At 40.9% G+C, this 57,671-nt stretch carries 53 protein-coding genes and 1 tRNA gene (2 of these 54 running past the window's edge); 28 read left to right on the top strand and 26 right to left on the bottom strand.

Annotated features, from left to right (window positions below; all coding sequences use genetic code 11):
- The 3 genes in view from U0R10_RS04790 to queA are tightly spaced (at most 17 nt apart) and all read right to left on the bottom strand, a layout consistent with a single transcriptional unit that may run on beyond the window.
- On the bottom strand, positions 1 to 1,716 hold the 5' portion of the coding sequence (locus tag U0R10_RS04790) for an efflux RND transporter permease subunit (protein WP_377982808.1). The gene continues 654 nt to the left of window position 1, outside the view; only the first 1,716 of its 2,370 coding nucleotides appear in the window; its start codon is at positions 1,714 to 1,716; its stop codon lies beyond the left edge, outside the window.
- Positions 1,709 to 2,404, bottom strand: a complete 696-nt coding sequence (locus tag U0R10_RS04785) for a 2-C-methyl-D-erythritol 4-phosphate cytidylyltransferase (protein WP_377982807.1) — start codon at positions 2,402 to 2,404, stop codon at positions 1,709 to 1,711. Before U0R10_RS04785 ends, U0R10_RS04790 begins: the two co-directional genes overlap by 8 nt.
- A 17-nt stretch (positions 2,405 to 2,421) precedes the next feature.
- On the bottom strand, positions 2,422 to 3,474 hold the full coding sequence (gene queA / locus U0R10_RS04780) for a tRNA preQ1(34) S-adenosylmethionine ribosyltransferase-isomerase QueA (protein ID WP_377982806.1): 1,053 nt from the start codon (positions 3,472 to 3,474) through the stop codon (positions 2,422 to 2,424).
- Positions 3,475 to 3,636: 162 nt separating this feature from the next.
- On the opposite strand from queA, the gene U0R10_RS04775 reads away from it, so the two are divergent.
- Positions 3,637 to 4,938 carry a cryptochrome/photolyase family protein gene (locus tag U0R10_RS04775; RefSeq protein ID WP_377982805.1) on the top strand — a complete coding sequence of 434 codons (1,302 nt, stop codon included), beginning with the start codon at positions 3,637 to 3,639 and terminating at the stop codon, positions 4,936 to 4,938.
- Here the strand turns inward: U0R10_RS04775 and U0R10_RS04770 are convergent.
- Positions 4,935 to 5,669: a DUF3108 domain-containing protein gene (locus tag U0R10_RS04770; RefSeq protein ID WP_377982804.1), complete on the bottom strand. Its 735-nt coding sequence runs from the start codon at positions 5,667 to 5,669 to the stop codon at positions 4,935 to 4,937. The two genes, U0R10_RS04775 and U0R10_RS04770, sit on opposite strands and share 4 nt — an antisense overlap.
- A 209-nt stretch (positions 5,670 to 5,878) precedes the next feature.
- On the opposite strand from U0R10_RS04770, the gene recA reads away from it, so the two are divergent.
- Positions 5,879 to 6,937 (top strand): recombinase RecA, encoded by a 1,059-nt coding sequence (recA, locus tag U0R10_RS04765; RefSeq protein WP_377982803.1) that lies wholly within the window; start codon positions 5,879 to 5,881, stop codon positions 6,935 to 6,937.
- Positions 6,938 to 6,982: 45 nt separating this feature from the next.
- Here recA and dnaA read toward each other — a convergent pair whose 3' ends face one another.
- Together dnaA and U0R10_RS04755 are read right to left on the bottom strand one after the other, a co-directional pair.
- The gene (gene dnaA / locus U0R10_RS04760) at positions 6,983 to 8,410 is read right to left on the bottom strand and encodes a chromosomal replication initiator protein DnaA (RefSeq protein WP_377982802.1); all 1,428 of its coding nucleotides are present in this window, start codon (positions 8,408 to 8,410) and stop codon (positions 6,983 to 6,985) included.
- A gap of 414 nt (positions 8,411 to 8,824) precedes the next feature.
- Positions 8,825 to 9,679, bottom strand: coding sequence for a diacylglycerol/lipid kinase family protein (locus tag U0R10_RS04755; protein ID WP_377982801.1), 855 nt, complete (start codon positions 9,677 to 9,679; stop codon positions 8,825 to 8,827).
- Positions 9,680 to 9,735: 56 nt separating this feature from the next.
- On the opposite strand from U0R10_RS04755, the gene U0R10_RS04750 reads away from it, so the two are divergent.
- Positions 9,736 to 10,140, top strand: a complete 405-nt coding sequence (locus U0R10_RS04750; protein ID WP_377982800.1) for a MaoC family dehydratase — start codon at positions 9,736 to 9,738, stop codon at positions 10,138 to 10,140.
- 54 nt (positions 10,141 to 10,194) lie between these two features.
- Here U0R10_RS04750 and U0R10_RS04745 read toward each other — a convergent pair whose 3' ends face one another.
- The gene (locus U0R10_RS04745; RefSeq protein ID WP_377982799.1) at positions 10,195 to 10,374 is read right to left on the bottom strand and encodes a histone H1; all 180 of its coding nucleotides are present in this window, start codon (positions 10,372 to 10,374) and stop codon (positions 10,195 to 10,197) included.
- A gap of 163 nt (positions 10,375 to 10,537) precedes the next feature.
- Entirely contained in the window at positions 10,538 to 11,785 is a 1,248-nt protein-coding gene (locus U0R10_RS04740; RefSeq protein WP_377982798.1) for an aminotransferase class I/II-fold pyridoxal phosphate-dependent enzyme, read from the bottom strand.
- 147 nt (positions 11,786 to 11,932) lie between these two features.
- Between U0R10_RS04740 and ggt the strand changes: the two genes are divergently transcribed.
- Entirely contained in the window at positions 11,933 to 13,618 is a 1,686-nt protein-coding gene (ggt, locus tag U0R10_RS04735) for a gamma-glutamyltransferase (protein WP_377982797.1), read from the top strand.
- Here ggt and U0R10_RS04730 read toward each other — a convergent pair.
- Together U0R10_RS04730 and U0R10_RS04725 are read right to left on the bottom strand one after the other, a co-directional pair.
- Positions 13,612 to 14,313 carry a VIT1/CCC1 transporter family protein gene (locus tag U0R10_RS04730; RefSeq protein WP_377982796.1) on the bottom strand — a complete coding sequence of 234 codons (702 nt, stop codon included), beginning with the start codon at positions 14,311 to 14,313 and terminating at the stop codon, positions 13,612 to 13,614. The genes ggt and U0R10_RS04730 overlap by 7 nt on opposite strands.
- A gap of 4 nt (positions 14,314 to 14,317) precedes the next feature.
- On the bottom strand, positions 14,318 to 15,895 hold the full coding sequence (locus tag U0R10_RS04725) for a peptide MFS transporter (protein WP_377982795.1): 1,578 nt from the start codon (positions 15,893 to 15,895) through the stop codon (positions 14,318 to 14,320).
- Between the two features lie 162 nt (positions 15,896 to 16,057).
- Here U0R10_RS04725 and U0R10_RS04720 point away from each other — a divergent pair, with 162 nt between their 5' ends.
- The 5 genes from U0R10_RS04720 to lepB are packed head-to-tail and all read left to right on the top strand — an operon-like array spanning position 16,058 to position 20,285.
- Entirely contained in the window at positions 16,058 to 16,837 is a 780-nt protein-coding gene (locus U0R10_RS04720; RefSeq protein WP_377982794.1) for a ParA family protein, read from the top strand.
- 10 nt (positions 16,838 to 16,847) lie between these two features.
- Complete coding sequence (locus U0R10_RS04715; RefSeq protein ID WP_377982793.1) at positions 16,848 to 17,768, top strand: ParB/RepB/Spo0J family partition protein; 921 nt, start codon at positions 16,848 to 16,850, stop codon at positions 17,766 to 17,768.
- A 4-nt stretch (positions 17,769 to 17,772) separates the two neighbouring features.
- Positions 17,773 to 18,381, top strand: coding sequence for a DUF5683 domain-containing protein (locus U0R10_RS04710; RefSeq protein WP_377982792.1), 609 nt, complete (start codon positions 17,773 to 17,775; stop codon positions 18,379 to 18,381).
- A gap of 5 nt (positions 18,382 to 18,386) precedes the next feature.
- Positions 18,387 to 19,100 (top strand): 4-hydroxy-tetrahydrodipicolinate reductase, encoded by a 714-nt coding sequence (gene dapB / locus U0R10_RS04705; RefSeq protein ID WP_377982791.1) that lies wholly within the window; start codon positions 18,387 to 18,389, stop codon positions 19,098 to 19,100.
- 39 nt (positions 19,101 to 19,139) lie between these two features.
- Positions 19,140 to 20,285, top strand: coding sequence for a signal peptidase I (gene lepB / locus U0R10_RS04700; RefSeq protein WP_377982790.1), 1,146 nt, complete (start codon positions 19,140 to 19,142; stop codon positions 20,283 to 20,285).
- A 33-nt stretch (positions 20,286 to 20,318) separates the two neighbouring features.
- Here lepB and U0R10_RS04695 read toward each other — a convergent pair whose 3' ends face one another.
- Both U0R10_RS04695 and U0R10_RS04690 read right to left on the bottom strand, forming a co-directional pair.
- Positions 20,319 to 21,497: a class I SAM-dependent rRNA methyltransferase gene (locus U0R10_RS04695; RefSeq protein WP_377982789.1), complete on the bottom strand. Its 1,179-nt coding sequence runs from the start codon at positions 21,495 to 21,497 to the stop codon at positions 20,319 to 20,321.
- 19 nt (positions 21,498 to 21,516) lie between these two features.
- Positions 21,517 to 22,410 carry a zinc dependent phospholipase C family protein gene (locus tag U0R10_RS04690; protein WP_377982788.1) on the bottom strand — a complete coding sequence of 298 codons (894 nt, stop codon included), beginning with the start codon at positions 22,408 to 22,410 and terminating at the stop codon, positions 21,517 to 21,519.
- Positions 22,411 to 22,460: 50 nt separating this feature from the next.
- On the opposite strand from U0R10_RS04690, the gene rpsT reads away from it, so the two are divergent.
- From rpsT to U0R10_RS04675, 3 genes are all read left to right on the top strand, one after another.
- Positions 22,461 to 22,718, top strand: coding sequence for a 30S ribosomal protein S20 (rpsT, locus tag U0R10_RS04685; RefSeq protein ID WP_377982787.1), 258 nt, complete (start codon positions 22,461 to 22,463; stop codon positions 22,716 to 22,718).
- 73 nt (positions 22,719 to 22,791) lie between these two features.
- Positions 22,792 to 23,409: a JAB domain-containing protein gene (locus U0R10_RS04680; RefSeq protein ID WP_377982786.1), complete on the top strand. Its 618-nt coding sequence runs from the start codon at positions 22,792 to 22,794 to the stop codon at positions 23,407 to 23,409.
- Between the two features lie 4 nt (positions 23,410 to 23,413).
- Positions 23,414 to 23,482, top strand: coding sequence for a hypothetical protein (locus U0R10_RS04675; RefSeq protein WP_377983013.1), 69 nt, complete (start codon positions 23,414 to 23,416; stop codon positions 23,480 to 23,482).
- Between the two features lie 147 nt (positions 23,483 to 23,629).
- Here U0R10_RS04675 and hisB read toward each other — a convergent pair whose 3' ends face one another.
- Positions 23,630 to 24,730, bottom strand: a complete 1,101-nt coding sequence (gene hisB, locus U0R10_RS04670; protein ID WP_377982785.1) for a bifunctional histidinol-phosphatase/imidazoleglycerol-phosphate dehydratase HisB — start codon at positions 24,728 to 24,730, stop codon at positions 23,630 to 23,632.
- 79 nt (positions 24,731 to 24,809) lie between these two features.
- Here hisB and U0R10_RS04665 point away from each other — a divergent pair, with 79 nt between their 5' ends.
- The gene (locus U0R10_RS04665) at positions 24,810 to 26,042 is read left to right on the top strand and encodes a hypothetical protein (RefSeq protein WP_377982784.1); all 1,233 of its coding nucleotides are present in this window, start codon (positions 24,810 to 24,812) and stop codon (positions 26,040 to 26,042) included.
- A gap of 185 nt (positions 26,043 to 26,227) precedes the next feature.
- Positions 26,228 to 28,030, top strand: a complete 1,803-nt coding sequence (locus tag U0R10_RS04660; protein WP_377982783.1) for a DEAD/DEAH box helicase — start codon at positions 26,228 to 26,230, stop codon at positions 28,028 to 28,030.
- 48 nt (positions 28,031 to 28,078) lie between these two features.
- Here U0R10_RS04660 and U0R10_RS04655 read toward each other — a convergent pair whose 3' ends face one another.
- Both U0R10_RS04655 and apaG read right to left on the bottom strand, forming a co-directional pair.
- Complete coding sequence (locus tag U0R10_RS04655; protein ID WP_377982782.1) at positions 28,079 to 28,498, bottom strand: hypothetical protein; 420 nt, start codon at positions 28,496 to 28,498, stop codon at positions 28,079 to 28,081.
- Positions 28,498 to 28,884: a Co2+/Mg2+ efflux protein ApaG gene (gene apaG / locus U0R10_RS04650; protein WP_377982781.1), complete on the bottom strand. Its 387-nt coding sequence runs from the start codon at positions 28,882 to 28,884 to the stop codon at positions 28,498 to 28,500. The genes U0R10_RS04655 and apaG overlap by 1 nt, the downstream gene beginning before the upstream one ends.
- A 15-nt stretch (positions 28,885 to 28,899) precedes the next feature.
- Here apaG and U0R10_RS04645 point away from each other — a divergent pair, with 15 nt between their 5' ends.
- Complete coding sequence (locus U0R10_RS04645) at positions 28,900 to 29,577, top strand: uracil-DNA glycosylase (RefSeq protein ID WP_377982780.1); 678 nt, start codon at positions 28,900 to 28,902, stop codon at positions 29,575 to 29,577.
- On the opposite strand, the gene U0R10_RS04640 is transcribed toward U0R10_RS04645, so the two are convergent.
- Both U0R10_RS04640 and U0R10_RS04635 read right to left on the bottom strand, forming a co-directional pair.
- Positions 29,574 to 29,870: a DUF4286 family protein gene (locus U0R10_RS04640; RefSeq protein ID WP_377982779.1), complete on the bottom strand. Its 297-nt coding sequence runs from the start codon at positions 29,868 to 29,870 to the stop codon at positions 29,574 to 29,576. The genes U0R10_RS04645 and U0R10_RS04640 overlap by 4 nt on opposite strands.
- A complete protein-coding gene (locus U0R10_RS04635) occupies positions 29,867 to 32,824 on the bottom strand; it encodes an FAD-binding and (Fe-S)-binding domain-containing protein (RefSeq protein WP_377982778.1) in 2,958 nt (985 codons plus the stop codon). Before U0R10_RS04635 ends, U0R10_RS04640 begins: the two co-directional genes overlap by 4 nt.
- Positions 32,825 to 32,963: 139 nt before the next feature.
- On the opposite strand from U0R10_RS04635, the gene U0R10_RS04630 reads away from it, so the two are divergent.
- Complete coding sequence (locus U0R10_RS04630) at positions 32,964 to 34,208, top strand: ABC transporter permease (RefSeq protein ID WP_377982777.1); 1,245 nt, start codon at positions 32,964 to 32,966, stop codon at positions 34,206 to 34,208.
- Positions 34,209 to 34,262: 54 nt separating this feature from the next.
- On the opposite strand, the gene mdh is transcribed toward U0R10_RS04630, so the two are convergent.
- Positions 34,263 to 35,198, bottom strand: coding sequence for a malate dehydrogenase (gene mdh / locus U0R10_RS04625; RefSeq protein ID WP_377982776.1), 936 nt, complete (start codon positions 35,196 to 35,198; stop codon positions 34,263 to 34,265).
- 154 nt (positions 35,199 to 35,352) lie between these two features.
- Between mdh and U0R10_RS04620 the strand changes: the two genes are divergently transcribed.
- From U0R10_RS04620 to U0R10_RS04570, 11 genes are all read left to right on the top strand, one after another.
- Positions 35,353 to 35,778: a YkvA family protein gene (locus U0R10_RS04620; protein ID WP_377982775.1), complete on the top strand. Its 426-nt coding sequence runs from the start codon at positions 35,353 to 35,355 to the stop codon at positions 35,776 to 35,778.
- A gap of 61 nt (positions 35,779 to 35,839) precedes the next feature.
- Positions 35,840 to 36,046 carry a Sec-independent protein translocase subunit TatA/TatB gene (locus U0R10_RS04615; RefSeq protein ID WP_315575355.1) on the top strand — a complete coding sequence of 69 codons (207 nt, stop codon included), beginning with the start codon at positions 35,840 to 35,842 and terminating at the stop codon, positions 36,044 to 36,046.
- An 82-nt stretch (positions 36,047 to 36,128) separates the two neighbouring features.
- The gene (gatA, locus tag U0R10_RS04610; RefSeq protein ID WP_377982774.1) at positions 36,129 to 37,538 is read left to right on the top strand and encodes an Asp-tRNA(Asn)/Glu-tRNA(Gln) amidotransferase subunit GatA; all 1,410 of its coding nucleotides are present in this window, start codon (positions 36,129 to 36,131) and stop codon (positions 37,536 to 37,538) included.
- Entirely contained in the window at positions 37,535 to 38,977 is a 1,443-nt protein-coding gene (locus U0R10_RS04605; protein WP_377982773.1) for a lytic transglycosylase domain-containing protein, read from the top strand. The genes gatA and U0R10_RS04605 overlap by 4 nt, the downstream gene beginning before the upstream one ends.
- A 1-nt stretch (position 38,978) precedes the next feature.
- The gene (gene ruvA, locus U0R10_RS04600; RefSeq protein WP_377982772.1) at positions 38,979 to 39,566 is read left to right on the top strand and encodes a Holliday junction branch migration protein RuvA; all 588 of its coding nucleotides are present in this window, start codon (positions 38,979 to 38,981) and stop codon (positions 39,564 to 39,566) included.
- An 18-nt stretch (positions 39,567 to 39,584) separates the two neighbouring features.
- Positions 39,585 to 46,700, top strand: coding sequence for a T9SS outer membrane translocon Sov/SprA (sov, locus tag U0R10_RS04595; RefSeq protein ID WP_377982771.1), 7,116 nt, complete (start codon positions 39,585 to 39,587; stop codon positions 46,698 to 46,700).
- 64 nt (positions 46,701 to 46,764) lie between these two features.
- Positions 46,765 to 47,145, top strand: coding sequence for a glycine cleavage system protein GcvH (gcvH, locus tag U0R10_RS04590; RefSeq protein ID WP_377982770.1), 381 nt, complete (start codon positions 46,765 to 46,767; stop codon positions 47,143 to 47,145).
- A gap of 47 nt (positions 47,146 to 47,192) precedes the next feature.
- Entirely contained in the window at positions 47,193 to 48,467 is a 1,275-nt protein-coding gene (locus U0R10_RS04585; RefSeq protein ID WP_377982769.1) for a dihydroorotase, read from the top strand.
- Position 48,468: 1 nt separating this feature from the next.
- The gene (locus U0R10_RS04580) at positions 48,469 to 48,987 is read left to right on the top strand and encodes a hypothetical protein (protein WP_377982768.1); all 519 of its coding nucleotides are present in this window, start codon (positions 48,469 to 48,471) and stop codon (positions 48,985 to 48,987) included.
- Positions 48,988 to 48,992: 5 nt separating this feature from the next.
- Positions 48,993 to 49,532, top strand: a complete 540-nt coding sequence (locus U0R10_RS04575; RefSeq protein WP_377982767.1) for a DUF4199 domain-containing protein — start codon at positions 48,993 to 48,995, stop codon at positions 49,530 to 49,532.
- A 3-nt stretch (positions 49,533 to 49,535) separates the two neighbouring features.
- A complete protein-coding gene (locus tag U0R10_RS04570; protein ID WP_377982766.1) occupies positions 49,536 to 50,231 on the top strand; it encodes an ABC transporter permease in 696 nt (231 codons plus the stop codon).
- On the opposite strand, the gene U0R10_RS04565 is transcribed toward U0R10_RS04570, so the two are convergent.
- From U0R10_RS04565 to U0R10_RS04545, 5 genes are read right to left on the bottom strand one after another with little or no spacing between them, the layout of a single operon-like run.
- Positions 50,228 to 50,848, bottom strand: coding sequence for an ABC transporter ATP-binding protein (locus U0R10_RS04565; RefSeq protein ID WP_377982765.1), 621 nt, complete (start codon positions 50,846 to 50,848; stop codon positions 50,228 to 50,230). The genes U0R10_RS04570 and U0R10_RS04565 overlap by 4 nt on opposite strands.
- Positions 50,849 to 50,855: 7 nt before the next feature.
- Complete coding sequence (gene lpxA / locus U0R10_RS04560) at positions 50,856 to 51,623, bottom strand: acyl-ACP--UDP-N-acetylglucosamine O-acyltransferase (protein ID WP_377982764.1); 768 nt, start codon at positions 51,621 to 51,623, stop codon at positions 50,856 to 50,858.
- 9 nt (positions 51,624 to 51,632) lie between these two features.
- Positions 51,633 to 53,027, bottom strand: coding sequence for a bifunctional UDP-3-O-[3-hydroxymyristoyl] N-acetylglucosamine deacetylase/3-hydroxyacyl-ACP dehydratase (locus tag U0R10_RS04555; protein ID WP_377982763.1), 1,395 nt, complete (start codon positions 53,025 to 53,027; stop codon positions 51,633 to 51,635).
- Positions 53,028 to 53,040: 13 nt separating this feature from the next.
- Positions 53,041 to 54,054 (bottom strand): UDP-3-O-(3-hydroxymyristoyl)glucosamine N-acyltransferase, encoded by a 1,014-nt coding sequence (gene lpxD, locus U0R10_RS04550; RefSeq protein WP_377982762.1) that lies wholly within the window; start codon positions 54,052 to 54,054, stop codon positions 53,041 to 53,043.
- 36 nt (positions 54,055 to 54,090) lie between these two features.
- Complete coding sequence (locus tag U0R10_RS04545) at positions 54,091 to 55,338, bottom strand: HD domain-containing protein (RefSeq protein ID WP_377982761.1); 1,248 nt, start codon at positions 55,336 to 55,338, stop codon at positions 54,091 to 54,093.
- An 80-nt stretch (positions 55,339 to 55,418) separates the two neighbouring features.
- Between U0R10_RS04545 and U0R10_RS04540 the strand changes: the two genes are divergently transcribed.
- Positions 55,419 to 55,492: transfer RNA gene (locus U0R10_RS04540), tRNA-Ile, on the top strand.
- A 115-nt stretch (positions 55,493 to 55,607) separates the two neighbouring features.
- Here U0R10_RS04540 and U0R10_RS04535 read toward each other — a convergent pair.
- The 3 genes from U0R10_RS04535 to U0R10_RS04525 all read right to left on the bottom strand — a co-directional run.
- Positions 55,608 to 55,922: a helix-turn-helix domain-containing protein gene (locus U0R10_RS04535; RefSeq protein WP_377982760.1), complete on the bottom strand. Its 315-nt coding sequence runs from the start codon at positions 55,920 to 55,922 to the stop codon at positions 55,608 to 55,610.
- The gene (locus tag U0R10_RS04530; protein ID WP_377982759.1) at positions 55,906 to 56,244 is read right to left on the bottom strand and encodes a type II toxin-antitoxin system RelE/ParE family toxin; all 339 of its coding nucleotides are present in this window, start codon (positions 56,242 to 56,244) and stop codon (positions 55,906 to 55,908) included. Before U0R10_RS04530 ends, U0R10_RS04535 begins: the two co-directional genes overlap by 17 nt.
- Before the next feature lie 204 nt (positions 56,245 to 56,448).
- Positions 56,449 to 57,671 carry the 3' portion of an NRAMP family divalent metal transporter gene (locus U0R10_RS04525; RefSeq protein ID WP_377982758.1) on the bottom strand. The gene runs 31 nt beyond the window's last position, so the window shows 1,223 of its 1,254 coding nt (coding positions 32-1,254); the start codon falls outside the window, past its right edge; its stop codon occupies positions 56,449 to 56,451.

Here is a 57,671-nt window from a genome sequence, read left to right as displayed (position 1 = left end):
TATTTTTTGAGTCTTTACGGTGCCTACATCAGCCATCTGAAAGCTAATTCGGGTAAAACGTTTGTCTTGGTCTAAGAATCCAGCAAACATATTTTGCTTTCCCGCTAAGCTGCCTTGGAAGTCCTTTAATTTTGAAAGTTCATCGATCCCTGGTAATGTGAAATATTTAGGATCACCCCCACGATATACTTGGTAGAGGTATTTGGTTGCTGTCAACAAAGATAATCCTTGCGTAAACTCAGGGTGTTGGCCCACAACCTTCTCGGTGCGTTTGATTTTGGATAATATTTCTGGAGAAAGTGCTCGGCCTGACTCATGGGCATCGATCGAGATTTCAAATGGCATGACGCCTTTGAAATGTTTTTCGATAAATTTCAAATCCGTGTAGATCGCGTTTTCCCGAGGTAAGTCGTCGACAATATAACCCACCGCCTCAATTTTGCTAAGACCGTACATTGAAATGACGAGTAAAACACCGATGATACTGTAAATGATTTTGCGTCTTTGAAAAACCCAAAACTCCACGCGCGTCAGAAATTTATTAATTCGTTTACTTTCAAAGTGAGCTAAATCCTTTGGCTTGGGAGGTGCTAAATAGCTGAAAAATATAGGTATTAACAGCAGGGATAAAAGGAACGTAAACATGACATTCAAGGATGCTACAACTCCAAATTCAACGAGCAAGGCTGAACCGGTAAACGCAAAAACCCCAAATCCGATGGAAGTAGTAATGTTCGCTAAAAACAACGTACGGCCCACGGTCGCAGCACTCGTTTGCAATGACGCTTCCTTATTGTTTGTTTCCGCGTATGTTTCATGGTACTTATTTAACAGAAATATGACATTAGGTACCCCAATAACGACAATAAGCGGTGGAATTAGTCCGGATAAAAGCGTGATTTTAAATCCAAAAAGTACAATTGTAGCTAGCGAAGCGATGATGCCAATCAAGATGACAATCAGGGCAAAAAATACGACTTTAAGTGATCTGAAGAAGTAATATAGAATGAGCGATGTAACTGCGATAGCTAACAACAGAAACAGCACTAATTCGTTTGTGACCTGAGACGTATATTCCGTGCGGATAAATGGCATTCCCGAATAGTACAGCTGATTTTTTGTTTTAGCTGAATAGTTTTCACCAAGGGATTTGATTTTTTTAACGAGTGAAATTCTATTTTTATTATTGATGGTCTTTTGATCAAGTGTAATCAACATCAAATGAACCCGGAGGTCTTCTGTGAAAAGGAAATTTCGATAAATCGGTAATTTGTTGATTTTGGATTTTACTGAATCTAATTCAGCTTGCGAGCTATTTGCTGATCCCGCATACAGTGGTCTTGTTTTAAAGATTTTTCTTGTTGTGTCTAAATAGACTTCGGGAAGATTGGGCAATGCCAACATGGACTTGATACCTGCCTCTTTTTTGATTTCGGTAAACAAGCTATTCCATGCATCAAACTCAGCTGGTTTAAACAAATTTGGATTCTCCAATCCGATGACCATCACATTGCCATCTTCGCCATATTTCTTCTTGAATGATTCGTACAACTGAAATTGTTCGTTCGATTGCGGAAGAATTTTGGCTAATTCATAGCTAAGCTGTATTTGACTAGCGGTGTAGGCTAACCAAATAGTTGCCAAAAACAAGGTGGCTAAAATGGCAATTTTGAATTTCAAGATTTGAACCCCAATCCAATTCCATGTCTTATTCATGCGTGTCTACTTTTAAGATTTCGGCTAAGGCTAAATCTTCGGGCGTTGTAATTTTTAGGTTGGCATAATGACCCTCCACCAAATGAATTCGTTCTCCTGCATGTTCAATCACACTGGCATCATCTGTAAAATGAGGGCTATAGCCTTTGGAAAATGCATTTTTTAGGGAATCAAGACTAAATATTTGTGGCGTTTGAATGATGCGAACATCCGTACGATTGACAGCTAAATATGCTTTTTGTGATTCATCCCACAGGCGCACCGAGTCTTTAGATGGCACGGCCACAACGGCATTTCCGTGTATTTCTGCTTCCGAAAAAGCACGCTGGATTGTTTGTTGGTCAATCAACGGGCGAACACCATCGTGAATAGCCACTAGGCAATTTACCTGCTCGTTGATTGCTTGAATGCCATGCAGACTAGAATGAAAACGAGTTTCACCACCAGCAACTAATCGATGGGGTGTTTGTGTATGAATTTCAGGGAATTCGATTGCTAGTTTTTCCCAATAATCAAACTGATTTTCAGGCAAAACAAGAATAAGTTCGATCTCGGGAATAGCCTCTTTGAATGCGGCTAAGGTATGAAAGAGAATGGGTTTATTTTGAAGCAGTAAAAATTGCTTCGGTATCGACATATTCATGCGCTGTCCGGTACCTCCCGCAACTATTATTGCTATTTTCTTCAAAATAAACCCATTAATAATTAAATAATTAACATTACGTCACCATAACTGAAGAAGCGATATTTCTCCTTAATGGCTTGTTGGTACGCATCCTGCACCAAATCATATCCTCCAAATGCACAAGACATCATATACAAGATAGACTCAGGTAAATGGAAGTTGGTCAATAGTGCCGTAGGGATTTTAAACTCGTATGGAGGGAAGATAAATTTATCTGTCCAAGAATCAATCGGTTTTAAATGACCGCTCGCTGAAACAGATGATTCCAAGGCTTTCATTACCGTAGTTCCTACTGCCAATACATGTTTTTTGTTATCAATGGCTTGATTGACATAATCACAAGTATCTTGATTAATCATAAAGTGTTCAGAATCTGTTTTATGTTTTGTCAAGTCTTCTACGTCAACTTGTCTGAACGTTCCCAATCCGATATGCAAGGTTAGTGGTGTGAATTGTGCACCATTTAACTCCATGCGCTTCATGATGATTTTGGAGAAGTGAAGTCCTGCAGTAGGGGCAGCAACAGCTCCCACATGCTCCGCATAAATAGTCTGAAAACGATCACGATCATCTTCCGTGGCGGGACGCTTTAATCTAATTTCATCTGGTAGCGGAGTTTCACCTAATTCATGAATAGCTGCCATCAGGGCATCATGATCTCCATCATATAAAAAACGAATGGTACGTCCACGAGATGTTGTATTATCAATCACCTCTGCAACTAAATCAGAATCGCCAAAATACAACTTATTACCTACGCGGATTTTACGAGCTGGGTCAACTAAAACATCCCATAAACGGTGTTCACGATTTAATTCACGCAACAAGAACACCTCGATTTGTGCACCTGTTTTCTCTTTGTTGCCATAAAGACGCGCAGGAAAAACTTTTGTATTGTTGGTAACTAATACATCTCCATCTCCAAAATAATCAACGATATCGGTGAATTTTTTATGCTCAATGGTTTTTTCCTTTCGGTTTATCACCATCATACGCGCATCTTCGCGATTTTCAGCGGGATTTAATGCAATTAAACTTTGGGGTAAATCAAATCTGAATTCAGATAATTTCATTCTGATGGGGTTTGAAATGAATTTATGTTTCCATTAACCTAAGTAAATGGGGCATAAAATTTGCAATTTTACAAATATACACTTTTGAAGGGGGGCTTGTCAAGGTATATTTTAAACAATTTGAAATTAGTCAGGTTTTAACCCTTTAGCTACGAATACGACATGCAAGAAGTTTCAATATTTTGGTTTAGACGAGATTTACGGATTGAGGACAATCATGGCTTGTGGGCCGCTTTACGTGGTGACCAACCCGTTTTACCCGTATTTATTTTTGATACGGATATATTAAGTCGCTTACCAGATACTTCTGATGGTCGTGTTGAATTCATTCATCAAGCTATTTCGAAATTGAAATTAGCTATTCAGGCAAGGGGAGGAGATTTATGTGTTTTGCATGCTAAACCGCTCGATGCATTTAAAGAACTTTCAACCCGTTTCAAGATAGCCGCTATTCATTGCAATGCGGATTATGAAAAGTATGGTTGCGTGCGAGATGAATCGATTCGCGCTTGGGCAGATGCCAATCAAATTGATTTTTACAGCTATAAAGATCAAGTCGTCTTTGAAAAGAGTGAGGTATTAAGTGGCCAAGGAACACCATATACGGTATTTACGCCATATTCGCGTAAATGGAAGGAGCAATTACGCATACAACCTATTCAGCAATTTCCTTCTGAAACGATTGAGCATTATGCGCCAGGATCGTTTGAATTACCTTCTTTAGCCTCATTGGGTTTTAGACCATCTGGATTAACATTCCCAGCTGCGCAGGTAGCTGATACTTTGATTCAACATTATGGCGAGAAGCGTGATTTTCCTGCATTACCCGGAACAAGTCGTTTATCTGTTCACTTGCGTTTCGGTACTATTTCTATTCGGAGCTTGGTCTTGCAGGCCGTAGGAAAATCAGAAGTATGGTTGAATGAATTGATTTGGCGCGATTTTTATTTCAACATTTTGCATCATTTTTCGCACGTATCCGAAGGGCATGCGTTTCGCAAAGAATATGATCGTATGGATTGGCGCAACAATGAGACCGAATTTGAAGCTTGGAAGCAAGGCCAAACTGGTTACCCCATCGTAGATGCTGGCATGCGTGAGTTAAATGCGACCGGTTTTATGCACAATCGTGTGCGTATGATTGTGGCCAGTTTTTTAGTCAAACATTTATTGATTGATTGGCGCTGGGGAGAAGCCTACTTTGCAGCCAAATTACTTGATTTCGATTTTGCAGCAAATAATGGAGGTTGGCAATGGGCAGCAGGGTCTGGTTGTGATGCCGCGCCGTATTTTCGCGTATTTAATCCCGCCTTACAAACGAAAAAATTCGATGGAGAATTGACATACATTCGGCATTGGGTCCCTGAGTTTCAGGAATTGACTTATCCTCAACCGATCGTAAATCATGAATTTGCCCGGGAACGTGTTTTAGCCGCCTATAAGAAAGCGTTAGCTAAGGTTTAGTAGACATTTTTACCAGCAATGGAGTAATTGGTTAAATCAATTGTCAGAAAGCCAATTTTCAAATTTACTTCCATTTTAAAAGGTACCTGATAGGAGTCATTGGTTATCCAAAGTTGAATGGCATCCTCTTCTTTAAACAACTTGTTTTTGGGCAACACCAATGTGGTACGGATGCAATTTTTCTTTCCCCAAGGTCCTTCGATTTTTTCGAATCCTTTAACAATGAACCAAATCTCGTAGATACTTCCGTCGACTAATATTTTCGCCTTTTGTTTTTGGCCAATTTTCATTTCGCCCAACGGCTTATCGCGCAAGAAAAAGTAGCCGCCAATTAAATCAAGTGTGCTTGACTCGATAGGAAAATTTTTAAGTGTAGGCGTGTTTTGCGGCGAACTTATTTTGGCATTCAAGTTGGCATGATCAAAAATTACCGTTTCTTCCTTCCGGTAACGCCCTTCCTTTTTGCGCATCTCCGTTTTGAGGGGAAGGTGTGTTTCGGTATCTAGGTAGGCCGACCAGTAATCGATGACGGGTGAGATTACATGCAGAATGCCAACAGTCTTTCCGGTTATGTCTATTTTTCGGGTTTGTCGGCCGTTTATTTGTTGGGTTTGCCCTTGAGTATGAATTGTTGCTTCTGCCGCATCAATAAATCCGAGGTGTATGCGGTATTTTAATAGTTCATTGGCCAGAATACTCGAATTTTCTTGTCCAAAACAAGTTGAGCTCATTGCCAAGAACATGATAATGATGGGTGTGTTTTTTTTTAAAAAAGGCGGAATAATGGGCAAGAAGATTGTTTTAAAAGGTGCGATTTTATTTCCCTTGAGAATATCAATTTAATTATTTTTTCATTACGTGGTATTTCCTATTTTTGTTAGGATTTACATGAAAGACATTCAATCTACAAGGAACACTCAAAATTATCAATAATTATAACATGGCAAAACAATCGGATGGCGCACTAGGCCTAGCAGCAGAAAAATTAAAGGCACTGCAGACCACTTTGGAAAAATTAGATAAGGCTTACGGAAAAGGGACTGTGATGCGTTTGTCAGATAGTAAAGTTATGGATGTTCCTGTAATATCAACAGGCTCTCTAGGGCTAGATTTAGCGTTAGGTATAGGTGGTGTTCCGCGTGGTCGTGTTGTTGAGATTTATGGACCTGAGTCTTCTGGTAAAACTACACTAACCATGCATTGCATTGCAGAAGCTCAAAAAGCAGGTGGATTAGCAGCATTTATTGACGCAGAACATGCTTTTGATCGCTCTTATGCTGAAAAATTGGGTATTGATACGGAAAACTTATTGATTTCGCAGCCTGATAATGGTGAGCAAGCGTTAGAAATTGCAGAACATTTAATTAGTTCAGGTGCCATTGATATTATTGTTATTGACTCAGTAGCGGCCTTGGTTCCTAAAGCTGAAATTGAAGGTGAAATGGGAGATTCTAAAATGGGTCTTCAAGCACGTTTGATGTCGCAGGCTTTACGTAAATTGACTGGTACCATTAACAAAACAGGATGTTGCTGTATTTTCATTAACCAGTTACGTGATAAGATTGGTGTGATGTTTGGAAGTCCAGAAACAACCACCGGTGGTAATGCATTGAAATTCTATGCTTCCGTTCGTTTGGATATCCGCAGAGCGGGACAAATTAAAGAAAGTGCAGACTCAATTACGGGTAATCGTACGCGCGTTAAGGTGGTTAAAAATAAGATGGCACCTCCATTTAAAGTAGTTGAGTTCGACATCATGTATGGTGAAGGAATTTCAAAGGCAGGTGAGGTGTTAGATCTTGGTGTTGATCTAGGTGTTGTAGACAAGTCAGGTTCTTGGTTCTCTTACAACGGGAATCGCTTAGGTCAAGGGCGTGATGCCGTGAAAGATTTAATTAAGGATAATCCAGAATTGATGGAGGAGCTTGAGCAAAAGATTAAGGAGAAAGTCAAAGGCGATGAGACGGCTTTGTTAGATAAAGAAGCTATTGCAGAATAGTTGATCTACTTCATGTGTATAAAAAAAGAGGCGAAAGCCTCTTTTTTAGTTTAATGCGAGATTAAATCGATTAAACAGTTTTTTGACTGTCTTTTCTACACTTTTATCTGATTCGATTGCTTCAGATATAGATTGAACCGCATGAATGACCGTGCTGTGGTCCCGACCACCAAAATGATAGCCAATGGACTTTAAAGGTAGGTTTGTTAGCTCTTTCAGCATATACATGGCTACTTGTCTAGGAAATACATTTTCTTTCTTTCTGCATTTACCTTTCAACGTCAACATATCCACATCGAAATGGGTCGTAACGGCTTCTAAGATATTGTCTACACTTAGTTCTTTTTCTTGGTCGTTAACAATCGATTTTAGGGTGGATTTAGCTAATTCTAAATCTATCTCTTTTCGTGTTAATGAAGCTTGGGCCATTAATGAAATAATGACGCCTTCAAGTTCACGCACATTAGTTTGAATAGAATGTGCCAGGTATTCCAACACGTCAAAATTGATTTGAATACCATCATCTTGTAATTTCTTTTGAATAATGGCAATTCGTGTTTCAAAATCGGGTTGCTGTAGATCCGCTGTTAAACCCCATTTAAATCGGCTTAACAAGCGATCTTCCATCCCAGCCAAATCACGTGGAGCACGATCTGAGGAAAGAATAATCTGTTTGCCTGATTGATGTAAATGGTTGAAAATATTGAAGAATGTTTCTTGCGTTTTTTCTTTACCAGATAAAAACTGCACATCATCGATAATCAAGACATCTACTTGAAGGTAAAAATTAGTAAAGGTTTCGATTGAGTTATTGCGAATCGCATTTACAAATTGATTTGTGAACTTTTCAGTTGATACATACAAAACAAATTTCTCAGGAAACTCTTCTTTAATCTGATTTCCGATTGCCTGAATTAAGTGCGTTTTACCTAAACCTACACCACCATAAATCATAAGTGGATTAAAGGATGTTAAGCCTGGTTTATTGGCCACAGCCATTCCAGCCGCTCTTCCTAAGCGATTGCAATCACCTTCAATGAATTTATCAAATGTATATTTCGGAATTAAATAGGAGTCTAATTCTAACGAATCTAAGTCTTTAAACTGAAATGGATTTCTTGCAGGAGCCTGTTGAACAGTTTGCTGCTGCATGTGATTACTGTTGCTTGACGGTAGGGTAGGTAAATTAAATGTAATCGGAGGATTTTTACGATCACCTTTGTCTACCACTATAGAGTATTCCAGCATCCCTCTTTTACCGATTGTGTGATCAATTGCTTTTCGCAAAACAGCCACATAGTTTTCTTCCAACCACTCATAAAAGAATTGAGAAGGAACTTGAATCGTTAAGGTATTATTTTGGAATTTCAGCGGAACGATTGGAGCAAACCAAGTTGAAAAACTTTGGCTAGAAACATCCTCTCGGATAATTTCCAAACATTTTAGCCATAAGTCTTTTACTTCAGATTGCATGTACTTGTTACGCGTTTTTAGAGACAATAATTTCTTTCCATTGCTTTGTCAGTTGCCTTCCTAAGCGATGTGTTATTTATAATTTTAACCGTGTGGTTTATTTACTACGAAAAACGTAATCGTTTTCTTTAGCGGGGAGACAAAAATAGTAAAATTCGGGGGTCTTCCAAATTTCAAAAAATAAATAAATGTTGTTTTTGCCTGAATAAAAATGGCTAAAAATTTGGAACTAAAAAATGTCCAATAATAGGAGCGCTCAGTGGCTTTTTTCCTTCAAAAAATTAAATAAAAAAAAATACATTTTTTTTGAATAAAAAACGTATTTGAATCGAGTGATATGCTAAATTCTTGAATAAAATAAATGATAACTAATTGATTATTAGTTATTTATATTAAAATTTATTTAAATGTATCTTAAACAACAATTTTTAAATTTTTTGAATGAATATTTATTTTAATGTATTCATCGGTAGTGCGTAGGCTTTCACCATCTAAGTGAAAAGCGGTGCCTGTTGGCACCTTAAATTCGATTGTATATGTGCTAGATACACGAACAAGTGGGTGCTTGTGTATGTTTTTCAGAAATAGACTAATTCCAAGTTTACTTAATTGCCACAAATTCCCTTTTTTGATTTTAACTACTTCAAATTGAGCGTCTTGTACGTCAGAAAAAGGAGAAATATAGGCGTTGTTTCCATATTGATTTGCATTTGCTATAGTTAGCGAGAAAAGTTCTTCTGGCTGATCATCTCCCATTGATAATTGAATCGTATGAAATGATCTTAGCGTTTGGAAAGTTGCGCGGATGTAATTTAGTAGTCCTCGGCCATTTCCGTTTGCAAAGGTATGGGCAACTTCTGCATCAAATCCAATTCCTGCGGTGCAGAAGAATGGTCGGCCATTCCACATTAAGGTATCTATGGATATTTCAGTGCCATTTATGGCTCGATACATTGCTTGATTGAAATTGATCGGGAGGCCCAAATGCCTGGCGAGGCCATTGCCAGAACCAACGGGGATGATTCCCATGGCTATTTTTGTGCCCAATATGCTTGAGCCTATTTCATTCACAGTTCCATCTCCACCTACTGCAATGATGCGTGACACTTTACTTTCAGCTAGTAGTTTTTGAATTAGTTCGCGTGCATGCCCAGGGTACTCAGTCATGTAGAGTTGACTATTGGGAATCTTTTGTAATTTTTCCACAATCCCCGCTCGATATCTATTACTTTTGCTTCCAGAATTGGGATTAACTATAAAACAGATCATGTTTCTTGGTTTGAATGCAAAGTTACCCGCATTTTGTCAAATTTAATAGTTAGGCGATGATCCATTTAGGCGCAAGTTTCGAAATTGAGTTTTCTTTTACCCAAGAGCAGGTAAATGAGTTTTGTAAGATATCGGGTGATTTTAACCCATTACATTGGGATGAAGATTTTGCTGCCACTACGCCATTTAAGAAACCCATTATTCATGGGGCTTTAATTGCTAGTGTTTTTTCAAAGGTGATGGGTATGGATTTCCCAGGTTCGGGAAGTGTTTATCTCAAACAAGTGTCCGAATTTAAACGCCCATTGTATGTAGGCCAAACTTATCGTGCCTTTTTCCAAGTGGCTTCTATAAATGACTTAAAACATACCGCAGAGATAACTACGCAAGTATTTGAATTAGAACGCGGAAAATTGATGGTCGATGGAATCGCATCCGTCATGCACCCAACGTTATTTTAAGACATAAAAAAAGCTCGAAAATATCGAGCTTTTTTTATACACGCTAAAGTAAAATTACTTTGAAGCGTTTTTTTGGTTTTGTACTTCAGTACGAATTTCTTGTGCTAAAGTTTTCAATTGTTGTAAACCACCACGTACGCGAGTACCAGCTGCTTGATTTCCTTTGTCATAGAATTTTTCGAAATCTGATTCTAATGATAATACTAGGTCTTTAACTTGTGCAAATCTGCTCATAATAAGTTGAATTTTGGTTGTAAAAAAAATAGATTGTCTTTATTCGCTGTTTGAAGCGCTTATAAGGCGAAATTTAGTGAAAAATGTATATCCTGCAAATTATTCTGCTTAAAAAACCCAAAAAAAAGTTAAAAAAGTGAAAAAAATGCGTAAAGTTTATCAATTACTTGTTTAAATCACGATAATAACCTGCTTGAAGCCTTTTTTGGACCTCTGCAAAACATGTAGTCGTGTAGGTAATATCAGCTAGCGTATGCGATGACGTAGGAATAATGCGCAACATGATTTGTCCCTTAGGAACAACTGGATAAACTACAATTGAACAAAAGATTCCCATGTTTTCCCTTAGGTCGCGTACTAATGATGTTACGGCAGCAATATCATAATCTCCATGTAAAAATACAGGGGTTACAGGTGAAGTAGTTTCACCAATGTCAAACCCTTTTTCGATCAGACCTTTTTGAAGTGCGCGTACATTAGCCCACAACTGCTCACGAAGCTCTGGGTGCTTTTTAATTAGCTCCAAGCGCTTCATTCCACCAATAACGTAAGGCATAGGAAGTGCCTTTGCATAGGTTTGAGAACGCATATTGTATTTAAGATACATGATAATGTCTTTTGGCGCAGCCACGAATCCACCAATGGCAGCCATTGATTTAGCAAAAGTGGAGAAATATAAATCAATACCTTCGGTACAATTTAAATGCTCACCTACTCCACGGCCATTAGCACCCATCGTACCAAATCCATGGGCATCGTCAACTAATAAACGGAAATTGTAATCTGATTTAAGTTCAACAATTTTATCGAGTGAACCAACCTTGCCCGACATACCAAATACGCCTTCCGTGATCACTAAAATACCTCCACCTGTTTCCTGGGTGCGTTTAGTAGCTCGATCTAAGTTTTTACGCAATGAATCCATATCATTGTGATTGAACTTATAATAGTCACCCATTTTAGCTTTATGTAAACGAATACCATCGATAATACACGCGTGTGACTCTGCATCATATACGATAATATCTCGGTGGTCTACCATGCACTCAATGACTGACATAATTCCCTGATATCCATAGTTAAGTAAGAAGGAATCTTCTTTACCTACAAATTCAGCTAACTGACGTTCAAATTCCTCATGCGCATCCGTATTTCCCGACATCATTCGAGCACCCATCGGATAGGCTAAACCATATTGTGCTGCAGCATCTGCATCTGCTTTTCTAACCTCAGGATGATTAGCTAAACCTAAGTAGTTATTTAACGACCAGTTTAACATTTCTTTGCCCATGAAGGTCATTCGTGGACCTAATTCCCCAGTTAATTTTGGGAAAGAAAAATAATGATGTGAATAATGTGCATGAGCGCCGATTGGCCCCATATTATTGACTACTTTTTCGAAAATATCCACGTTAACTAATCGTTTTATTTGAAGTATTGAGTTATAGCCACAAAGGTAAATTATATTTTTCTTTTCTCGGCATTCCTGAATTAACCAAATTTGTATTTTTCTATCTAATTTTATGGCTTTCAACAGTTCTTTAGTCCCCAACTTTCTATGCGGCTTAAATTTATTTTTCTTTTCCTAGCTGGTTTTACTGTTTTTGCCCAACAAACACAGAAGCCATTAGTTGAATCTACAAACGGTATGGTGGTTTCTACCCACCCAGCTGCCAGTGAAATTGGTCTTCAAATATTGCAAAAGGGAGGTAATGCCATCGACGCTGCCGTTGCCGTAAATTTTGCTTTAGCTGTATCTCATCCAGCTGCCGGTAACATAGGTGGGGGAGGATTTTTGGTATACCGTACGGCCAAGGGTAAAGCCTATACATTAGACTACCGCGAAAAAGCACCCCTAAAGGCTAGTCGGGATATGTATTTAGATTCAGCTGGAAATGTTATTCCAGGTAAAAGTTTAATTGGCATTTTCTCTGCAGGTGTTCCGGGTACCGTGAATGGCATGGTGGAAATGCATCGTAAGTTCGGCCGATTATCCTGGTCTGAAGTAGTACAACCTGCCGTCGATTTAGCTGCGAATGGACTTGAATTAACAGAAAAAGAGGCCCGTGGTTTAAATCGTAATCGCGCAGATTTTATTAAAGAAAATCCAGGTAAATCATATCTAATTTCATCTGATGGACAAGAATTTGCTAAAGGACAAATCTTAAAACAACCAGATTTAGCTCAAACATTGGCCAGAATCGCTCAATCAAAGAACAAAGGTTTTTATGCGGGTCCAACTGCCGACATGATTGTCGAGGAGATGCGTAAGCAAAACGGGTTAATTACACACAAAGATTTACGCAAATATCGTGCAGTGTGGAGAAAGCCTTTAGTATCCAATTATAAACAATACCGAATCATCGGTATGCCACCTCCCTCGAGCGGTGGAGTGGCTTTGGCGCAATTAATGAAAATGATGGAGCCTTTTCCATTATCGAGATGGGGCGTAACCTCTGATTCAACTTTACAAGTTATGATTGAGGCTGAACGGCGTGTATATGCGGATCGAGCGTCCTGGTTAGGTGATCCGGATTTCGTCAAAGTTCCTGTGGCTGAATTAATGGATTCATCCTACGTAACTACACGTTTGCAATCGATGGATTTTGCGAAAGCTACGCCAAGTGCAGATATTAAAGCAGGTGTATTTGCTGGTTATGAAAGTCCAGAAACAACGCATTACTCCATCGTAGATAAAGAAGGAAATGCTGTTTCCATCACCACCACACTTAATAATTCATACGGAAGTAAAGTGTTTGTTGGCGGAGCCGGATTTCTTTTAAATGACGAAATGGATGATTTTAGCTCCAAACCAGGAGTCCCCAATGTTTTTGGCCTAGTAGGTTCTAAAGCAAATGAAATCCAACCAGAAAAACGCATGCTGTCAAGTATGACACCGACCATCATTGAATCCAATGGAAAATTAAAGATGGTTGTGGGTACACCAGGTGGGTCAACCATTATAACGAGTGTTTTTCAAGTGGTTTTGAACACCCTAGAGATGGGCATGAACATGCAACAAGCGGTGGAATATCCCCGTTTTCATCACCAATGGCTACCTGATGCTACGCGCTTTGAGGCGAATAGATTATCCAATGACCAATTGAATCGCTTGGGTTCAAAAGGTTATGTATTTACTCCATCAGGAGGGATTGGCCTAGTGGAAGGAATTTTAATCCTCCCGAATGGACGTTTACAAGGAGGTGCAGATTCACGCGGAGATGATACCGTCAAAGCTTATTGAAAAAGCTTGGCAACCATAAAGGCCGCTGCTGCCGCTGCCGCTCCAATCGATGTTACTTTTAATGAGCCAATAACTGGATTTTGTCCGGTTATTTTGCTTTTAAAGTATCCGAAGACTAATAAAGCTAAAATGGTTACTGCGGCTGAATATTTCAATCCGTCTACGGGATGCGTTACATAGAAGTAAGGGATTAAAGGGATGAAGCCACCAATAATATAGGATATTCCGATTGTTAAGGCTGAATTACGTGCCCGATTGGGATGTGGCCGTTCTAAGCCTAATTCAAATCGCATCATGAAATCGACCCACTTATCTTTGTCTTTTGAAATTGCTTCTACCACGATATCTTGTGCCTCTGGACTTAAACCATAATCCTCGAATACTTCTCTGATTTCATCTTTTTCACGTTCAGGTACGCGTTCCACCTCTTCATATTCCCGCTTTAATTCAGCCTCATAATGTTCCTGCTCAGTTTGTCCAGCTAAATAACCACCCAAACCCATCGCTATGGAACCTGCTACAATTTCAGCTACACCTGCAGTGGTAACAATAGCTGCGGAGTCCACCGCGCCTGATAATCCTGCCGCCAGGGCAAAAGGCACTGTCAATCCATCTGACATGCCTATGACAATATCAGTAATGAAATCTGAACTTTTTAAATGTTTTTCGTGCAAATGGTGGTCATGTCCGTGCATATGCTTATTTGATTCCGTGCATCATTCGTTTAAGTGGCCCAGCAGCCAGGATATATAATAAAATGGCAGCTGCACCCGCTAGCGATACGAACACCATGAAAAACTCATATAAATTGTGGATTTCAAATCCAAGGAAACTTGGAATTTGTGCCCCAGGTTCGATGGATGGTAATAGCGCTCCTAATGTTCCAGCTAAGGCATATCCAGCAGCATTGGCAATAAACCACACACCCATTAATAAGGATGAAAAGCGTTTGGGGGCCAACTTCGCTACCAGCGAAAGTCCAATAGGCGATAGGCAAAGTTCACCCATCGTATGGAATAAGTACATGCAGAATAACCAAGCAACGCCTAATTTTTGAGTGCCCAAATCTTTTACTTGGGTAGCAATGATGAAATATCCTGTGGCTAATAATAAAAGGCCTATCGATTGCTTGGCCGGAGAATTAGGTTCGATGCCGCGCTTTTGAAGCCAGGTCCAAAACCAACTAAACGGAAAGGCCAACAATACAATAAAGATCGAATTTGCATTTTGAACCGAACTAGGGGGCAATTCGATGCCCAAGAAATGCAAATCTGTTTGTTGGTCCGCAATAAAAGTCAGCGATGATCCTGCTTGCTCAAATGCCGACCAGAAAAACATGACAAAAAAAGCAATAATATAAAGCACCCAAATCCGGTCGCGCTCCACTTTATTCAAGGTTTTGTCTGTCATAATTAAAAATGCCAAACTCAGTCCTGATGCATAAATGATTGGATAAATCCAGTCTTTAATCGGGTTTGCCTCTGCCGTGGCAATAAATGAATGGAATACATACACAAGAACAAGAAATATGAAAACAGCAATCCCGATAGATTGATTCGAAAATTCCGCTTTTTCAGATTCCTTAGTTTTATCCTGTATGGCATTAAAGTTCGGTTTAAGGCCAACAGCCTCACCAGAGGGAGAAACGATGAACTTGTTTTTTAGGATATAGAAGGAAATAGTTCCGATCATCATGGCAGCACCTGCCGCTAAAAAGCCCCATTTGAAAGCTTCTACCACACGAATTCCATCTACTTTAACATCTCCCACCCACGGGCAAATCAACATTCCCAAGAATGCACCGGTATTGATACCCATGTAAAAAATGGTAAAGGCTGCATCTAGTTTATTGTCACCTTTGGCATATAACTGACCTACCATCGAAGAGATGTTTGGCTTAAAAAAGCCATTGCCTATAATCAGGAAAAATAGGCCTGACCACATAAGAATATTGGCTAGTGGTAAATTACCAGCATAGGTGCTTGCAGATCCAAAGAGGAATAATTGGCCCAAAGCCATCACAAAACCACCAAAAATGATGCAATTTCGATTGCCCCAATAGCGATCAGAAATGTATCCCCCAAACATGGGAGTGAGGTAACTTAATCCGAGAAAACCACCATATAAGATAGAGGCCTCGTTTTGTTTAAATGCCAATGCGCTAACTAAGAAAAGAGATAAAATGGCGCGCATGCCATAAAAATTGAATCTTTCCCACATTTCAGTGGTAAAAAGTACATAGAGTCCTTTCGGATGCGCTGTAGAATTTTGTGTCATATAATAGGTTGTTGATAATCTCCCGGCAAGTTAAAATAGTTTGATTGAATCTCTCTAAACTAAACTGATAAAATTTGCAGATTGAACGAATCAATTTTGAAAAAAGATGTGAAACCTTTTTCGTAATATTGTTGGTTCAAATCGTTAACTAGAAAATGTTTCATGGGTAAGATTATCGCGATTGCAAATCAAAAGGGTGGAGTGGGCAAGACGACCACAGCGATTAATTTGGCTGCGAGTCTAGCTGCCCTCGAATTTAAAACACTTTTAATCGATGCGGATCCTCAGGCTAATTCTACATCTGGTCTAGGATTTAACCCAAAAGAAGTCACGCGCAGTATCTACGAATGTATGGTAGGCATTGCTGCCGTAGGCGAAAGTATTCTTGCAACTGAAGTACCTTTTCTCGATATAATTCCTTCGCACATTGATTTAGTAGGTGCCGAAATCGAAATGATTAACCTGAAAAATAGAGAAGGTAAAATGAAGGATGCATTAGCATCGATTAAAGATGATTATGATTTTATCATAATGGACTGTTCTCCTTCCTTGGGTTTAATCACCATAAATAGCCTTACGGCGGCAGATTCTGTCATTATTCCCGTTCAATGCGAATATTATGCCTTGGAAGGTTTGGGTAAACTTTTGAATACAATTAAGATCATTCAGTCTCGATTGAATCCACAATTAGTCATCGAAGGAATCTTGTTAACTATGTATGACTTGCGTTTGCGCCTGTCTAATCAAGTCGTGAACGAAGTAAATTCCCACTTTAAAAATATGGTATTTGAGACAATCATTCCGCGGAATATTCGTTTGTCAGAATCACCTAGTTTCGGTATTCCTGCTATTTTGCATGATGCAGATAGCAAAGGATCAATCAGTTATTTAAATTTAGCGAAGGAAATTATTCGTAAGAATGGCTTACTTCAAACGGTATAAGTTGTAGTATATGAGCAAGCAGGAGCAAAATAAAAAGCGCACAGGTTTAGGTCGTGGTTTAGGGGCTTTATTAGAAGATTCCGAAAATCTTCAAAGTTCTGCTAGTCAATCTGGCTCGCTCATGGGCGGATTAGATGGAGTTAATTTAATGGAAGAAATTCCATTGGCTTATATTGAAACAAATCCATACCAGCCGCGTGAGTATTTTGAGCAGGCGGCCTTGGAAGATTTAGCTGAATCCATTCGTGTTCACGGTATCATTCAACCAATTACTGTTCGGAAAACTGGTGCACGGAGTTATCAACTAATTTCAGGTGAACGCAGATTGCAAGCTTCGAAATTGGCTGATTTATCGCGTATTCCTGCGTATGTACGTACGGCAGATGACCAACAAATGATTGAAATGGCGCTGATAGAGAATATTCAGCGTGAAAATTTAAATGCCATTGAAATCGCTTTATCATATAAGCGCTTAATGGAAGAGTGTCAGTTAAAGCAAGAAGATTTAGGTGCGCGTGTAGGTAAGAATAGGTCCACGGTAACGAATTACATGCGTTTATTGAAATTGCCGGTGCACATTCAATTAGCCATCCGGGAGAATAAGATTTCCATGGGGCATGCGCGTTGTTTAATTTCATTGGAGAATCCGACACTTCAGCAACAATTATTTTCCAAAACAATCGCGGAGGAATGGTCTGTTCGTAAATTGGAAGATGCCGTTCGTCAGTCAGCCGCAGGTAAAGTAGATGCGAACCCACAGGTCAGTAAGGCGGTAAATGCCGAAGAATTACGTTCGTGGCAGCGCCAATTAACCGATCATTTCAAACTGCCCGTTTCATTAAAAATGGATGATTCAGGAAAAGGAGAAGTGAAGTTGTTGATCAAATCTGCAGCGGATTTGAAGCGCTTATTGGAATCTATCCAGTCCTAAATTTATGCGCTACCTTGTTTTTTTTCTTGTAGTATGGCTAGGCATGTCGATCGATTTGCGCGCAATCCCTGTGGATTCAGTAGCGCAAAAGGACTCGGTTGTCGCTAAGCCAGTTCACAAGATTATTCCACGTGTTGCAACCATTAGATCCCTCATTTTTCCAGGTTTAGGTCAAGCATACAATCGTCAATATTGGAAATTGCCTTTAGTTGCCGGGGCGTTTGTTACGCTGGGGGTGATTGCCAACTACAATCAGGAGCGTTACCAGAAGTATAGAGCTTTTTATTACATCGTTTCCCCGCGGGCAGATGATCCCAAATATATTCCGCCTAGTACGGTTTCCGTAGTTTATGAAGATGGTTTGGCGCGTGATTTAGATGTCAATCAGTTGAAGCGAATTAATGACGGATTTCGTCGAAATCGAGATTATACTTATATTGGCATGGTTGTGGCTTGGGCATTTAATGTGATTGATGCGAATGTAAGTGCACATTTAAAGACTTTTGATGTCTCAGATGATATTAGTTTACGGGTAAAGCCTATCCTTGATTTTGACCCTTTGTCAAAAGGTTTGGTATCACGAGTGACTTTATCTCTTAATTTTAAAAAATGAATGCTATGCGAATTGTCCTAATTGGATATGGAAAGATGGGAAAGGAGATTGAGCGCTTAGCGCTTGGTCGCGGTCATACCATTGTTGCGCGAATCGATGTTGACAATGCTCATGAGTTAGCCAATTTAACTTCGCAAGAGGCAGATGTAGCGATTGAGTTTTCAAATCCAGCTTCTGCATTCACGAATATTTTGACATGTATCAAAAAGCAAATCCCAGTGGTTTGTGGGACAACCGGTTGGCTCGAAAAGAAAAGTGAAATAGAACAAGCCACTGCTGCACACGATGCAACTTTTTTTTATGCATCTAATTACTCCATTGGGGTAAATTTGTTTTTTCAATTGAATCGTACCTTGGCCAAATTAATGGCGCCACACCAAGCATACGATATCTACACGAATGAAATACATCATTTAGAAAAAAAGGATTCGCCTTCGGGTACGGCCATTACGCTGGCAGAAGGCATCATCGATGCGTATGCTGAACGTACCAAATGGGTAAATAACGAAATTCCACAACCCAATGAAGTGCCTATTTGGTCGCAACGGGAATCCACAATTCCAGGTACGCATACCGTGAAATATATTTCTAAAGTCGATCAAATCGAGATTACACACGAAGCGTTTAGTCGGGAAGGGTTTGCCTTAGGAGCCGTCATTGCTGCTGAGTGGATTCAGGGTAAAAAAGGCATTTTGGGCATGGAAGATATGTTGAAATAAGTACGCCTACATTCATTGATTTAAATTTATACACGAGACATGAAGTCACCAGAAACAAAAAAACCAACAAACAAATCTGCTTTTAGAGAGTGGTTGGATTCCGTTATGTTTGCCGTAGTTGCCGCTACGTTAATTCGTTTTTTCTTATTTGAAGCCTATACAATTCCCACTCCATCGATGGAGAGTTCTTTGATGGTGGGTGATTTCTTATTTGTAAGTAAAATGCATTACGGTGTTCGTACGCCAAAAACGCCTTTGCAGTTGCCTTTAACACATCAAAAAATTTGGTTCACCAACTTACCCTCGTATTTACGTTGGATTGAATTACCTGTATATCGTTTACCAGGTTTTACAGATGTGAAGAAAGGGGATGCAGTTGTATTTAATGCGCCTAATTTTGAAGAAGATGGAGATGCTCCCTTAGACTTGCGTACGTTTTATGTAAAACGTTGCGTAGGTACACCAGGTGATGTATTGGAGGTGAGGGACCAACAAGTTATCGTGAATGGTAAGCCAATGGATAACCCAGAACGTATGCAGCATCCGGTTTTCATGAAAACAAAGGAAAATTTAGACGAGGCGTTTTTTGATACCTATGGTATTCGAAATTCCCCAGATGCAAGTTATGATTCTGCAGATTGGTTGCCATTAGCTGACTCTTCTAATCAGTTAGTTGGCTATAAATTAAACACCTCTAAGAAGCATATCGACGAAATCAAAGCGTTGCCTTGGGCGAAATCATTTGATTTTGATTCATTTAAAGATCCTAAAGGAGTCACATTTATTGATATGTTTCCGCATGATACCGTGCAGTTTAAGTTTAATCGTGACTGGTTTGGTCCGATTAAAATTCCAGCTAAAGGAATGACGGTTACCTTAGATTCCAAGAATGTGGCTTTTTATCAAGAGGCTATTCGTACCTATGAAGGTAATTCAGGTATTGAGTTGCAAGGCGGTAAATTGATTCAAGATGGTCAAGTTTTGAAAACCTATACTTTCAAGCAAAACTATTACTTCATGATGGGAGATAATCGCCACAATTCAGCTGATTCACGTTTTTGGGGATTTGTTCCTTCTGAAAACATCGTAGGTAAAGCGGTTTTTGTTTGGATGTCGCTAGATCCGAATAAAGGTTTATTCTCTGGAAAGATTCGCTGGAGTCGAATTTTCAGATTCGTCGACTAAGTAAAAAGGCTTCCCGAGGGAAGCCTTTTTTGATTACAATACCTTGAGAACAAATCCCTTCAAGTAATTACTTTCTGGGTGGAAAAGATTGATGGGATGATCTGGTCCCTGGGTCATTTGATGGATGACTTGAATTTCACGGCCAACGGCGATTCCGGCGGCGACAAGCATATTATAGAACAACTCGCGGGTAATCACTTGTGAACAAGAATAGGTAAATAGTAAGCCGTTCTTCTTGATTTTACGTAGCGCAAGCTCATTGATTTTTTGATATCCTTGTAATGCTTTATGTTTTGCATTCATAGATTTCGCAAATGCGGGAGGATCTAACACAATGATGTCAAAGTCGGTTTCACAGTTTCTTAAATAGGGGAGTGTTTCTCCTACGATTGCTTCGTGACTTTTGGTTTCCATTTTGTTCAAACGGATGTTCTCATGAACTAAATCAATGGCTTTGGCAGAGGCATCTAAGGAAACAACTGAATTTGCACCCGCTTGCAAGGCGTATAATGAAAAACCTCCTGAGTAGCAGAACGTATTTAATATGTCTTTTTCTGCTGCATAATGTGCTAATAGTTTCCGATTGTCTCGTTGGTCTAAGAAAAAGCCTGTTTTCTGACCCGTAATCCAGTTAATGGAGAATGAGATGCCATTTTCTTGTACCGTATAGGGAACTTTTACTTCTCCGTGAACAAATGCATTCGTACAGTTTTGTGCGTATTCTGTAGGTAATGTCTCACGTGATTTATCATAAATGGCCTTTACCTTTTTACCTAAGGTTTTTAAGATAGCAGCGACAATTTCATCGCGATCCCGATGCATACCGATGGTGTGCGCTTGAAATACAATGACGTCTTTGTAGAGATCCATAATTAAGCCCGGGCAGCCATCTCCTTCGCCATGAATCAAACGAAAAGCGTTTGTTTTGGGCAAATTCAACAATAAGCGCAGGTCCCAGGCATTTTGGATGCGGTTTTCCCAAAAGGCTGATTTATCGCTGATGGGCTCAAATGAGCAGATTTTAACTGCAATACTTCCATGGTGAAAGTGCCCCGTTCCTAAAAATTCATCGCGAGACGAAAGTACATTAACCCAATCCCCATCTTGTAAATTTGGACTTTGTTTTTGAATGGCTCCTGAAAATACCCAGGGATGAAATCGTTTAACAGGGGCGTCTTTGCCAGCTTTGAGTTGAATGAATTTTTCTGTCATGCTGCAAAATTGCACAAAATTATTTAAAGTCGGGTTGGCCAGCCTCAAGCCAGGCTGAATACCATACATTCCCGACGTGCTGAATGGCGTCATTAAATTGCGTTTCAATTTGATGGTTTAACAGCTTGTGGTATTCTTTTACATAGGCGTATGCATAGGTTTTGGTCAGTATAGAACCCTTTTTGAGGAATAAATATTTGGTTTGAGGTTTGGTACGTGCGTTGAGTTCAGCCTCTTGTAGGAGCAGGGTTTTTACGTATCTATGTGCTTGAAGGATCCAATTCCACGTTTCTTTTTGAAGATCTGGGATGTAATTCGCGGGTGCCGACCAATCTTCTAGATCAGCCTGAAGCATTTCTGGTATTTTGGATTCCCAAAACGCATGTATGCCCACTTGATTCGTTTTTTGACCGTCGTAATTGGAAGTTGTATGTAGGGGAACATGGGCATCTGCGATGTAATGGCCTAGTTCTGCCGACAGCTTGATGACTTGTACGGTGTCTCGGCTCAAAAAGGCATATTTTAGCCTATTTTTCACGATGGGAATAATCCAGGGTACGATGCCATGTTGCTGTAAGGTGTCTTTGGTATAGATTAGGCTTGCTTTTTCAAAGGTGAGATAGGCTATGCGATTCAGTTCATACTGATCTAAATCAATGTAATGCCGCGCGGCTTCTTCATCTAGCGTATGTCTTCGTTGATCGGGTAATACAGATAGGCTCTCAATAGCCCTGATATGCCGTTTGTACAAACGATTCATCGATTCAGGAAGCGTGAAAACAGCGAGGTGGTTAATCCGTTTATGGGCATAAAAACCCCAAGAATAGGCAGGGTAGGTGTAAAATAGGCATATTTGAAGTGCGAGTACCTGCATGAATAAAATTTTGAATGATGTATTGTGATTTCTAATCATTTTGTTTAATTTTGCAATTCAATTTTACAGAAAAGAGAATTTTTTAGAAGATGGCAAATCATAAATCAGCATTAAAGCGTATCCGTGCAAATGAATCAAAGCGTTTGCGTAACCGTTATCAACATAAATCAACGCGTACGTTGGTTAAGAAATTAAGACTTACAACGGATAAAGCGTTGGTTTCAGACTTATTCAAACAAGTATCTTCAGCGTTAGATAAATTAGCGAAGAAGAACATTATCCATAAAAATAAAGCAGCTAATCAGAAATCGAAATTAGCTAAGTTGGTGAACAAAATCGCTGCTTAATACTTTATTATCAAGTACTTGGAAAACCTCGCAACTCGCGGGGTTTTCTTGTTTATGCCTGTTACCTTCGGGCATGTATTCAACCAAAATTTCTGCTTTGCGTGTGGAGGAGCGTCCCCGCGAGATATTAGCTAATCAGGGCAAGGAGTTTCTTCGTTCAGAAGAATTGCTAGCTATTTTGATTGGATCTGGTTTGCCGAGTCTATCTGCACTTGGGATAGCTCAGTCGATTTTAAGCACAATCGATTTTGACTTAAATCGACTAGGTCGCTTCACCGCATCTGATTTTATGCAATTTAGGGGAATTGGAAGCGCCCGCGCTTCGATACTGATCGCGGCACTTGAGTTGGGTCGCAGGCGAGCAGCCTATTTAGTGCCTGAAGAAGTACTTAGGATAAAGAGTTCACATGATGCCTTTCAGGTTCTCTATCCCAAGTTTATGGATTTGGATCATGAGGAGTTTTGGGTGGTACATTTAAATCGTGCCGCGCGCCTGTTGAAGGTGGAACGTATCAGTGCCGGTGGAATTGCGGGTACGGTTGTAGATGTTAAAATGATTTACAAGTCGGCCATTGCACAACACACATCGACGCTGATTTTAGCACACAATCATCCCTCAGGTCAAAAGCAAGCTAGTCAAGCAGACCGCGATGTAACAAAAAAAAATAGTGGAAGCTGGAAAACTATTTGAGATTATGGTAGCCGATCATTTAATCATGACGGGTAATTCCTATGTAAGTTTTGCAGATGCAGGATGGATGTAAAAAAAGAGGCGATTATTTGCCTCTTTCCTTGTAGATTTTTTGAAGTTTTGATCCCACGACAATTGAAATCGCGAACAAAATAATAAAAAATGCTGCTCCTGAATATCCCATAGTGTTTTAATATTTATGCAAAAATAATCAATTTGTTTAAAGTAAGCCCTTTGTACTAGGTAAAGAATTTAAATTTTTCACGTCGCGTTCTGCCGCCATGCGAATTGTCTTCGCAAAAGCTTTGAAGATAGCTTCAATTTTATGATGCTCATTTTCACCGGATGCTTGAATGTTTAAATTACACTTAGCTGCATCTGAGAACGATTTGAAAAAATGAGAGAACATTTCGGTAGGCATTTCACCAATCATCTCCCGCTTGAAGGTAGCGTCCCATACCAACCAATTTCTGCCGGAGAAATCTATAGCTACCTGTGCCAAACATTCATCCATCGGTAATAAAAATCCGTACCGATTAATACCGCGTTTATCGCCTAATGCTAATGCGAATGCTTCGCCGAGTGCGATGCCCGTATCTTCTATCGTGTGGTGTTCGTCGATGTGTAAATCGCCATGAACGCGCACCGCTAAGTCCACATTGGCGTGTTTGGCGATTTGATCAAGCATGTGATCGAAAAAGCCAAGTCCAGTTTGGTTATTTGCCTTACCCGATCCATCTAAATTTAACTCGATGGCAATTTTAGTTTCATGGGTATTGCGTTCGTGCGTTACCCGACGTGCCGGTAATTTGAAAAATGCATAAATGTCATCCCAATGTGTGCATTGCAAGGCTACCGGATCTTGTATGGTACCATTCCCAATATAGATGGCTTGGGCGCCAAGGTTTTTAGCTAATTGAATATCTGTTTCACGATCACCCAATACATAAGAGTTTGCTAAATCGTAGTCGGAAGAAAAATAGCTTGCCAACATCCCTATGCCGGGTTTACGGGTAGGTAGATTATCTGCTGGAAAACTACGGTCGATATGTACGTTTGAAAAATGAATGCCTTCGCCTGCAAGAATAGCCAGCATTTTATTGTGTGCTGGCCAAAAAGTATCTTCTGGAAATGAAGCAGTTCCTAATCCATCTTGATTTGTCACCATGACCAATTCGAAATCAAATTCATCATTGATTTTCTTCAAATTCGAAATAGCATGTGGTAGAAATTCAAGTTTTTCAAAACTGTCAACTTGTTGGTCTACCAAAGGTTCCACGATCAATGTTCCATCGCGATCGATAAATAAAACTTTTTTCATAGCACAAAGGTAAATGATTGTACTTATTTACATGGATAAAAAATAAAAATAAGGTAATTTCGCATCTGAAATTAATCATATGAGCCAATTATTTAGTGTATTATCGGAGGAGGAAAAACAGCATATCCAGAAACGGGTAGCTGGGATGCTGCAGGAGACAGAAGATAAGGTCGCTGAATTATTCCCTGTTTGGGAGGCTATCATTTTAGGCGGTTTGTTGAAATTGGTTCGGAATCGGATTCGATTTAATGCGCTTTATAATTTCATTTTACAGAAACCAATCCCCGTTGAATCTATAGAAGCTTATGTAGGCAAGACTACAGATGAATATGATGTAGATGCGATCATGCGATTTGGCGAGGGGATGATGAGTATTTTGGTTCCAGATAAGAAAAGTGCCATTGCGATGTTGTTATCGCGAGATTTGGGCTGTAAAAGTTCTTCTGTATTAAAGGGCCTTACCTTGTTTTTTGGCTTTTATGGGTACAAATTAAAGCAAACGGATTACCCGGCCCTGAAGGATTGGAAGACATATAGTGCGTTCTATTTAGGAATGAAATCTGATTTCAATGCCTTGTGTTCAGGGAAAGTTCAATATACCATTTCAGATATTTTATTGCTTTCAGATATTCTTAAGGTTGACCCCATGGTTACCTATGTGGATGATAGCGAAAGCCATGTAGATGCGTCTACCGGTTTATTGCAGCGCATCACGTTACCGATGATGCTCTCTGTTGTAGGGGTTATTTTATTAGGAGGATTTGTTATTTGGTATACTACTTTTCGAACGCTTGAAGATGAAGATAATGTTGCCGAAACAGAAGAAATTATCCCAATTGATAGTTTAACGAAGTTGAATGATAGTCTAACTCAGGCTGTTTTAGACTCCAATCGGTTGAAAGCAGATTCGTTGACAACCTTAGTTTGGCCAGATGGTAAACCATTTGACCTACCCAAGACTTCTGTTTTAGTCCCAGTTCACCAATTTCTACTGGATTCTACTCAAAAAGAGACCACTGAATTTAGTGTAGGTGAATTGCAATTCGATGCGCAATCCGATTTGCTTTTACAGCCCAATGACCTCGTGTTTAAACGTTTGGCAGAAGGTTTGTATACGTTCAAAAACGTGCATGTAAAATGGGTGGTCAATTCAGGAAAAGATGATCGAGCATCGCTTAAGCGAGGATTTGTGTTGAAGAATCGTTTGGTAGGTGAGGGGGTCGCTCCGGGACGTATTGAGGTAAAATCATCAGACCCTTCCGTGTCATTTTCAGGCGGAGAAGCGCAGGTTTATCTGTTGCTGATTAAATAGCATTTATTAAAATAGTGCAATTCGTTTGCTTTCTGTAGTAAGTATGCGTACTTTTGTGGCTTATTAGTACAAATGCATCCGCATAAATCGATTACAAGAGATTGTAAATCCCTTACCAGACAGTTTAGAGGGCTATTAGGTTTAATTACGGATGTGTTAGGGCATCATAATTAAACAAGAAAATCATGAGTGAAAAAATTCGCTTTGATAGTCTTCCTTTGTCGGAAGGTATCCAAGAAGCAGTAAAAGAAATGGGTTTTGAATTTGCTTCTCCCATTCAATCAGAAGCTATTCCCTATGTTTTAGAGGGTCGTGACGTCATCGGACAAGCACAAACAGGTACAGGTAAAACTGCCGCGTTTGGTATTCCGATGATTGAGCACATCGTTCCATTCGAGAAGTTCGTTCAAGCAATTATTTTATGTCCTACCCGTGAATTAGCGGTTCAAGTTTCTGAGGAAATGAAGAAACTGGCTAAATACACGAAAGGCGTTTGGGTGACTACGGTATATGGTGGTGATTCAATTGATCGTCAAATTAAGTCGTTGAAGGCGGGGGCCAACATTGTTGTAGGAACTCCAGGTCGTGTGATTGACTTAATTGAGCGTCGTGCATTGAAGCTCCAGCAAGCTTCTATGATTGTTTTGGATGAGGCAGATGAAATGTTAGATATGGGTTTCCGTGAGGATATCGAAAGTATCTTACAAGAAATGCCAAACGAACGCCAGACAGTCTTATTCTCTGCGACTATGTCGAAGCCTATTTTGGGATTGACAAGTCGTTATTTGACAGATCCTAAATTAGTGAAGGTCGTTAAAAACGAAATCACAAACGTTAACATCGAGCAATTGTATTTTGATGTGAAGGGTCGTGCGAAGATGGAAGTTACGACGCGTTTAATTGATTTCTACGCATTGAAGTTGATGTTGATCTTCTGTAACCAGAAGAAACGTGTGGACGAGGTGGTTGAAGATCTAGTTTCTCGTGGCTATGCTGCGGAAGGTTTACACGGTGATTTACGTCAAAGCCAACGGACCCAAGTAATGAACCGTTTCCGTAATGGAAATGTGTGTATTTTAGTGGCTACTGACGTAGCTGCGCGTGGTTTGGACGTAGACAATGTGGACGCGGTAATCAATTACGATATCCCATTAGATGAAGAATATTACGTACACCGTATCGGTCGTACAGGTCGTGCTGGTAAATTCGGTAAGGCATTTACCTTGGTCGTAGGTTCTGAGCGCAATCGTTTGCGTGAAATCATGAACTACACCAAAGTGAAAATTGACAAAGGTGTTATCCCATCATTCACAGATGTAGTCGGCATTAAAAAAGGCATGTTTATTGAGCGTGTGGCGGCTACTATCAACGAGGGTGATTTAGAAGTATTCTCTGATTCATTAGAAAACTTACAGCATGCTGGTTTTTCTACGGAGCAAATTGTTGCTGCCTTAGTTAAAATGAATATGGGTATCCAGAAGAATGAATTTGGTGATGAAAATTTAGAAGGTGAATTCGAACGTCAATCACGCAAGTTTGGTCGTGAGGAGCGTGGCGGAGGTTTCCGCGATCGTGATTCACGTGGTGGAGAACGTCGTGGTGGCGGTCGTTTTGATCGTGAATCTCGTGGTGGTTATGGAGACCGTGGTGGAGATCGTGGCGGTCGTTTTGAAAGAGGTTCTGATCGCGGCAGTGGCCCACGTGGACCACGTGTTGACCGGGAAGGAAAGCCATACAAAACGGACGAAAACATGGTACGTATGTTCGTGAATATTGGCTTTAATGAGAAAATTTCTCCTTCCAATATTGTTGGCGCTTTTGCTGGCGAAACAGGAATTCCAGGAAATGTATTAGGTCAAATTCAAATTGAGAATAAGCATACCTATGTGGATGTTCCCAAGGAATATGCTAACCAGGTCATCGACAAGATGGTAGGTGCGCAAATCAAAGGTAAGCGCGTTTTAGTCGAAATCGCTAAGCCAGTTTAATCGTATTTTTTTTTTTTTTGAGGGGCAGCCGAAAGGTTGCTCCTTTTTTTATGACTTTTTAAGCCAAAAATGCTGTTTCGGAGCCGTAGGTCTTAAACTCAAAATACCCATTTCAAATAATTCTATTGAATGTATTACCGCCGGATTTTGGTATAATCTTCGCCAAAATTCATTCGAATGAGTTCCCGCATGTGGGTGTAAGCAAATAATCAGGTTCGCTGAATCTTGAAACAAAGCTTCTATGTCAGGTAGCATAGATTCGTTCACTTGGTTTAAATCTACAACGTGAAGCTGTCCTTCGGCTAGTTTTAAATAGTTGCCTATCCCATGAATCAATGCTGATTCTATGTCTTGAGGTGATTTTTGGTAAATCGGATCAATAACCTCAGTATATAAAGCAAATACGAATGGGGAATGTAATCCATGCGCCGTTTGTGCTTTCCAATTAAATCGTAACCTATTCAACATCAATTCAAGCTGTAATTTGTGACTAATTCAAATGCCGGTGTTTGTACCTTAAATGTAGTTTGATCCATCAAGTTTAGAAAGGTATAATAACCAGACATTTGTCCTATGGCTGAGATAATCGGACATGCTGAAGTGTAGGTAAAGGATTCTCCAGGTTCAAGAATCGGTTGCTGACCCACCACGCCCAATCCATTGACATATTCAGGCGCATGACTTCCATCTAATATCTTCCAGAATCTGCTAACTAATTGGGCCGGTTGATTCCCAATATTTTTGATTGTAATTTGGTAGGAGAAAAAGTGCTTATAAGGTGCCTGTAATTCATAATCAGGCAAATGAGTCACTTTTACGTCAATTTGAAATCCGTTTTCGATGGATTGTGGCATGTAAAGGAATATTTTATGGCTAGTGCCAACTTAAATTTACGGGATTTAATACAAAATGACTGGAAAAATATCTTGAATTCTTGTTTCGAGCAAGAATGGATGGATCATTTGGAGCGGGAGTTAGCAAATGAATACGTGAGCAAACACGTATTTCCATCCGTTTCAGATGTATTCAATGCCTTGAATTTAACCGCTTTTGAAGATGTCAAAGTCGTTATTTTAGGTCAAGATCCATACCATGGAGTAGGAGAGGCGCAAGGGTTTAGTTTTTCTGTTCCCAACGGAGTCAACATGCCTCCCTCGTTGAGAAATATATTTAAAGAATTAGCTACCGATGTAGGTGTGCAACGGACACACACGGATTTGTCCGATTGGGCTAGTCAAGGTGTTTTATTGTTGAATTCCGTCCTGACTGTACGCGCAAATGAGCCAGGATCGCATGCGAAGCTAGGTTGGCAAAAGTTTACGTCAACCATCATTGGTTCGTTGAATGCGCGCGAAAAACCGATGGTATTTATGTTGTGGGGAAATTATGCTCAGCAAGTTGGCAAGCACATAGATGAATCAAAACACCTCGTCATTCGCTCGGCTCATCCCTCTCCACTTTCGGCCAATCGAGGCGGTTGGTTTGGTTCTAAACCCTTTTCTAAAGCAAACGATTTCTTAGCTAATAGTCCTATTCAATGGACTTAAATACGCTTTAATTGGCTCGGGAAATACACGAATTGATTCGGGAATTCTTGTAAAAAGAACTCTGAAATAAGTGTTTCGATGGCCTCTTTGCGCCGCTCTTCCGTTACTGGAATTAAACATTGGATGGAAAATCCTTTGGAGTCGGGCTCTTGATGTGAACTTATCTCGAAAGCATGTGCTTGTTCGATAAAATCCCAAGCATTTAATTCAGGAATGATATGCTGTGTTAACGCTTTTACCGCCTGAGCTTCAATGGCATTTTCTACAAAGATGGATATGTTAAATTGGATCATGGCTTGATTGTTTTTTGGGCTAAGGCATTGTACATAATTTCGGCTAGGTGAAAGCCTTCTTTATCGATGCCATCTTTTATCTGATGCCGGCATGAAGTGCCATTACTAGCGATAATGGTACTGTTTTTAGTGCTGAGTAGGCGAGGGAATAATACCAATTTGGCGATTTGCTGGGATAATTCGTAATGCTTTTTTTCATAGCCAAATGATCCAGCCATGCCACAGCATCCAGTAGGCAATAATTCTACCTCGTAATTTTCGGGAAAACTTAAGACTTGTCGGGTGCTACTTATTCCAGCAATCGATTTTTGATGGCAGTGACCATGCAAGACAATTTTCTGATTTATGGCAGTGAATGCATCTTTCGCAATTCGTTTTGCCTTGATTTCTTGTGCTAAAAATTCATCGATTAGTAGGCAATTTTTCTTTAGTGAATTGGCTTGTTCCCGTAAATCGGCGGACACCAAAGTTGGAATCTCATCTCGGAAACTCAATAAAGCACTTGGTTCTATTCCGATTAATGGTTTTTCTTCGGATACGATGGGTGCGAGTTTCTGGACGTTTGAGTTGGCAAGCTTTTGGGCGATGGCCAACAAGCCTTTCGAAATATAACTACGTCCACTGATGATTTGACTAGGAATTTCAACGCCATATCCTAGTTCATTTAAGAGTAGGATCGTTTTTTTGCCCAGCTCCACATCGTTATAGTTGGTGAATTCATCCGCAAACAGATACACCTGTCCGTGATTTAATTCGTTTTGATTGACGCGTTTACTGTAGCGTTTAAACCAACTTTCAAGTGAGGTAAAATGGACTTCAGGTATACTGCGATTCCAAGAGAAACCCATCAGTGTTTTGATGATTATACTCGTTCCAGGAAATGCGACTAGCATATTGTATAGCGGTGCTACATAACTGGCAAGTGCCTGGAGCTTCGGAAAATGGCCAATTAATTGGGTGCGCAAAGGAGTCCCTTTTTGGAGGTAATGCTGCTGCAGTGTTTCCGCTTTCAGTTTACTCATGTCGACGCCTGAAGGACATTCAGTTTGGCAACCTTTACATGAGAGGCATAAGTCTAAGACCTCGAGTAATTCAGGATTATTATAGGCTTGATCACCTTCTGAGGTGATTAATTGACGCAGCATGTTTGCGCGTGCGCGGGTACTATCTTTTTCATCATGAGTCGCCATGAAGCTCGGACACATGGTTCCGCCGCTCAATGCAGATTTCTTGCAATCGCCTGAACCAGAACATTTTTCGGCTAACGCTAAAGGACCAGCTAATTCGCCATAATGAAAGAAATGAGAAGTATTTGTCTCGTTTACACGTGGCCGAAATGCTTCGTCCATCGGAGGTGTATTGACAATTTTACCTGGATTTAAGAGGTTGTGTGGGTCAAAAACGTGCTTGATTTCTTGAAACAAGGCATATACTTCTTTGCCCATTAAGGCAGGAATAAATTCGCCGCGCAGCCTTCCGTCTCCATGTTCCCCGCTCAACGATCCTTGGTACTTTTTCAGAATCTCAACAGTTTCAGTTAAAAGCGACCTAAATAAGGATTTACCTTCTGGCGTATGGATATCTAAAAAGGGTTCAATATGCAATTCTCCAGCACCTGCGTGAGCATAATAGGCAGCTTGAATATTGTTTTTGGCTAATAAAGCTTGAATGTCAGCCACATAAGCCGGTAAGTCTATTGGTGCCACCGCACAATCTTCTATGAGATTAACGGGTTGTTTTTTCCCTGGCAAATTGCGAATTAACCCAAGGCCCGCTTTTCGGATATCCCAGCCTTTGGTGATTGCTTCATTATATAGCGTTGGGTACGCATAACCTAGTGAAGCGTCTTGTAATTTTTGAATGCAGTTAGCTACTTTTTCTTGCACTAATTCAGCAGTTTCGGCACGGAATTCCACCATCAAAATGGCTTCTGGTTTACCTTCAATAAAGGTCCGGTCTTCGATAAAATTGGGATGGTTTTCCGTAAAGGAAAGTATAAAGCTATCCACCAATTCTGAGGCAGTTGGCTTGCACGAAAGGGCTACAATATTCGCTTGCAGCGATTCTTGCAGGGTGTGACAATGAATGCAGATAAGGCCAACTTCCTTACTCGGTTGATCGAGTAAGTTGATTTTCATACTATGCACCACGGCCAATGTTCCCTCCGAACCGGCTAACAAAGCGGATAAGTTGAATGGTTGGCCAGCCGGATTAAAAGGCTGCATGTCAATCAGTGCATCCAATGCATATCCGGTATTTCTGCGGGTAATGGCTGGGTTCGGGAATTTCGCTCTGATGAGTTCTTGGACTTCTGGATTATTCAGCATCCGATGAATCTCGCGGTAAATTTTACCTTCTAGATTTGTAAGGGCTGTTTTTTTATAAAACTCTTCATTAGTCAGCGGATGGGTGTGCATTTCAGACCCGTCGGCGAGAATAGCACGTGTTTCCAACAAATGATCACGCACATTGCCCCAAACGATGGAATGTAAACCGCAGGAGTTATTACCCAGCATTCCACCTAATAAAGCGCGATTTGCCGTGGAAGTTTCTGGTCCGAAAAATAATCCGGAAGGCTCCATTTGCTTATTCAGATCATCGCGAATGATTCCGGGTTCGATCCAGGCAGATTTTTCTTTCTTATTTAATTGGACAATTTTGGATAGCGGGGCTCCCACTTCCATCACGATTCCTTCGCCTACTACTTGGCCGGCTAAGGAAGTACCTGCGCCACGCGGAATGATACTTGTTCTGTGTTTTTCAGCGAATTGAATGAGTCGCTTGATGTCTTTAGCACTGGCGGGTTTGGCGACAGCTAAGGGCTGAACCTCGTAAACAGATGCGTCAGTGGCATAAATCTTTCTAGTTAGATCAGATTGAAGGTTGTTTTTGAAAAACAATTCTCCTTCAAAATGAATGGCTAGATTTTCGGCTTCGTGTTTACTCCAAGGCATGATTTACGCAATTGAATTTTAAATTTACGAAATCCAATCTTAATGCCATATGACCATTCAAAAGTTTATATTTTCTATTCATCCTTTCGCATCTAGAACTTTGACATTTAACTAGTAAATTCGACATCTATTTTTTTATATGATCTTTCTTCGTCAAGTTTTTGAGAGTTTAGTATTTGCTTATCAAGCATTGCGCTCAAATTTATTACGTACCACCTTATCGCTACTAGGCGTGAGCGTAGGTATTTTCGCTATCGTCGCTGTGTTTACGGCAGTAGATTCGTTGAAAGGTAAAATTCGTAACGAAATCGATTCATTTGCAGGTTCAGGTGTTATGTATGTAGGCAAATGGCCTTGGGTCATGGCCAATAATTATCCGTGGTGGAAGTACCTGAATCGTCCTGAAATGAAGTATACCGAATATCGGTATTTGAAAGAAAACCTAAAAACAGCTCAAGCGGTAGCCGTGATTGATGGCGGTCGGAATGCCTCTATTTCTCGAGGAAGCAATAGTATTGATGCGAATTTGACTGGTGCGAGTTATGAGTATAATCAAATTACGAGTACGCCCATTGCCGATGGCCGTTATTTTCTCCCGATTGAATCTGATAATGGAATCTATGTTTGCATTATCGGAGCTAAAGTCGCTGAAGCGCTGATTGATGGGAAATCTGCCGTAGGTGAAATCATTAAAATTAATGGCATTAAATTTTCGGTGATCGGAGTTATTGAGAAAAAAGGAAATGACATGTTGAGTTTTGGGGGAACACCAGATGAAAAGGTAATTATTCCGTATACGACGTTCTCTGCAATTTTTCAAAAAGATAAGCCCGCTCCGGATATCGCGATTAAGGCGTTTGATTCGGATATTGGCCAAGTAGAATTGGAAGGGGAGGTTACCGGAATGATGCGCAGTTTGCGTTCTATTAAACCAAAGCAAGAAGATAGTTTTACGGTCAACCGTTTAGATGGTTTAAATCAATTCTTTGACGGAATCTTTGCGGCCTTGAATATTGCTGGTGCATTGATAGCTGGATTTTCATTGTTGGTAGGTGGTTTTGGAATTGCCAATATCATGTTTGTATCCGTTAAAGAGCGTACCAATATCATTGGTATTCAGAAATCCTTAGGTGCGAAGAACTACTTTATCTTATTTCAATTTTTGTTTGAGGCGGTATTTTTAAGTTTGATAGGGGGCTTAGTGGGTATTGGGTTGGTCGTAGGCATCACCTACATTCCACAAGATGCTTTGCCACTTACATTAACTGCAGGAAATATCTTCACGGGATTATTGATCTCTAGTTTTATCGGGATTTTATCAGGTATCATTCCAGCTTGGGTAGCTGCTAAGATGGACCCCGTTATTGCCATCCGCTCTAAATAGAAAAAGGCCATCTGTCAGTTGACAAATGGCCTTTTTACTTCAATTAATCCTAGATTAGATAGACAAAGTCGCTAATACTGAATTCATATTACGAACAGCTTCAGCCGACTTGTTGAAAGCAGCTTGCTCTTCTTCAGTTAATTTATAATCAACGATTTTCTCCCATCCGTTTTTACCTAGTACGACAGGTACGCCTAAGCAAATGTCTGATTGGCCATATTCGCCTTCTAGGGATACGCAGCATGCCATGATTTTTTTCTCATCACGCACGATTGCTTCAACTAAAGCAGCACCAGCAGCACCAGGTGCATACCAAGCCGAAGTTCCTAATAAACCTGTTAGTGTTGCACCACCCACCATCGTGTCAGCAGCTACTTTATCTAACGTTTCTGCATCTAAGAATTGGCTAACTGGAACACCATTGTAAGTAGCTAAACGCTTCATTGGAATCATCGTTGTATCTCCGTGTCCGCCGATTACCGTTCCGTGGATATCATTGATGGAAACGTCCATCGCTTTCGCTAAATAGCATTTGAAACGAGCTGAGTCTAATGTTCCACCCATACCGATAATGCGGTGTTTATCCAATCCAGCTACTGATTTCGCCAAATAGGTCATCGTATCCATTGGATTCGAAATGATCACAATGATTGGGTTTTTAGAGAATTTCAAAATGTTTTCAACCACACTTTTTACAATCCCTGCATTCACGCCAATTAACTCTTCGCGCGTCATGCCTGGCTTACGTGGTAAACCTGAAGTAATCACAACTACATCGGAATTAGCTGTTTTTGAATAATCATTGGTTGAACCTACTAGCTTGGTATCGAAACCGAATAACGAAGCAGTTTGAAACATGTCAAGGGTTTTGCCTTCCGCAATACCTTCTTTGATGTCTAATAATACTAATTCATCTGCTAATTCTTTTCTAGCGATGTTGTCAGCGCAAGTTGCCCCTACGGCACCAGCTCCTACTACGGTGATTTTCATTATGTTTATATTTAGGAAAGATTGATTCAAAAACAGCGCAAAAATAAGACATAATCGCCAATTATCGAATCAATTTTTAAAATGAATCGAATTAAGGATAGAGCCGCGTCATTTTTTAGTTGATTTTAGTATATTTAAGGATTAAATAAAGATTATGTCAAAACAAGCCAATTTAATCGACCGTATTGTCTCATCTCCCTTTTTTGAAAAGGCAATGGTCAAAGCCGAATCTGTCATGGCAAATGATAAAATGGGTTTGTTACGTATTGTTCAACACTCCCTGAAGAAAGTCAGTGAATTAGCGGCTCAAAGTAATTTGACCGTCGTTCGATTATTAAATCACTATGTGTTGTTGTTCAGCGAAATGATTAAAGCTTATGTGCAGGGTAGATACAAGAAATTGCCTGCCGTTACGTTAGTCAAAATAGTAGCTGTTTTATTCTACTTTGTTTCTCCCTTTGATTTTATTCCTGACGTACTTCCGTTAATCGGATTTACAGACGATTTAGCGCTTGTTTTATGGGTAGGAAAATCGATTAAACATGAGTTAGATGAATTTGAAAAACATGCGAATGTTTGAGCCTTAATTAAGGATTTTTAATGACTATTGAATATATTTACAAAATTAAAAAATTGACAAAATGAACATCTCAAGTATATTATTGTTTTTGAATGGTTTAGGTGGTGGTGAATTATTGCTAATCGGTTTAGCCATTCTTTTGTTTTTTGGAGGTAAAAAATTACCTGAATTAATGCGTGGACTTGGAAAAGGTATTCGCGAATTCCAAGATGCTAAGAACGAAGTAAAAGATCAAATCAATAAAGAACTAGACGAAACGAAAAAGTAATCTTTCGAATTTTAGTTTGAAAAATGCATAGTTGGTGTTTACGCCAACTATGCTTTTGTGTTTTAATGAATCCCCTTTTTTAATGAATCAATTGCCCCTCCCTTATTCGGAAATACGTAGGCAGTTACATGCAGGCGAGCAATCGTGCGTGGGCTTAGTTCAATATCATTTAGCGCAAATAGATGCGCATAATGAGCAATTGAACGCCTTTTTAGCTGTTTACCGAGAAGAGGCTTTAGCGCGTGCTCAGGCAATCGATCAGAAAATCGCCTCCGGACAAGCAGGTCCTTTAGCCGGCTTAGTTGTAGGTATCAAAGATTTGCTTTGTTACGAATCTCATGGTTCACAAGCAGGAAGTCAAATTCTAAACGGGTTTAAATCTACTTTTTCAGCCACCGCCGTACAGCGTCTTTTGGATGCAGATGCGATTATCATTGGCCGCCAAAACTGTGACGAGTTTGGGATGGGATCCACGAATGAAAACTCTTCTTTCGGGTCTACGTTAAATTTTGCAAATACCGAGCATGTCGCTGGTGGAAGTTCAGGTGGTTCAGCCGTAGCCGTGCAAGCGGGCATGTGCCAGGTTTCATTAGGTACCGATACCGGCGGTTCCATTCGGATGCCCGCCGCTTTTTGTGGGATTATGGGCTTGAAGCCTACCTACGGCCGCGTGTCTCGCTGGGGACTTATTGCTTATGCTTCCTCCTTTGATTCCATTGGACCCATGGCTCACCATGTGGAAGATTTAGCGCTGGTTTTAAATTGTATTGAAGGGCAAGATGGCTACGATAGTACGTTGACAGAAGCGCCTTCAGTCGCTTACCAGCCAAAAAAGCGTGTGGCTTACATTAAAGAAATTGTGGAGCATCCAAGTCTGCAGGCCGACATACGTGATGCGTTCTTTGCACGTGTGGAGCACTTGATAGCATCTGGTATTGAGGTAGTTAGCGTTGATTTCCCGTATATAGATCAGATGTTGCCCACGTATTATGTGTTGACAACCGCTGAAGCCAGCTCCAATCTAGCTCGATTCGACGGTGTGAAATTTGGTCACCGTACTGAAAATCCCAAAGACCTAATGGACTTGTATAAAAAGACACGTGAGGAAGGTTTTGGCGAAGAGGTTAAACGACGTATTATGTTGGGTACGTTTGTATTGAGTGCGGATTATTATGATGCGTATTACACGAAGGCGCAACAGGTACGCCGACTGATCCAAGAACGTACCATGGCAATCTTAGCGGATGCGGATTATATTATTTCGCCAACGACCTCATCTACGGCATACCGTATTGGTGAAAAAACATTGGATCCTTTGCAAATGTATTTGGGTGATTTGTTTACTGTTCAAGCGAACGTGACAGGTTTACCTGCTTTATCTATCCCGATGGGTGAGGACTCGAATCACTTACCGATGGGCTTTCAAGTAATGGGACGTCCATTTGACGAAGCTGGTTTATTGAATTTGGCCAAAACTATGCAAAACGTATGAAGCAGCTAGGATTTATCTTATTGTTTTGCCTTTGCTCGCTACGTTTGTCGGCGCAGATAACCGCCTCTACACCAAATCTTCCCGAAGGACCAGCAGGTAAATCGTATTTTCCAGAGGATGAATTAAATTTTGTGGACTCATTGGCCAATGTAGAACAAGGTCTGCCAACTGGATTTATGATTGATCCGCAACTGGTTCAAAAGCGTTTGGCCGGTTTGCAACAACGAATCCCTTTGAATTACAATCTTCAAACGCATCAGTTTGTTGAATATTTTGCGTTTAAGAAGGCGGAGTTTACCCAACGGATGCTCGAAAAGCGGGATACGTATTTTCCTGTGTATGAGAAATACCTCAAACAGTATAATCTGCCTGATGAGCTAAAATACTTGTCATTGATTGAATCAGGTTTAGAACCCAAGGCTTTGTCAAATAAGGGAGCTGGTGGATTATGGCAATTCATGCCGTATACCGCCCGCGGTGATTTTGGCATGCGTGTTGATTCATTTGTGGATGAACGCTTTGATGTAGAAAGGGCGACCGAGGCAGCATGTAAGTACTTGGGTCAATTGTACCGGATTTTTGGCGATTGGCATTTAGCCTTAGCGGCCTATAATACGGGTCCTGGTAATGTTAAACGAGCTATTCGTAAGTGTGGGAAGAGTGATTTTTGGGGAATTTATGCCTGTTTGCCTAAGCAAACCCGTGCGTATGTTCCGCAATTTATTGCCATGACCTACATGATGAACTTCAACAGCGATCACGCAATTCATGCCGAAAAATACCATCAAGTCATTCCATCCGACACGGTTCATGTAAAAGGTTATTTGAATTTGGCGCTGATGAATCGTCTCGCTACCATCTCAAATGATACATTTCGTGTACTCAATCCACATGTATTAGGGGCTGTATTACCCGCGGATGTGAAGAAAATTGTCATTCGTATTCCTAAAAATAAGTACGCCTTTTTCCAAGCCAACCGGTCGGCCATTTTAGACTCAGCTAGTTTTATGAGTCGTTCGGATAGTCTGGCTTTTCAGTTTGTCGATCGTTTAGTAAAAAAGACCATCAAGGTAAAGCGTGGGCAAGATGTGTTTGACATTGCGCGCATCGTGGGTGTATCTGCGTCTGAACTAAAACGAATTAATAGACTTCGTTCTAATCGTTTAAAGAAGGGGAAACGCTTAGTTTATTATGCTCGTGTTCGTGAAAAAGTGAATTTGGCATTGATTGATTCAACTAAGCAGGCGAATGTGGCTGAAGTTACGACTAAGAAATTACCAACAAAAAGATACACACGCTATTACAAAGTTCGGTCAGGAGATACCTTGTCTGATATTGCTGAAAAGCACAACGGGTTGACCGTGGAGAAATTAAAAAAGTTAAACCATTTGCGTTCGAAGGCTATTTTGCGCCCGGGAATGCGCTTACGAATTTCCTAATATGATCGCTTATTTAAAAGGTAAACTGGCGCACAAAGACCGGACGCATGTTATCATCGATGTGCAAGGTGTGGGTTATGAAGTCAAAATCTCATTGCAAACATATGATGCCCTAGCAGATGGCATTGAATTGTGTCAATTGTTCACTCACCTTCAAATCAAGGAGGATTCACATACGTTGGTAGGTTTTCATACCATGGATGAGAAATACCTGTTTTTGGACTTGATCAGTGTTTCGGGTATTGGTTTGAGTACGGCTTTAGTGATGCTGTCGTCATTTTCTTCAGGAGAAATTCGTTCGGCCATTATGAATGAAAATATCGGATTGATTCAATCGATTAAGGGGATTGGTTCAAAGACGGCCCAACGGGTTATTCTGGAATTAAAGGATAAATGCAAGAAGGATACCTTGTTTGTTGAAGCTGGTGCGGCTTCGCATGATAAGAGTTTTGGAGTGAAACATGAGGCTTTAGCTGCATTGGTCACTTTGGGATTACCGCGCGTGGCAGCAGAAAAAAGTTTGGATCAGCTATTAAAAGCAAATCCAGATGCAACCATAGAGCAATTAATTAAGCTTGCATTACGTTAATCGTATTTAAATAGATTCGTGCAAATTAGTCATAGACAACATTGGATTTCAAAAGCCCAGCAGATTCTGGTGGTGATGGGTCTATGTTTTTCTGGCCAACTAGTCGCACAAGAACTAGCGATAGATTCGAGTAAGATTTTACAAAAAAGTGGCCGAAAACCACGTTACCAGCTCAAAAAGGCACCATTTTCAGGTGTGAGTACCTCAAAGAAGCAATCTCCATTTTCTATTTATTCCGTTAAAGGAGCAAAAACATCCACTCAAATCACGAATGGTCAAATTGTTCAAAAGGACCAGGTTGGTACCTACGACGTAAATCCAACGCGTACATTTTCACTTGAAAATTATTACCAGCGTCAAAATACGCAGGTGAATCGTAGTTTTTGGACTGATTATTCCAAAGGCATCGATGGTAATAATTCCATGCAAAGCCGTGGACTCTTCCCTAAAATAGAATTACCCCCTTCGATTGATCGGATTTTCGGCGGATCGGAAATTTACTTTAAGCCAAACGGAAGTTTATTGTTGGACATCGGTTACATGGGCCAGTTTGTTGACAATCCATCTATCCCCGTTCAGTTGCGTTACGTGGGTAATTTGTTTTTCAATGAGCAGGCGCAAATCAATTTTCAAGGGAAGATCGGGGATAAGTTGAATTTGAATACCAACTTCGATACGAAGGCGAGTTTTAATTTCCAGAATCAACTTAAGCTGAATTGGAAGACGCAGGAGGAAGATATTTTACAAAATATTGAGGCAGGTAATACATCCTGGACACTGAATTCTCAATTGATTCCGGGTGTTCAGAACTTGTTTGGTTTAAAGACATTGATGCGTTTTGGGAATTTGGATGTGACAGTTGTGGCGGCACAGCAGCGTTCCAAGCAGGATTGTATCACGTTGAAAGGAGGAACGCAAGGTCGCTCTTTTGAAATTCGTGCGGATCAGTACGATGAAAATAGGCATTTCTTTTTGTCGACCTACTTCAGAAATAATTACGAACGTGCCTTACGTAACATGCCCGTTATCACCAGTGGCGTGACGATTACGCGGGTGGAAGTATATGTGACGAACCGGACACAGAGCACAGAGACCTTGCGGAATTTGGTGGCTTTGAGCGATTTGGCAGAACCTAAGCCCTATAACCCACGGGTGCAGGTAAATCCGGGAAATGGTTTTGTCGATAACAGCGCAAATACCTTGTTTCAAAGATTAACGAATGACGCGCAAATTCGTCGGTCGGACCAAGCATCTTTTGAATTAGAATCTTCGTACGCCATGACGCGTGGTACTGATTTTGATATGTTGAAAGGTGCCAAACGCCTAAATGAACGTGAGTTTAAATTCAATTCACAACTTGGATATATTTCATTAGTGGCGCCATTGCGTAATGATGAAGTACTTGCGGTGGCATACGAATACACCTTAAATGGCCGTCGCTATAAAGTAGGGGAGCTCACGGAAGATTATCAAATGCGTCAGGATAATGAGGTTTTGATCTTAAAGATGTTGAAATCATCTACGGTTCGTAATCACTTGGAGCATCCGATGTGGGATTTGATGATGAAAAACATTTACACGTTGAATACGACGGCTTTGTCCAAGCAGAATTTTCAGCTGCGTATCGTTTACAAAGATGATGCCACGGGTATCGATAATTCAAACGTCATTGAGGGTGGTCCCCAAATTAAGGATACGCCGTATGTGAAGTTGTTAGGCCTAGATAAGTTAAACTTTGCAGGCGATCCACAGCCCGATGGTAATTTCGATTATGTGGAGGACATCACCATCGACTCGAAAAATGGCCGAATTATTTTCCCGGTATTAGAGCCATTTGGTTCAAGTTTAGCGGAGAAATTCAAATCGGAACCTAGCTTGTTGGACAAATACAACTTTTCAGATCTATATAAAAAGACGCAAACAGACGCACAGCAACTGGCCACGAAGAACAAATTCTTTTTGAAAGGATCATTTCAATCGGGCGTAGGTGGAGATATTAATTTACCTTTTGGCGTGGAGCCTAAGTCGGTCACTGTTTCTGCAGGTGGCCAATTACTAAGCCCTGGATCCGATTTTATTGTCGAGGGGCAGTCTGGTAAAGTAAAAATCATGAATGAGGGAGTCTTTAATTCGGGTCGTGAATTAAAGGTTTGCTATGAAAAACCGGATTTGTTTACGAATCAGGTGCGTTCCTTACTTGGAACAAGACTTGATTATAATTTAGGTCAAGATATTCATTTAGGTGCGACGGTTCAGCGGATGAGTGAAACTCCTCCCGCTTTTTTACGTCGGGTGGCGATAGGGAATGAGCCTGTCAACAATACCTTACTTGGTTTTGACGTATCTCTACTGAAGAAATCAAATGGCCTTACGCGTATGTTGGATGCGCTACCTTTCATTTCGACTAAGGAAACTTCAGTCATAGATTTTCAGGGTGAAGCGGCCAAATTACTTCCTAATGTCAATGAACGTGTACAAGGAAATGCGTTTATCGATGATTTTGAGTCGGCTCGCGTGGTTTATTCCATGAGTAGTCAGCCAACCATGTGGAAGCCTGCTGCGGTTCCTGCCGATTTTTCTGCTGGTACAAATCCGCGTGATTTGGCGTCCAATTTTAAGCGTGCGAAGATTTCAGCTTATACGGTAGATGCTAGTTTATATGGTCAAGGCGGTTTTGCGCTGGATGTTCCGGGACTGGATGCATCTGAAATTAATGCTTATGCCTATGAGCGTGTTGTCACGCCAAGGGGTTTATTCCCGAATAAAGATTTTGCCAATAACATTACCAATTTACCCATTGGCGTGCTAGATGTGGCTTATTTCCCCTCTGAGCGTGGTATTTATAACTTCAATCCCAATCTATCTGCGGAGGGTTTATTACTCAATCCGAAAACGAATTTTGGTGCGATTACACGTGCAATTTTGGCGGATACTGATTTTGATAATGCGAATGTGGAACAAATTGAGTTCTGGTTAATGAATCCATTTGTTGAGGGCGAAGTGGGAAAAGTACGTGACGGTATCTTCAATAAGAATAATACGAAAGGGGGAAAATTGGTATTCCACCTAGGTGACGTGTCGGAAGATTTTGTACCCGATGGGTATTCTAATTTCGAAAATGGTATTCCTGCAGGGGAAAAGATTGTGGATCCTACGCGTGGCAACGTGGAGAAAACAAATTATGGTATCGCGCCTAAACGCCAGTTTGTTATCAATGCCTTTGATAATCAGGGGGGAAGAGCGCAGCAAGATGTGGGTTTAGACGGTTTGCCAAACGTGACTACCGAGGCGAGCAACCTGTCTGAAACAACTTATTTTGCTAATTATTTAAATCAGACACGTACCCGCGTGACCAATAGTGCCGCATTGGCAGCCATTCAAAAAGATCCTGCTGGTGATGATTTTGTCCATTATTTGAGTGAGGATTTTAATTCTACGCCAAGTGTTATTCAGCGCTATAAACAGTATATGGGCTTAGAGAATAATTCGCCTAATACGGATAACCCAACCAACGCGATTATCACCGAAGCGAATAGCATGATGCCTGATCGCGAGGATTTGAATAATGACAATACGATCAATGAAGTGGAATCGTATTTTGAATATGAAGTTGACTTGAAAAAAGGTATGCAAGTTGGCCAAAACTTCATCGTCGATAAAATCAATGAAGGCGGCGTCGACTGGTTTTTATTCCGTATTCCTATCAAGGACAAGAATAAGTATAAAGCCATCAATGGCATTACGGGTTTCAAATCGATTCGTTTCTTCCGGATGATGATGAAGGAATTTGAGGAGCCGGTGGTCCTTCGATTTGCTCAATTACAGTTGTCTGGCTATTCCTATCGGAAGTTTATCGGCCAATTAGATCAACGAAATGGGCAGGATATTCCGGAAACTCCTGGTACCGAATTACGTGTCACGAGCGTAAATATTGAGGAAAATGGCCCAGCAGCGAAAGGCAATAACACGGTTCCGTATGTGGTGCCGCCAGGATTTGTTCGTGATCAGGATGTGACCACGATTAACAATGCCCGTTTGAATGAACAGTCGATGAGTTTATGTGTCGACAACCTGCGTCCGGGTGATGCACGTGGGGTGTTTAAAAATACGATGTTTGATTTCATCAACTACAAGCGCTTGCGCATGTTTGTGTCGATGCAGAGTCAGGATGCCAACGTGGGGAATGTGGCGGCATTTATGCGGATAGGGACTGATTTGACGGACAACTACTATGAGGTGGAGAATGCGGGATTAGTTCAAACGCAGAAGGGCCAAAGTTTAGATGTAGAAATATGGCCGGCAGAGAATGAATTTGATGTAGAATTTGACTTGTTGAAGCAAGTTAAAATTGAGCGTGACCGATTAGGAAAGTCATTAGACAAGCGTTTCAGTTTGATCATGACAAGCTCCACAGGTAAGAAATATAAGATTACGGTGATGGGTCGGCCTGATCAGAGTGCAAGCATGACCTTAATGATCGGGGTGCGTAATCCAAGTGAGAATACACAAAATAAGTCCTTCTGTATTTGGGTGAATGAATTGCGTGCGTCGGGTTTTGATCAAACTTCTGGTTCCGCGGCGTTGGGTAAGATGGCTGTTAAATTGGCCGATTTAGGTCAAGTAACCTTTAATGGCGCCTTTAAGAATTATGGTTTTGGTGGTGTTCAATCGAAGATATCTGAGCGTTCGCGTGATAACATGCTGGAGTATGGCATCACGGCTAATTTGAACTTAGATAAGTTGTTACCGGCGAATTGGGGTTTCCGAATTCCTTTCTTTGTCACGTACGATAATCGGACGATTTCACCGCAATTTGATCCGCTTGATCCTGATGTATTTTTATCGGCCAAGCCTGTCAATGACGAATATATGCGCATGGTGGAAGATCGGTCTACGCGGCAGGGCTTCAACTTTACGAATGTGCGGAAAGTACGCTCTTCTTTAGCTAAGCATGCGTACTTATGGGATTTCTCGAATTTCTCATTCTCGTATGCGCATTCTGAAATGATTCGTTCGAGTACGTTGATTGATGCATATCGCCAACTAAGCCAGCGGGGGAGTGTGCAGTACACATACGCGGCGAATTCGATTTTCTGGGAACCCTTTGCGAAGACCAATTGGAATTCGCAATGGTTAAGTCTATTGAAAGATTTTAATGTCAATTTGATTCCGTCGTCCATTGCCGTGCGTGCGGAGATGGATCGCTCTTTCATTAAAACACAGTTGCGTAATTCAGATTTCTCTACGCTGGGTGTGACGCCTTTGTTTGAAAAATACTGGTTTTTCAACCGACAGTACGCGGTGAACTGGAATTTGACGAAGAGTATGGTTTTGAATTACAATACACGTGTCAATGCGATTATTGATGAACCTTTGGGTGATCTAATTGAGCCAGGATATCAAGATTATGTCGTTTCGAATATCAAATCGTTTGGTCGGGCGAAGGAGTTTGACCAACAAGCAGGAATGATTTGGCGATTGCCATTGCAAAAATTACCATTAACGGACTGGATGAATGCGGATTATACGCATCGTGTGGGCTATAATTACTATGCTAACTCCTTGAATATCAGCGATGATGACGGCATTGCGTTTGGAGACATTATTAAAAATACACGCGAACGGGGCATTTCAGGAAAAGTAGATTTTGTGTCTTTATACAATCGGATTCGTGCGTTACGCTGGGCTAATACGCCTTCGTCCGACAGTAAAAATGTAGCCCGTAATCCTGGAGATGAGGACGATATTTACATTGCACCTAAAAATGCCTTGCGGTCTGTGACGCGTTTATTGTTGACCTTACGCGGTATTCAAGTTAATTATTCGATTAATGAGTCCACCACCTTGCCTGGTTTCTTGAAGCCCCCAGGTCTATTTGGCATGAACGGTAATTTTGGGGCACCTGGTTTTGATTTTATCAGTGGTGGACAAAGTGATGGGATTCGATTTAAAGCCGCTGAAAACGGTTGGCTCTCACAAAGTACCTACCAAAACATTCCGTTTACGCAATTGCGTAATCAACGTTTTACGTATACGACGCAGCTGGAGCCAACGAAAGATTTCCGTGTGACCTTGGATGGCAATTATACCAAAGGCGATAATTACCAAGAATTCTTTAGGCCATCTGTTTTAGGTGGACCGTTTAAAAGTGAAAGTCCATTGCGATCGGGTAATTATTCGATGTCCTTCCTATCGTTTGTGACAGCCTTTAAAAATTCTGAGGCGGTATTTGAATCGTTCCGGACGAACCGACAAGTGATCTTGGAACGTTTGAATCGAGCGAACTTTGGAGAGGGGGGAGCATATAATAAGAATTCGCAGGATGTGTTGATTCCAGCGTTTTTTGCTGCTTATTCTGGGGTGCCGGCGGAGAAGGTTAAGTTTTCACCTTTCTATAATTTGCCGCTTCCTAACTGGAAGGTTGACTATAATGGGATGAACTTATTACCATGGATCACGAAGAAATTCAGTTCATTCACGATAACACACATGTACTCTAGCACGTATAGTGTGGGTAATTTTGTGTCTTCCTTAGAATATGGGCAGTTTGAGAATGACTTCCGAAACTTAACCTTAAACAGTTTATTGTATCCGTTGTCTTCGCGTTTCGATCCCGTGACGAAGAATTTGATTCCGGTATATGTGATGAGTACGATTTCATTTACGGAGCGATTCTCGCCATTGATTGGGGTGAATGCCATTACGAAAAGTCGGGTGAGCTTACGTTTGGAATACAATCAGGATCGTAACGTGGGATTGAATTTGGCTAATTCACAAGTGGCGGAGTTAGCGAATAAAGATTTGACCTTCTCCATAGGATTTACGCGAGCGAATATGTTGATACCGTTTAAGATTAATGGACGTGCGGTACGTCTGCCGAATGATTTACGCTTCAATATGAATTTGACAATTCGCGATACGCGGACCTTACAACGTAAATTGGACGCCGAGACCATTGTGACGCAAGGATTTATCAATTTCCAATTCCGTCCACAGTTGAGTTATGCGGTGAGTGATAAATTATCCGTTACGGCATATTTTGATCGAATGATGAATAACCCATTGGTTTCGAATGCTTTCTTCCGTTCTACGGTGGCAGGTGGTTTCCAAGTTCGATATAGTTTGAGTGAATAATTAGCAAAAACTATTGCAATCACGCGTGATTTTAATGACCTTTGCAAGCAAAAAAATAGTAGATATGAATTTCCCATCAGAATTAAAGTACACACAAGAACACGAGTGGATTAAAGTAGAAGGAGATGTTGCGATCGTAGGTATTACGGATTTCGCGCAAGGTGAATTGGGAGATATTGTATTTGTAGAAGTGGAATCAGTAGGTAAGGCAGTCGCTAAAGACGCGGTTTTCGGATCGGTAGAAGCGGTAAAAACCGTATCAGACTTATTCTCTCCAGTAGCAGGTGAAGTAGTTGAATTTAACACAACGCTAAACAACAGCCCTGAGTTAGTAAACTCAGATCCATATGGCGCTGGCTGGATCATTAAAATTAAACCAAGCGACTTAGGTGACTTAGATTCCTTAATGGACGTAGCAACCTATCAAGCATTTGTAGCACATTGATTTTTAAAACCCTGATATTCAGGGTTTTTTTTTAGTATAGAAATAACATGCGGATATTAATTAAGCAAGTTACCGTTCAAGATAGCCGGTCCGAATACTTTGGGAAGCGTGTGGATCTATTAGCCGAAGCTGGCCAATGGATCGAAATCGCTCCAAGTATTCAAGCCAAGGCTGATGTCGTGATTGAAGAAGCGAACGCTTCTTGGTCTCCCTCTGTCGTAGATTTGCGGGTGCATCATACCTTACCTGGTGGCGAATTCCGAGAGGATTGGTCTAGTTTGCAAGCCGCCGCTTTACAAGGTGGGGTCTTGGATATGCTATTATTGCCAACCGGCGAGCCGGTAGCCCAAACGGCAGAATCGATACAGTTTATCATCCAAAAAGGGTTCCAGGCGATGGCACCTTTAACAGTAGATAATAAAGGGGAGAATTTTGCTGAGTTGTTGGACTTGCACCAAGCCGGTGCCAACTGGTTCGGTCATGGAGCCGGATCACTCCAGCATGTGGATTTGATGGGTAAATGTTTACAGTATCTTCAAACATTGCCTGTCACAATTGTCTCTCGGCCAGATACGGAATCATTATCCTTGTATGGGCAAATACACGAAGGATTGCAGTCGACGCTGCAAGGAATGAAAGGGATTCCCGTGTTAGCGGAAACCTTAAGTATCAAACGAGATTTAGATTTGTTGCGCTACGTGCGTGCGAACGCTTTTGGCCAAACCTCATCTGGATTTAGATTACATTTTGCCTGTCTTTCTTCAGCTGAATCGGTGGAGTTGATTCGGGCTGCAAAAGCGGAAGGATTACCTGTGACGGCTGATGTGGCGGTTCATCAATTGGTTTTCACTGAAGAAGCTGTCGCTGATTTTGATACGCATTTTAAAGTTTTCCCTCCATTTAGAGCGGAATCAGATCGGGAGGCTTTGTGGGAAGGTTTGAAAACAGGTGTGATCGATGCGGTAGTTTCCGATCATCATCCGATCGAATTTGAATCAAAGGCGGTTGAGTTTGATCATGCCGCTTTTGGGACCATTGGCTTAGAAACCTTGTTTGTAGCCTTTATGCAAGCAGCGGATGCACGTAAATTGAAGCAAGCGGCTGATTATGTTACTGTCCGTCCTGCCCACTTACTGGGAGTTCAACTGCCGGAATTAACCGTTGGGTCAGTTTGTAAAGGATTCGTTTATGTGGAAGCTATACAAGCAGCGTATGCAGAATCGATGATCAAGAGTAAATCGAAAAACAGCTGTTTCTTAGGTCATCAATTTGCCCATCAAATTCAGTATGTCTTGCAAGGTGCGACATTGACAAAAAATTAGCATGAAAAATTTTATTGCTCAATTACCGCGCCTAACCCTAGTTTCGTTGATGACGTTGCTTTTATTACTACTATATAGTTACGTTTTTCAGGCAAATGGAATCATTCCGTTAGGCGGAAAGAAGGCTCCTAATTATGTGTTTTTATTAATTGGACAAGTTCTTCTTGCGCGTTTATTTGTGGGTAAAAATCGCGGTAGTTCGGTTCATTTCTTGCAGCTTTTTGGCTTTCAGTATGTATATGTGTTCATGACAGCTGCGCTCTCAGCCATTTCGTTGTATTACTTTTACCAAAGCCCCATGGGCATTTCCTGGTTACAGGAATATGTAGCAGGTAGTTTACAAGAACTTGTTCAGTACCAACAAGCCATTGTGAAGCAGGAGGGAGCGGCTTATTTCGCTCAATTACAAGAAGGTATTCGTGGAATAGATGCGGGCAGCATTGCTAAAGATGATTTAAGCCAAAAATTAGCTCTTGCCTTTTTACCCAATTTATTGATCTCATTATACTTTAAACAATAATCAACATGGAAAATCAAACAACGTCACCAAGTTTAATTATGTTAAAATGGGGGGCCATCGGAGGTTTATTAAGTTTCATATTTACGCTGATTACGAAGTTCACGGGTTTAGAGGATGATTTCTCTGAAACATTGGGCTGGGTATCTACGATCTTTACGTTAATTATCAATGTGACGATTTTGGTCTTAGCCTTACGCGAGGTTCGTGAAGAGAATGATGGCTTTATGAGTTATGGCCAAGGATTAGGTTCTTCTACGTTACTAGGTGCAATTTGGGGAGTTATTGCTGGTGGATTCAATTACATTTATTTGCAATTCATCGATCAAGGTGTCGTTCAAAAGCAACTGGATTTAGCCCGTGAGCGCCTAGAAGATCAAGGCTTAACGGAAAGTCAAATTCAGGATGCAGAAAAAATCACCAAAATGATGATGGGTCCAGGAGTCCAATTTGTGATGGTTGTTGTGGTAACGATTGTCTTCATGTTTATTTTAGGTTTGATTGTTTCAGGTGTATTGAAGCGCGAGAAATCAGTTTTTGACGAGTAAGGTATGTGGGCCATTATCCAAAAAGAGTTCAAGGCATTTTTTAGTTCCTTCATCGGCTTAGGCGTGATGGTGGCATTTTATGTCCTATTGAGTCTATACGTATGGTATTTGACGGGCAATATTTTGGAGTTTGGCTTTGCGGAGTTAACCGTATTCTTTGATTTAAATCCCTGGTTTTTTTTATTCTTTATTCCGGCTTTAGCCATGCGGTCATTTGCCGAGGAATTTGAATTAAAGACGTTTGATTTACTGCGGACTTTGCCCATTTCGATGGAGTCGATTACGCTTGGGAAGGTTTTGGGTTTGTTTTTAGTGGTAGGAGTGGTGTTGTTGCCCACGTTTGTGTTTGTGTATTCGATCGGCCAACTGGGCAATCCGGTAGGAAATTACGATGCTTCTTTAGTTGTGGGTGGATATATCAGTATCCTGTTATTGTGTTACTCGTTTATATCGCTTAGCTGTTTAGCCTCTGCTTTAGTTGAAAAACAAGCGCTTGCCTTTGTACTCGGCGTATTTCTCAATTTTGTTTGTTGGCAAGTCCCCCAAGAACTCACCTCACTCGAAACCATTTCCCTTTTTGAACATTACCAAGTCATTAGTAAGGGCGTTCTGGAGTTAGGCAGTATTGCTTTCTTTATTGGGTTTAATCTGATTGTTTTCGCGCTGATTCAGTTGCGCTTACGGCTGAAGTTCCGTTAGTTTTTATAATCGGTAATCGCGATTTGATGTTCGCATAACGCTATTTCAAGGGCTTCATTCGAAGCAATGAATATTAGTTTAGCTCTGTTTTCATTTAGTTTAGCGATAAACCATTGCTTCGCTTTTTCATCTAGGTTAGACGTAGGTTCATCTAAGCAAAGGATAGGTCGAGGGGAAAGTAGTGCGCAGGCTAATTTGATTTTTTGGCGCATGCCAGAGGAATAGTTTTTAATCAATTTTGCCTTCCCAGGGCTCAATTCCATGTATTTTTCGAAGCCGAGTAGGGTAAGGTCGGCAGGAATGAATCCAAGCTTTTGTAAAAATTCAATTAACTCGCTGAGCGTAAATTCTTCAATCACGTCTACATACGGCGCGGCATAGGCTACGTATTGATGGGCTTCGTGTATTGAAATGGCTGTTCCATCTGCATGTACGAATTCGACTTGACCATGTGTCGGTAATGAAAATTGTGCTAATATTTTAAGTAATGTACTTTTCCCGGTGCCGTTGGGTCCAACGAGTGCGTAGGCATGACCAGCAGAAAATGTGCCGTGTACGTTTTTGAAGATCCATTCTTTACGGAATTTTTTCTCAACACCTGTTGCAATGATCTTCATAGGCAAATTAACCTTTCATGATGCCACGCTCGGAATCACGGACAAAATTGACAATTTCATCGCGATGCGCAGAGGCTGGAATATGTTGCTCAATTTGCACGATGGCATCTTGGTTGTTTAGGCCTTTTTGGTAGATAAAGCGATAGGTTTCTTGAATTTCAGCTACCTGCTCATCATTAAATTCACGTCTGCGTAAACCTATGGAATTGATACCGGCATAGCTAAGTGGCTCACGACCTGCTTTTGTAAATGGAGGTACATCTTTCCGAACGAGTGAGCCGCCTGAAATCATGACGTGCCGACCGATATGTGCGAATTGATGTACGGCGGAAGAACCACCGATAATAGCAAAATCACCCATGGTTACGTGGCCGGCTAATTGGACTGAATTCGCGATAATGCAATGATTTCCGATCAAACAATCGTGGGCTACATGGACATAAGCCATGATTAAGCAGTTTTGACCTATCACCGTTTTAAGCTTGTCGGCCGTACCGCGATTCACCGTCACGCATTCACGGATGGTTGTGTTATCGCCAATTTCAGCTGTTGTAATTTCACCACCAAACTTTAAATCTTGAGGCACAGCTGAAATAACGGCTCCAGGGAAAATACGCACATTTTTTCCGATCCGAGCGCCAGGATAGATGGTTACATGAGAACCGATCCATGTACCTTCGCCTATTTCTACATCTTCATGAATAACTGAAAAAGGTTCCACGGTTACGTTGGCTCCTAATTTAGCTTCTGGATGGATGACAGAAAGTGTTTGCATATAATTGACCTAAGATTTTCTAACAAGACTAGCTGTCATTTCAGCTTCACATACTACTTGGCCAGCGACATACGCTTTACCGATCATTTTGGCAATTCCCCGACGAATCGGTGCCGTTAATTCACATTTAAAGATGACGGTATCACCAGGGATTACAGATTTTCTAAAGCGACAGTTTTCGATGCCTACTAAATACGGCCAGTAATTTTCTGGATCTGGTACTGAGCTAAGGACCAAGATTCCGCCGGTTTGTGCCATAGCTTCTACTTGCATGACACCAGGCATCACTGGATTATTTGGGAAGTGTCCCATGAAATAGTTTTCATTCATGGTGACATTTTTTACGCCCACTACACTGTTATCATCCAAATAAATGATTTTGTCAATCATTTGGAATGGATAGCGGTGTGGCAATAATTCGTATACGCGCTCGTGTGTAAAGATCGGAGGTTGTTTCGCATCGTAAACCGGTACGTTGTTTTTCTCCGCCTCTAACATGAGTTTTTTAATCTTTTTCGCTAATTCCACATTCGATGCATGGCCTGGACGTGAGGCTAAGATCTGAGCTTTGATGGGTCTGCCTACCAAAGCTAAATCGCCCATGACATCTAATAATTTGTGGCGCGCCATTTCATTTGAAAAGTGCAGGCTGGTATTATTCATGATGCCGGCATCTTTAGAAATAGACACTTTTGGCTTGCCTAAAACCTCTGAAATATGCGCTAGTTCACCCTCTGAATATTCTCTGTCAGCGATGACAATCGCGTTGTTCAAATCACCACCTTTGATTAAACCCGCATTATAAAGTGCTTCTAATTCATGCACGAAGCAGAAAGTCCGACACATGGAAAAGTCTTTTTCAAATTGAGACACATGCGACAGGTTGGCATGTTGGCTCGATAAAAACTTCGAATTATAATCCACCATCACCGCAATGCGGTAATCATTTAAAGGCAATGCAGCAAGTTCAATTCCTTTGTCTAAATCTTTGAATCGTACTTCTTCGGGTAATTCAAAGAATTTGCGGTGTGCTTCTTGTTCAACGAGTTCGGCATCTCGTAGTGCTTCTACAAATTTGATGGATGAACCATCCATGATTGGAGGTTCTGGACCGTCAAGTTGGATGAGGATATTGTCAATCTCAAGACCTACTAAAGCTGCGAGTACGTGTTCAACAGTATTAATTCGGGCGCCATTATGTTCAATGGTGGTACCACGCGAGGTATCTACCACATAGTCTACATCGGCATCCGCGATAGGCTGACCTGGCAAATCAACGCGCTGGAATTTGATTCCATGGTTCGTTGGTGCTGGCAAAAAGGTCATATTGGCTACGACACCTGTATGCAAGCCTACGCCGGATAAGGTTACTGATTTGGTAATGGTATGTTGCTTATTATTCATGAGAAGGTTAAGCCTATTTAATGTTTTTAATTTGATCAAATAATTCGGGTAGTCGGCGAATCAATGCACTTCTTTTCAAGTATTCTGCATTATTCACAGCTGGATAACCGCCTATTACTTGTCCAGCTTGTTTGATCGATTTGGTTACACCAGCCCGACCCGTTATAATTGTTTTGGCTGCAATCGTTAGGTGGCCGGCGATGCCTACCTGACCTGCGATTAAGCAGTTTTCGCCAATTTTCGTAGAACCTGAAATGCCGGTTTGCGCAGCGATGGCGGTGTTTGCGCCAATGTCCACATTGTGTGCAATTTGAACAAGATTATCGATTTTGACACCGGAACGAATGAACGTAGAACCCATGGTGGCTCGATCTATCGTGGTGTTTGCGCCGATACTGACGTGATCTTCAATGACCACATTGCCTAGCTGCGGAATCGCTTTAAACGATCCATCGGCTTGTGGTGCATGGCCAAAGCCATCGGAACCAATCACCGCATTCGAATGAATGACTACGTGATTGCCTATGATGGTGTCGTTATAAATTACAACACCAGGGTAAATGATACAATTATCACCTATTTGGACATTTTTGCCGATACTCACCTGGTTATGAATACTGGTGTTATCGCCTATTTTGCAGTGGGAGTCGATGCTGGTAAATCTACCTACAAACAGGTCTTTGCCTACTTTGACCCCTGCTTCGATAATGGCGTGAATGGAAATACCTGTTTCGCGCGTAGCGGTCATTTCTTGGTATTTCTGTAATAGGATGGTAAATGCTACGTATGGGTCATCCACGCAAATGAGGGTGGATTTCACTTTATTTTTCAATGCCAAATCCTTGGATACAATGACTGCTGTGGCATTGGTATCGTATAAATAAGATTCGTATTTGGGATTAGACAGAAAGGAAATGCTGCCGGGTTTACCTTCTTCGATTTTATCAAAACCAGTAATAAATTGAGAACCATCGCCTGATACTGTGCCTTGGAGGATTGTCGCAATTTGGTCAACAGTAAATTTCATGCGGGATGAATATAGGCTAAGGTTAAAAAAATGTTTTTACGAACTCAATTCGCCTTGCAAATATACGCTCTTTGGGCAACAAAAATAGTATTTTTTTACAATCTTACTTAATGCTTGGATGGTCGGTAAGTCAGATGCCTCTGCTAACTCGACCACTTGCCCTTGTTTATCGACGATCTTGATGGTATTATCGCCTTGTACATAGGCAGAATTGCTGGTTGTACCCTCGACAACAAAGTAAGATAACTCCTCTTCGTTTATTTTAAGGCGCTGTGTAATTTCTTGTGCAAGCTCGGTACGCTTTGATTTTGGGATAGGTTGCGTGCCTAATTTGCAGGTGAACAGTCGGCGCGCCAAGAAATCACTACATAAACGTGACAGAATAGGGTCCGTTGCATGCTTCCATTCTTTGATGGCGGCCCATACATCGTGATCGTCTAGATCTGTGAAGGCTAGCCATAGTTTATCGGTGCTTGCAAACTCTTCCCAGGTATAATCTTTCTTGAGGAAAGTCATGAGGGCGGAGGTGCATGTTAGTTTTTTGCCTTCGTGGATGAGGGTTTTGGCCCGACGAAGTATTTGGATTAACATGGTTTCTGCGGCGATGGCTGTTTTGTGTAAATACACTTGCCAATACATCAGTCGGCGTGCCATCAAGAAATTCTCAATCGAATAAATTCCTTTTTCTTCCATCACCAAATTCTCGTCTTGTAGGTCAAGCATACTCAATAGACGTTCGGAACCAATGAATCCTTCGCGTACCCCGGTATAAAATGAGTCACGGGAGAGGTAATCGAGACGGTCAACGTCCAGTTGGCTCGAAATCAATTGATGAAAAAATGGTCGTTCGTATTTTCCGCTAAACATATCGATGGCTAGCGTTAATCTGCCATCAAAATGTTCGTTCAGCTTTTTCATGAGGAGGTTGGATATCTCTTCGTGGTGAACGTGATTGAGTAGGGTATATTCTAGTACGTGTGAAAAAGGTCCGTGGCCTACATCATGTAATAGAATAGCGATGGCGGCGGCTTCTTTTTCTTGGTCGGTGATCGTATAACCTTTCGCTTGTAGATTGGCCAATGCCTGATCCATGAGGTGCATGGCGCCTAGGGCGTGGTGAAAGCGGGTATGGTGTGCGCCTGGATAGACAAATTCGGCAAGTCCTAGTTGCTTGATTCGTTTGAGTCGCTGGACAAAGGGATGATCAATCAACTTGAGGATGAATGGGTTATTGATCTTGATGAACCCGTAAATGGGGTCGTTAATAATTTTGGTTGGAAACATACACGTTAAAATATTACCCCAAATGTAGTTAGAAAGCCAATAATTAATTAATTTTGCGCCACATTAGTTTTAGCTAATGTGGACTTGTAGCTCAGCTGGTTAGAGCACCTGACTCATAATCAGGGGGTCCATGGTTCGAGCCCATGCTGGTCCACGAAAACACTCATCTGAATAGGTGGGTGTTTTTTTTTGGACGCTGGACGTCAGACTCTGGACGTTAGACCGATATAAATATTTATAAGGTATCTCTAATGTCTAGCGTCTAACGTCTAGTGTCCAACGTCTATTTTTATTGATAACTCCACTTTCCCACCTAATCCTAGTTCGACAATCTTTTGAAGGGTGGATAAGCGGACTTCTTTGATGTCATTTTCTAGCTTTGAAATATATGATTTCGTGGTGCCAGCTTTCTGAGCTAGTTCTTCTTGCGTAAGGCCTGCTTTTTTACGTGCTTCTTGCAATAAGATTCCCAACTTGAAATTTTCAAATCCCTGATCCAGTTTATCTCGTTTTTGAGTTCCTTTTGGACCATAATGCTTGTTGACAAATTGATCTAAAGTAGTTGTATTAGGTTTCGTTTTCATAAGCTTGTTTAATAGATATGGCCTTGTCAATTTCTTTTTGAGGTGTTTTTTGTGATTTCTTTTGAAATCCATTCATGAGAACAATCAACTTGCTCTCATCGAAAAAACAGAAAATTCGAAAAATTTCTGAACTGTATTGAATTCTTATTTCGTAAAGCCCCTTCCTTCCAGTTATGTGCTTTATATATTTCTCTGCAATTTGATTATGTGACTCGATCAATCTGATTGTCCAAATGATTTTATCTTGAACCTTTCTATTTTGAGCCAGATAAAACTCTTCGAAATAATGCTTGTAAAATAGTACTTGTCTGATTTTTGGCATGTCAAAGGTAATTGATTTAAGTTTCACTAAAGTGAAACTTCTCAATTATTTTAGTGGTATTTAACTATTGCCAATAGTAATCAATTCGAATGATTGATCTAATTTAAAAACTGATAAAATGATTGTTTTGACGCTGGACGTCTAACGACTAGCGACTGACGACTTGTGACTGACCACTAGCGACTGACGACTAGTGACTGACTACTAGTTAAAAAACTCAAAATACAACAGCGCCCCAGCCGCTAGCGACATGATGATCAATGCCGCAAAACCCAAGACATTGGAGATTCGCGAGTTCACATATTCACCCATAATTTCCCGATTATTAGAAATATGAAGAATGATGCCAATCAATACCGGCGCAGTAATGCCATATAAAACGGCAGTGTAGATTAAAGCGTCAATGGGTGAGATGCCCACATAGTTCAGCGATAAACCGAGTATGAGTGAAATGGCAATGATGACATAAAAGCCTTTGGCTTCATGGAATTTTTTGTCAAGTCCTTGTTCCCAGCCGAAGGTTTCGGTGAAGATATAGGACAACGAACCACTCAAAACAGGAATCGCGATGAGTCCGGTCCCGATGACACCCACGGCGAAAAGTACATACGCCAAATCACCCGCCAGAGGCTTTAATGCCACCGCAGCTTCTTCAACGGTATTGATTTGATGTATGCCGGCTGAATACAAGACCGTCCCGGTGGTCAGAATGATAAAATACATCACAAAGCCGGAGAATGTCATGCCAAAATCCACATCTTGTTGCATTTCATGAATGATCTTTTTATTGACCATTAAGGCTCGTTTATGTTTCATTTCTTCGACTTCGATGGATGCTTGCCAAAAGAATAAATAGGGTGAAATGGTTGTGCCTAAAATGCCAACTATAATTAATAAAAACTCTTTGTTCCACTGGATAGTAGGGATGACTGTCGCTTTGAAAATGGCGACAAAATCTTGCTTGTAGAGGAAAGGGACGATGAAATACACCAGCATGACCATGCAGAGGTATTTTAGTACGGAAGCAATTTTTTGATAGGGAAGGTAGATGATAAGTCCGAGCAAGATAACCGTAAATACCACACTGAAATAGGTCGCATCGATCGATGGGAATAGTAAGTTTCCCACAGCTCCCATACCGGCAATATCCGCTCCAATATTCATCACGATGGCGGGAAAACTGAAGACCAACATGAGGTATAATACCGGTCGAGGGTAATGTTTTTTCAAGGTCCCCGTTAAACCTTGGGAGGTTACTAAGCCAATGCGCGCACACATTTGTTGGATCGCTGCCATCAGCGGAAACGCCAAAATCGCCGTCCACAACGTCTGTAAGCCAAACGCAGCTCCCGCCTGTGAATAGGTGGCAATTCCGGACGGATCATCATCGCTGGCACCTGTAATTAAACCTGGCCCAATGATTTTCC

This window comes from Aquirufa avitistagni (assembly GCF_042715545.1).
Taxonomy (GTDB): domain Bacteria; phylum Bacteroidota; class Bacteroidia; order Cytophagales; family Spirosomataceae; genus Aquirufa; species Aquirufa avitistagni.
The sequence above is the reverse complement of the archived record's forward strand: the minus strand, read 5'-3'. Positions and strand labels throughout refer to the sequence as shown.

Bases quoted from the DNA above. Each gene is read 5' to 3' on its own strand.
- queA (WP_377982806.1), bottom strand. From the start codon at position 3,474: ATGAAATTATCTGAATTCAGATTTGATTTACCCCAAAGTTTAATTGCA.
- U0R10_RS04775 (WP_377982805.1), top strand. From the start codon at position 3,637: ATGCAAGAAGTTTCAATATTTTGGTTTAGACGAGATTTACGGATTGAG.
- U0R10_RS04770 (WP_377982804.1), bottom strand. From the start codon at position 5,669: ATGAGCTCAACTTGTTTTGGACAAGAAAATTCGAGTATTCTGGCCAAT.
- recA (WP_377982803.1), top strand. From the start codon at position 5,879: ATGGCAAAACAATCGGATGGCGCACTAGGCCTAGCAGCAGAAAAATTA.
- dnaA (WP_377982802.1), bottom strand. From the start codon at position 8,410: ATGCAATCTGAAGTAAAAGACTTATGGCTAAAATGTTTGGAAATTATC.
- U0R10_RS04755 (WP_377982801.1), bottom strand. From the start codon at position 9,679: ATGATCTGTTTTATAGTTAATCCCAATTCTGGAAGCAAAAGTAATAGA.
- U0R10_RS04750 (WP_377982800.1), top strand. From the start codon at position 9,736: ATGATCCATTTAGGCGCAAGTTTCGAAATTGAGTTTTCTTTTACCCAA.
- U0R10_RS04745 (WP_377982799.1), bottom strand. From the start codon at position 10,374: ATGAGCAGATTTGCACAAGTTAAAGACCTAGTATTATCATTAGAATCA.
- ggt (WP_377982797.1), top strand. From the start codon at position 11,933: ATGCGGCTTAAATTTATTTTTCTTTTCCTAGCTGGTTTTACTGTTTTT.
- U0R10_RS04730 (WP_377982796.1), bottom strand. From the start codon at position 14,313: ATGCACGGACATGACCACCATTTGCACGAAAAACATTTAAAAAGTTCA.
- U0R10_RS04725 (WP_377982795.1), bottom strand. From the start codon at position 15,895: ATGACACAAAATTCTACAGCGCATCCGAAAGGACTCTATGTACTTTTT.
- U0R10_RS04720 (WP_377982794.1), top strand. From the start codon at position 16,058: ATGGGTAAGATTATCGCGATTGCAAATCAAAAGGGTGGAGTGGGCAAG.
- U0R10_RS04715 (WP_377982793.1), top strand. From the start codon at position 16,848: ATGAGCAAGCAGGAGCAAAATAAAAAGCGCACAGGTTTAGGTCGTGGT.
- U0R10_RS04710 (WP_377982792.1), top strand. From the start codon at position 17,773: ATGCGCTACCTTGTTTTTTTTCTTGTAGTATGGCTAGGCATGTCGATC.
- dapB (WP_377982791.1), top strand. From the start codon at position 18,387: ATGCGAATTGTCCTAATTGGATATGGAAAGATGGGAAAGGAGATTGAG.
- lepB (WP_377982790.1), top strand. From the start codon at position 19,140: ATGAAGTCACCAGAAACAAAAAAACCAACAAACAAATCTGCTTTTAGA.
- U0R10_RS04695 (WP_377982789.1), bottom strand. From the start codon at position 21,497: ATGACAGAAAAATTCATTCAACTCAAAGCTGGCAAAGACGCCCCTGTT.
- U0R10_RS04690 (WP_377982788.1), bottom strand. From the start codon at position 22,410: ATGATTAGAAATCACAATACATCATTCAAAATTTTATTCATGCAGGTA.
- rpsT (WP_377982787.1), top strand. From the start codon at position 22,461: ATGGCAAATCATAAATCAGCATTAAAGCGTATCCGTGCAAATGAATCA.
- U0R10_RS04680 (WP_377982786.1), top strand. From the start codon at position 22,792: ATGTATTCAACCAAAATTTCTGCTTTGCGTGTGGAGGAGCGTCCCCGC.
- hisB (WP_377982785.1), bottom strand. From the start codon at position 24,730: ATGAAAAAAGTTTTATTTATCGATCGCGATGGAACATTGATCGTGGAA.
- U0R10_RS04665 (WP_377982784.1), top strand. From the start codon at position 24,810: ATGAGCCAATTATTTAGTGTATTATCGGAGGAGGAAAAACAGCATATC.
- U0R10_RS04660 (WP_377982783.1), top strand. From the start codon at position 26,228: ATGAGTGAAAAAATTCGCTTTGATAGTCTTCCTTTGTCGGAAGGTATC.
- U0R10_RS04655 (WP_377982782.1), bottom strand. From the start codon at position 28,498: ATGTTGAATAGGTTACGATTTAATTGGAAAGCACAAACGGCGCATGGA.
- apaG (WP_377982781.1), bottom strand. From the start codon at position 28,884: ATGCCACAATCCATCGAAAACGGATTTCAAATTGACGTAAAAGTGACT.
- U0R10_RS04645 (WP_377982780.1), top strand. From the start codon at position 28,900: ATGGCTAGTGCCAACTTAAATTTACGGGATTTAATACAAAATGACTGG.
- U0R10_RS04640 (WP_377982779.1), bottom strand. From the start codon at position 29,870: ATGATCCAATTTAACATATCCATCTTTGTAGAAAATGCCATTGAAGCT.
- U0R10_RS04635 (WP_377982778.1), bottom strand. From the start codon at position 32,824: ATGCCTTGGAGTAAACACGAAGCCGAAAATCTAGCCATTCATTTTGAA.
- U0R10_RS04630 (WP_377982777.1), top strand. From the start codon at position 32,964: ATGATCTTTCTTCGTCAAGTTTTTGAGAGTTTAGTATTTGCTTATCAA.
- mdh (WP_377982776.1), bottom strand. From the start codon at position 35,198: ATGAAAATCACCGTAGTAGGAGCTGGTGCCGTAGGGGCAACTTGCGCT.
- U0R10_RS04620 (WP_377982775.1), top strand. From the start codon at position 35,353: ATGTCAAAACAAGCCAATTTAATCGACCGTATTGTCTCATCTCCCTTT.
- U0R10_RS04615 (WP_315575355.1), top strand. From the start codon at position 35,840: ATGAACATCTCAAGTATATTATTGTTTTTGAATGGTTTAGGTGGTGGT.
- gatA (WP_377982774.1), top strand. From the start codon at position 36,129: ATGAATCAATTGCCCCTCCCTTATTCGGAAATACGTAGGCAGTTACAT.
- U0R10_RS04605 (WP_377982773.1), top strand. From the start codon at position 37,535: ATGAAGCAGCTAGGATTTATCTTATTGTTTTGCCTTTGCTCGCTACGT.
- ruvA (WP_377982772.1), top strand. From the start codon at position 38,979: ATGATCGCTTATTTAAAAGGTAAACTGGCGCACAAAGACCGGACGCAT.
- gcvH (WP_377982770.1), top strand. From the start codon at position 46,765: ATGAATTTCCCATCAGAATTAAAGTACACACAAGAACACGAGTGGATT.
- U0R10_RS04585 (WP_377982769.1), top strand. From the start codon at position 47,193: ATGCGGATATTAATTAAGCAAGTTACCGTTCAAGATAGCCGGTCCGAA.
- U0R10_RS04580 (WP_377982768.1), top strand. From the start codon at position 48,469: ATGAAAAATTTTATTGCTCAATTACCGCGCCTAACCCTAGTTTCGTTG.
- U0R10_RS04575 (WP_377982767.1), top strand. From the start codon at position 48,993: ATGGAAAATCAAACAACGTCACCAAGTTTAATTATGTTAAAATGGGGG.
- U0R10_RS04570 (WP_377982766.1), top strand. From the start codon at position 49,536: ATGTGGGCCATTATCCAAAAAGAGTTCAAGGCATTTTTTAGTTCCTTC.
- U0R10_RS04565 (WP_377982765.1), bottom strand. From the start codon at position 50,848: ATGAAGATCATTGCAACAGGTGTTGAGAAAAAATTCCGTAAAGAATGG.
- lpxA (WP_377982764.1), bottom strand. From the start codon at position 51,623: ATGCAAACACTTTCTGTCATCCATCCAGAAGCTAAATTAGGAGCCAAC.
- U0R10_RS04555 (WP_377982763.1), bottom strand. From the start codon at position 53,027: ATGAATAATAAGCAACATACCATTACCAAATCAGTAACCTTATCCGGC.
- lpxD (WP_377982762.1), bottom strand. From the start codon at position 54,054: ATGAAATTTACTGTTGACCAAATTGCGACAATCCTCCAAGGCACAGTA.
- U0R10_RS04545 (WP_377982761.1), bottom strand. From the start codon at position 55,338: ATGTTTCCAACCAAAATTATTAACGACCCCATTTACGGGTTCATCAAG.
- U0R10_RS04535 (WP_377982760.1), bottom strand. From the start codon at position 55,922: ATGAAAACGAAACCTAATACAACTACTTTAGATCAATTTGTCAACAAG.
- U0R10_RS04530 (WP_377982759.1), bottom strand. From the start codon at position 56,244: ATGCCAAAAATCAGACAAGTACTATTTTACAAGCATTATTTCGAAGAG.